Source organism: Moorena sp. SIO3B2, assembly GCF_010692525.1.
GTDB classification, from domain to species: Bacteria; Cyanobacteriota; Cyanobacteriia; order Cyanobacteriales; family Coleofasciculaceae; genus Moorena; species Moorena producens.
Map to the genome: position 1 here is coordinate 56,833 of NZ_JAAHHE010000016.1, position 57,671 is coordinate 114,503.

The window sequence follows — 57,671 nt, forward strand, 5'->3', positions numbered from 1 at the left end:
TGTGTTCTATACCTGAAGTGGTTAGTTTAATAAATCAAAATAACTAAAGGAAAAAAAATACCCCGAAACCTAAATACCACAAATGTCATCTCCAATTTGGCCGTACATTACTCCTGGAATCCCAGATCACCTCTTTGAACGCCTACCCGGTATTCCCTTAAGTAAGCGAGAAGTCAGGCTGCTGATCATTTCTGCCCTACGACTAGGAACCCAAGACCGGTTGTGGGACATCGGTGCTGGAACCGGTACCATTCCTGTAGAAATTGGACTACTGTGTCCCAAAAGTGAGATTATTGCTGTTGAACGGGATGAAGAAGTAGCCAACCTGATTCGACACAATTGCGATCGCTTTAATGTCACCAACGTAGAAGTGATCGAAGGTAACGCCCCAGAATGTCTCAAAGATCTACCATTGAAACCCCACCGAGTTTGCCTTGAAGGAGGACGACCAATCAAAACTTTACTCAAAGAAGTCTGGCCCTACCTACAATCTCCAGGGAGGATAGTCGCAACCACCAATAATCTAGAAGGACTCTATTCCATATCAGAAGGCTTAGCAGAGTTACAGGCTCGCAATATCGAAGTCGTTCAGTCAGCCGTCAATCGCCTAGAGACACGGGGGAATTATCAAACATTTGCAGCAGTTAACCCCATTTTTATTCTTAGTGGTGAGAAGTTAGAGTAAGGAATAGACCCCTTCAGGGAACAAAATTAACAATAATAATATAAATAACCTGTTCTTGTGTGAGAACAGGAGTGTCAAAAAAAAACGTCATATGCCCTGGTTACGGATTTTTAGTGGAATAGTTGCGATCGCCCTGGCAATGGGGATGATCCTACTTGGGGGATGGTATTTTACCATCGGCTTCTGTGTCATTGTCTATTTAGGTCAGTTAGAACTTTTTAAACTAGTCAAAGCAAAAGGCATGGTGCCAGCAACCAAAAGCACCATGTTTGTGTCTCAGCTACTACTAATTACAGCTACCATTTCACCAACCCTGGCTGATGCGGTGTTTCCCATTGCTGGAACATTTATTTGTTTTTACTTACTCTTCCAACCCAAGATAGCAACCATTGCGGATATTGGGGCTTCCATATTGGGTTTACTCTATGGTGGTTATCTGCCCGGCTATTGGGTCCGTCTGCGAGTGGGTTTGACTGAAACCTCCTCCCTAGCTAGAGATGCTACAGTCGCTGCTACGAACCTACCCGGGAGTGAATACTGGTCTAATTTTTCGATTAATCTAAGTCACATACCTGCTGGGTTAAGTACAACTCTCCTAGCATTCAGCTGTATTTGGGCAGCAGATATCGGAGCTTACACCTTCGGCAAATTTTTTGGTCGCACTCGCCTTTCTATGATCAGTCCTAAAAAAACTGTGGAAGGCGCTATATTTGGCCTTGTCAGTAGTATTGCTGTAGGAATCGCAGGAGCTTGGTATCTGAATTGGCCGTGCTGGCAGTTGAGTGGCACGATGTTCGGAGTAATGATTGGTGTAGCTAGCCTCTTAGGAGACTTAACTGAGTCCTTAATGAAACGGGATGCTGGTGTAAAGGATTCCGGGCAATTAATTCCTGGTCATGGTGGCATTTTAGACCGAACAGACAGCTATGTGTTCACTGCCCCTTTGGTGTATTATTTTGTCACGCTATTACTACCACTGTTACCCAGCTCCCTGTAGTATTGTGTCAATGTCAGATTTTTTTTTAGTTTATTGATTGCAATAAGCAATATATTGATGTAATTAAAACGTTGCACTACCTTTGAGTAGATTAAAAATTTATAGCGGTTTCCAGCTCAGTAGAATACACGTTAGTCTCTGGTAAATTCCGAGTGCAATCACCGGCTGTATTCCATCGGAATAAAAACCTGAAAACCGCTATAAAAGTGCATTCTGGATTAGGTAGATGGTAGAAACCACACATGAGCAGATGGGAGGTAATGGTGCTACATATCAATGCAACTTGGGATAACTATCATGTCCGGATTATAATTAATGTAGGCAAAGACAGAACCAGAAAACGGTTTTTCGGTTCAAACCCAGCTTGGTGGTAATGACTAATCACTAATTACGCTAATAACTAATTACGATACTAATTAATTAAGATGATTAGTTAGATGATTAGTGTTAGATGATTAGTTACTAGTGTGATTGTTTAGTTCGATCAGAGCCGAATGAGCTACTTCTAGGCTTAGGCGGACTTGTTGGATAGAAGACAAAGAGTGCCACTGTTCAGATTTAACTGAAGGGCTGACATTCATGGAGTCTGAGCTACTGCGCATGGCGTAAGCCCACGGACGAGCTAAAACCAATAGATCGTCTTCTGTCCAGTTTTGTAACAATGGCTTGACACAAAGCACAAGTTGCTCTGCTAAGGACAAGTTCTTGTCAACAACCTCTTGGGCTCTAGAAGCGATCGCTTCTAGCCATTCGGTAGGCATGCAAGAAGCACATCCGTTAGCTAAAGCTGCCTTCAACGAGTCAATGGTGGATTCGATGGTGGATTCGATGGTGGATTCGATGGTGGATTCGAGCGGTAATTCCCAACACTGATTTAGTCGCTCAAAAAAGGCAACAGAAGCCTGAGCAATTTCCTGATGATCTTGGATTTCGTCGAGGGAAAAACCTCCTTCTAGCTCAGCAAAATAAGCTTCTGCTTCTGGATGAGTTGGATCCCAAGGATAAAACTCCTCTTCTGGCTGTAATAGTAATTCTAGTAGTTCTTCTTGGATTTGAACCGAAGTATCCTCAAAATCTGATTGTTGATGTTCTTGATATTGAATAGCTTGGCTGTTCATAATGCCCCTCCTGTTTGGGTTAGTAGATGAAACCTGACATAAAATAGCTACATCAATTTTTGAGGAAGTTCCGCAACAGCTGAAAAAATAATCTGAACTTCTCAGCGCGTGTTTAATTGCCATGGCAACAGCACTTTCCAACTAAACTTATGTGTGATATTAGTTAGCTATTTAGAGAAGACTTTAGGTAGACAGCCACTAGTTGCCATTTGACTCTAACCAGTATCCTTGTGAAACTTCCATTGGTAACAGCATAGTTAACAGCATAAGCTGCACTTTATCCTCGGCAGGAGGATAGTCCGACTCAAGATTCTGGGGAGTCAATAATAAACTCAAAGATCTGACCACGAGGACCACCAAACTTAAGCTGAATACCAGACCTTAGCTTAACTTCCTGATGATGAACAGTTTTCCAACCATTATCGATTAATATTCTCGTCCCATTACGAGAAAAATCCCTCAAGAAGTAAGTTGGATCCGAGCCTTGGTCAGTGAAAGCATCACGGCAGATAATTTCAGCATGTTGCTTACTAACACAAACTTCGGGAATCACCAAATCGTTGTGAGATTGTAGGCGTCCCACTCGCATCAATCCACCTCGAATCGGCCAGACATGATCGGTTTTTCCAATTGAACGCAAAGATGCCGTTGGGGGCGGACTTTCAACCCAGCTTGAGGTGATGGTGGGCAGTTCTGTAATTCCTTCTCCCACCGGTTGGATTAACTCCCCTTCAAACTGAGGATGCATATAAAGGATAGGCAAGGTCCAGGCTGGTTGGTTAAACTTGTAAAGGGTCAACAGGTGCTGTCTCGCTACAGCTACAGCATGGTCTATGGGCATCCGCTCCGCCAAGGCTTGGGCGAATGCTTTAATAAAACTCACGGCTTCTTGGTCAGCAATGGAGTCCCGCATCCCCAAAACTGCTGGAACACCGTGGTGAATGAGCACCTCAGCTAAACTACTACGGGGAATGGTTTGGGAATTCACTTGGTCAGGTTTGGCACTCCAACAGGCATTGAATACAGCTAAGGCAACCTGGGTGCGGACCAGAACCTGAGCCAATTCCGTACCACTAATTTTCGCATCCGAGCGTAAAAATAGCAAACCTCCGTCTGGTGCGCTTTCACCATGACCAGCATAGAATAGGATGTTATAGGCACCGGTTTCCAGTGCTTTAATCAGTTCAGCTGGTGTCGGTTGTATGAGTTTTGAGACGTTGCAGGTAACTGGTGGAACCGATTGGTTCCTAGAAGTTTGAGCGGCTCTACCAGCTTGAAGGGCATTTACCAAGGTAGCCGCTTCTTTTTCGAGATCCAAATTGGTAGTCGAACCATTTAATTTTTGAACCTTCTCTCCTAGAACTAACAAAATATTGAGAGCCTGGTGGGAGCGCAGGGGTTCGAGGGCGTCTACATCACTAGTTGTGCGGCTAAACAGGATTTGCTGAGAAAGGGAAATTGCCTGTTTACCCGCCATGGGTTGCATAATTTCCCAGGGGAGGGGAATGAAATCTGGAGCGCGGACTTCCAAGCGCAGGCGAAGGGGTTTATTTTGTCCCAAGGCAATGCCTTGACTTCGTTCGAGGGCATTGCGAATTGAGCCTTGAAACAGCCACTGCCAGAGGTCAATGCCCAAACCTTGCATCAAACGACCACTGTAGCTAATCTCCGGACCTTTAGCACCGTTTTGATTCTCTGAGGGCAAAGTGGTGGGATACTGGTTGTGATGACCACTAATCGGCACATGGTTTGAAAATGGGGAAAACATTTCCTGCCAAGCCAGCCAGGACTGAGTCATGTATTCAGACCAAGTAGAATCATGATGAACCATTCCCCCTGGGTAAGGAGCTTTCAGCACCCAGATAGCCAAGTTTTCTCTGCCAGCGGCAGATAGACGAGCGATCGCTAAACTGAGGCAAGGATTTTCGATACCAGACATTAAAGGTTCATCATTATAGGGAATATACCGATGTTTTGATCACTCTATCGAGTCTTGGGTGGTATTGGCGCTATCAATAATGAGGCATTGGTCATTAGTAGGACATCATTAGTTTCCAGTTCTTAGTTGAGGAGTTGAGTGGTTAGTCAGAAAGCTTTGGTGAGCATTAACTTAAAAGCGATAAGCTAATCACTACTTTCTGGAGACTTAGGGAGATTGAGTAGGTCTAGGGGAACTAGACGGAGGCGTCTTTTTCTGACATTGACTCGTTTGGGAAGAGGTTGGTGTAAAATTACGATCCATCATAGGTAAAATATCCTTTTCTCTTATCCACCCTTCCTGTCCCTGTGACACCAAGGTAGCAGAGGGTTTAGTCTGCTTAGAGTTTAACGGTACTGAGGATGAGCCAACTTTGGGAGGGCTAGCCATTTGATCCGATGGAATATCCGATGGAATATCAGTTTTGTTGGTTCCAGGTGAGCAAACTCTTAATCTAATCCACCAAGTCTCTTCCTGAGGATACCTTTTTCTGGCAATCACCTGCAAAACACTACCAGCAGTAAATCTCCCAAGGATTGATTGCTTTTCAGGTTTAACCAAAAGTTGTACAGGACCCACTGTTCTAATAATATCTTGGTTTTTAATTAAGGCAGCTGGCTTAGGGTCGGTCCCGGAGTCAGGGGTTTGTTCTGGAGGAGCTTTAGTTACTGGAATCTGTGTAGGGGTTTTAGAACGGGTTATTTGTTGCCCCTTACCGAGACTAAAAACCCCACTCAGGAAGCGATTTATCTGTCCACTCGCCTTTGGACTCAACACTGGACTCAACAGATAAACGACTACCCCCCCTAACACCAACAGCACGAATATGCCCAACAAAAGTCTCCCAGTCTTCTCAGGAAAGGTTGAAGCTGAATAATTAGGATTTTGGTCACCAGAGGCGTCCCCCTCTTCCATGAGGTTAAGTGTGAGCAACGCTGTTTTTTGTTCATCAGTAGAAGCGGGTTGCTGATCACTCTTAACGTTTAACATTAGAGTCTTGTTGGTCTCGAGAGTGGGAAGGGATTCTATCCGTGGCGGTGATAGTTGGATTGGCAAGGAAGGCTGGCTTGGTGTGACTTGACAGTAAATCAACGCCACCGTGACATTGTCGTGCCCGTTTTTGGTATTAGCAAGCTCAATGATTCGTTCTGCTGCTTTCTTCAAATCAATTTGACCGTCGAGAATAGGCAGTATTTCAGTTTCCCAGTACTGCTCGACTCGGTCATTGTCACTAAGACCATCAGAACACAGCAGAAACAAACAATCTTCATCCAACACCAAGCGCTGTACAGTCGGGTGCAGTGTGGTTGATGAACCCATCCCTAAAGCTTGCACTAGCGCACCAGATGTTGGTTGTTGTAGAGCATGTCGGTAAAGGGTATATCCAAGCCGCACTTCTCGAGACGCTAAATCATCATCTAGAGTAACTTGGTGACAACCATGGCGACTCACCCAATAGATTCTGCTATCCCCGACATGGGTAATGTATATTTCATGGGCATGGGTTCTAGCCATGACCAAGGTTGTTCCCATACGCTGCCGATCAAATCGGTTCTCATGATCATTGCGTTGGCTAATGGAGTCATTGGCAGCACAGACAGCTTTTTCCAATTCCAGGGTTAGAGTGGTTGGGTGCCACACCTTCAGTTTAGCTGGCAGTTGTTTGAGCTGTTGTCGGAGAGTGTCAATCGCCAGTTGGGAGGCAATTTCACCACCTGCTTGTCCACCAATGCCATCGCAAACCATTGCCAAAGCTTCCTTACCTCTTGAAGAGCTAATTAGCTTACCACTAGGAGGGTAGCAAGCGTCTTCATTGTGGCTACGACCGGGACCGGTATCGGTACGAGTGAGAGTCTTATAGGTTCTCGATTGCCATGACCGGCATTCAAACAACCCTTTCGCCAGTAATGCTAACAGCTGCTCTGATGTCTGTATCTGTCCTTTTGTAAGCTGGGAACAGAGTTGTTGGCAAAACTCACTAATAACAGGGGAAGCCCCCTCAAGCAGTTGTGACCACAGCTGACCCAGCTGTTTTAAGGTTGGTGCTGGCGTTTGATCAGGCTGCAATTCCAACAACCTTAGCAAGGCTCCTTCCACCCGCACCAGGTCTGATTTCAGTAAGCTAGACGCTACCCCTTCTCGGCTCAAAGGTTGCCACAGTGAAGCCCATTGCTGCAGCCAGTTGAGTTGGCGTACTGGTGAGGCATCTTTCCAGACGCTAGTGAGTTCTGGTGACAGTTGTCCTTGAGTATTAATGTTCCCTGTTGCCTGAATTGGTACTCCTTCGAGTAACCAAATCTCTTTGTTATGCCTTGGCTGAGGTGTTAGCAGACCATACACTTGAGGCAGGTGTAATCCATAGGAAACCAGTCTCAAGTATGGGGTTATGGTTTGAGGAATCTCTAGTGGGGTCTCTGGCGGTACCGCTGGTTGAGTATCTAAAAGAACACGAGAATGAATCAGGAGGTAGCGCTTAGCAATAACTTCTCCCGGTTGAGCGGCTTTTATGCCTGACCCAATAGCCCACAAGTATCGTCTGAGCAGCGGCGTGCGACATTTTTGGCAGAACTTGTTGGTCTGGGGATTGGGAGCCTGACATTGATGGTTTGGGCAGTGGAGCGTTGCCGCCGGATTGTCCATGAAACTCTTTGCTGCTAAAGATAGCCTGATGGAACCGGGTTAACATTAGCACAGCTTTCTTTGAAGGAGTTATGTGCCAACAAAGGAAGTGCCAAAATCAGCCCATTGATTACAGATTGTAGCGCTTGACTTAAGGGCTGGTTAATGATTTACGTCAATAGTGAATGAATTCCCCTGAAACATTCTAGGCAGCAATGATTACCCTATGGTCTATGGGGAAGGTAACCATTAAGTTTTATGTATTAATTTTATGTATTAATCATTGCGCAATATTGACCGGTTCCCCTCACTCATAGCACTAATCTTGATTAGCTCAGGCCAGATCAGCAAAAAGTACGTCCACCAAAGCAGAATTGGCATAGCAACGAGTAGTGTTATCCAGAGGGTTTTGAAAACTACCCAGATACTCAAGATGATGCCCCCTCCGGTCAATAGGATTGACCAGGGTTGGCACCACCAAGGCTTATAACTCCAAGGATTAAATTTTTTTTCTGTAGACAAGATTAGTCTTTTAAGCTACCACGACTTACTTCTTTGCACTAAGCAAGGGATTGATTAAAAGCATGAGAACGTCAATTGACACTCCCCGCCCTGGAAGGACGGGGATTCTTGCTTGGCCTTTGGCCACGCTACGCGAACAACGAGGTGACTTGTTTAACCAGGCCGGAGCCAGGAAAAATAGAGGTCTCCTCGACCCAAGCGTATTTAGTCTATGACCTAGGTTTCGGTGTGCCGGAGACGAAACCTGATCAGAGGGTCGCCTTAATAAAAAAGTTTTAACCAAAGGTGCGCTTTCCGTCGGCGAATTAAATTCGCCACGGGTCGCACCTCTTTTATGCATAGCCTGTAACCCTTAAAGGCGACCCTCTGATTACGGTAACTTCTAACCCCACCGTACCTAAATTATTTAATAAATTTAGACAAACAATGTTTTTTAATCTTGATTTTCATAGACTTCCAAATCGCTAGATTTGATTATGCAACATGATTATCTCAAAACAGGTTTTTTACATTGTCTACTTATTTTAAGATTATGTTTATCTAAAGTACTAATCGTTTTTTTTATTATGTTTTTATTTATCTTAACGTGCTAGACGAAAACTGTCAAGGCATATCTAAAAAAAGCCGTCCGTTGAAGTTACCGTAAGATAGTGGAGCCTTTATAGTCGGCAGGTTATGCGTAAAAGGTAACGGTCTTTTGTAATAAGGCTCCACTATCTTACGGTTTCGTCTCCTATAAGGACGGGGCTTTAAACCCAATTTTTTTGGTAAACCAGCTACAGTTTGGCCGGGGATGAAGGCAGACAGGCGCTTGAGTTATTCGCTCCCGTCGTGACTTGGTTTGAAAGTAGCTTGTCAGCCTATCTCCTACTGCCTAATTCTCAGGTTCTACTTGGGGCAATCCCATACTGTAATTAATCACTCGGCTTTCCGTATTGTAGCTAATTTGTCCATTTTGCAAAAGCGATCGCACAAGGTGTTCTAGGTCAGAACCGATACGACGGAGGTTGTATTCGGTTAAATCAAATCCGCTGTAGGATTCAACCAACTCATCGAACTTCCGGTAAACCTGCTGTAGAGCGTCTTCATTCCAATTGAATTCGTTATCGGGGTCAATGTCTAAGGTGAGAACGTTATCACTCCCGACTAGTTCGTTGTTTTTTACCTCTGCTGTATAGATTCGGACATGACGAGTGGTTGACTTTAACAGCATCTATAAACCTCCTGCTCACAGCCTTTATTTTTTCATCTTTTCAGGCAGTAGTCAATGCTCACCATGTCAATTCCCTGCAAACCAATCAAAGATTTGCGGTGCGACCTGAAGGCGCGACCCAAGGCCGGGGAACCCGGCCTTGGGTCGCGCACTACCATGGGAATTTAATTCGACGACTGTAAGCGCACCGGGAGAGTTGATCGAGTATGGTTTTCCGGGACTGGTAGGGGGAATAAAAAAAACTGTGTACCTCATGATTCTGATAATTACTATATCCACCTGGGTTTTAGCAGTGGTCTCCACGGGGCAAGAAAAATTAACAATACATGCACTAATGGAAGATCCTGGTACTCTAAAGGGAAAAACTATATTAAGTAAAGTCAAACACACTAATCCAATGTCATAGCTAAAAAAAATGTCTGGTACCATGGAAGATATTGCTAGACAAGCCCACCAGGGTAGCGTGGTGGCAATTATTCAAACACTGAATGAACGATTAGCCGATTTTGGGGTGAGAACTAGAGCCATTCTGGCTGATGGCGTATTGCAAGTTTTGTGTGAAGCAGCAAAACCGGAACAGCTGGAACAATCGATTCTAGTCAGTCAAATCCAGGAAATTCTGGAAGAAATTTCACCGCGTAACATTCGTCGTGTCAGGATCAACAGCCGCATCGTGCGAGAGGAACAATTACTCTGGTTAGAAGAAATTAGCCGTGACCCAGACAATCAGCTGTTGTGGTACGAAGACATAACCCTTACTAGGCCAAATTTCTTCAAGCAACTGGCTCAAACCTTCAACAATCGCCAAAACCTACCGAGCCAGCAACTGGCTCTAACACCAGGATTTTCCCGTCAACTGAGCCAAAAAAAACTACCGAGTCAGCAACTGGTCTTACCGCCAGCTTCTTACAGTCAACTACGTAAAAAAGGTCGATTGCGGCAAGGTGTTGTGATTGGGTTAGGTTTGGGTTTATTCCTGATCCTAGTAGGTTGGTTACTGAATGATTGGTTTGGGAGGGAAATCGAATCCCTAAACCCAACTCAAGCCGACCATTCGGCAAAAGACCCAGCCAATTCTTCTTCATCGGGATCTTCTAGTAATCCAGACCCCCCCTTTACTCGGGACCCCTTTACTGAAGCAATGCGCCTAGCTCAAGAAGCAGCGGCAGCAGGTGAAAGTGTCGAAACCTCAGCTCAATGGTTAGATGTGGCAGCTAAGTGGGAACGGGCATCAAATCTAATGGAGACGGTAAAACCTGATGACCAACGCTACCAGATAGCTCGTTATCGGGTTATACTTTATCGAAAAAACAGTGAGGAAGCTCAAAAACAAGCTAGAAAGAAGCGCTCCTAGTAGTGTTGAATTGAAGTTTTAAATCAGTTTTGTTTAAAAAACGGTATAAAAAGGTGCTCAAGGTGTTTAAGGTGTTCAAAGTGAATCTATTTCAATCCCAGGGGAGATATCTGGAGTTTCTCAATTCTCTCCTGGGTTTCCAGGTACTACTAGTCTACCCAACTCAGAGGCACGCGCCTTTTGGGATTTTTACGCTCTGTGCCTTAGGTCGAAACTCCAACAAGCCCTCATCCAATCTACCGATCAGAATTAATTGGGTAGACGAATTTCGAGCAGTAACCATTGTTGATATCGTGGTGCGCGCCCGTTCGCGCCCCGCGTCGGCTTTGCCGATAGGCGCGCCTCCTAGGCCGGGGAACCCGGCCTAGGAGGCGCGCACCTAAAGCGAATTTAATTACGGGTCAAGCTCACCGGGGACGAGTTTAACTCAACTGTGACGATTACATGATGCAAGTTGTGCCACCGACCCACAGCTTCTCCTCTAACCAGCAGTGATGATTGAACGGGTGTGTAGGTCGGTTGTCGTAAAAAACTCCAATCTCTTGATCAAAAGCACTCTGATGCCGGGAACACTAATCCTAGCGAGATTACTGTTTTAACAGTTGCTCTAGTCAAGACCAGTATTCACAAGTTGTGCAACTAGCATAATGGATGCAGAAAGCGCGATTTTTGCCCCAAGAGTAAATTCCATCAAGTCCCGTCTCTCAGGTACATTTGAACCAACCTTTAGCCAGGAACATCAGGGTTCACTCATGCCTTACCCGACAGAGTTAGCTCAGATCGGGCAACAAATTGCTAAGACTATACTAAATACCTCAGAAACGCAAACTCTGTTGGCCATGCTGGCCAAGGCTATAGGAGAGAGTTTTCAGGTGGATAGCTGTTTAATTGGGGGGCTGGCTAACCCTAGCACTACACCCCAACTAGCCTGGTGGCGTGCTGATCAACACCTCGACCCAGAACACCGATACTACAAAAATCCAGTGCAACTGCTGGAACTCTTAACCACAGAGGATGACTTAGGCAGTGACTCAGTACTGGCAATTTCAGATTGGCAAAAATCCGATGCTTGGTCTAACTTAGATTTGGGTGAAGAAGTGCTATCTGCCAGGGCAATACTGAAGACCTCCACAAAGTTTCAGTCTGTAGTCAACGGGGTAATTGTTTTAGGAAAAGCCCAGCCTTACCAATGGACAAAGACAGAGCAAGAACAGTTAATTGTTGTATCCCAATGGGTATCAGTAGCAATTTCTCAAGTTCAGCTAACCCACCAAGTGAAGGCGGCTACTCGAGACCAAACTCTGCTCAACCAATTGAGTCAAGTGATGCATAGCTCTCTCAATCTCCTGGAGATTTTCCAGATAGCTACCACGGCTGTTGCTGAAGCACTTCAGGTGTCACGGGCACTACTGCTACTCTTAGATGAAACGAATCCCCTTGGTTGCACTGTACCAGGACAGCATTCACCAAAACATGATCTGACAGTCGTTTGTGAATGGTTACAGGAAACCTCTACTACTGATCTATTTTCAAAAGGCGACGCACTGTTAAATAAATCCTTCCCAGTTTCTGAGTGTTCTTGGTACCAACAGGCTCTCAAGCAAGCCCCTGAACCGATAGTCATTACCCATAGACCAGATCACCCGATTGGTAAAGCTGACCACCAGAGCATCTCACTCCTAGATCAGGTCCTATTGCCAGGGTTACTGATCTGTCCTCTGGTTGGGGCAGATAATCATGGCTTGCTATCCGTTAAGGTTTTGGGGTTCTTGGTCTTGCAAAATAGTCAACCTCGCCCTTGGCTAGAAAATCAAATCAACTTGGTCAAGTGGGTCAGTACACAAGTTAGTAGCACTATTATCCAAAATCAGACTCTCCAGCAAGTACAATCCCTTGTTGAAGAACGCACGGCTCAGTTACAACATAGTCTGAAAGTTCAGGCAGAGTTATACGAAAGAACTCGCCAGCAAATGGGTCAGTTAAAAGAATTAAATCGGCTCAAAGACGAATTTCTCAGTAGCATGAATCATGAGTTGCGGACACCTTTGACTGCCATGAGTCTAGCGATTCGGATGTTACGTCAACCCAAACTTGATCTTGAGCGTCGTGCCAAATATCTAGAAATCCTTGAGCAACAGTGTAATCAAGAAATTGAGCTAATTAACGACCTGTTGAGTCTACAGCAGCTGGAATCTGACCAGTCCCAACTGCAGCTGCAAAGAATTGACCTGATGCCGATGATTAAGCACTTGGCTAAATCCTTTGAGTACAAATGGGCGCAGAAAGGCTTAACCTTAACAATCAATAGTTCACTACCATCGCTCTTGATCAACACCGACGCTGAGAGCCTTAACCGTATCTTGCTGGAACTTTTAACCAATGCTGGCAAGTATTCTCACCCAAATACTACAGTGGTGATCGAGGTAACTGAGCAAATCCAGCAATCGGTGAAGCAGATTGTGATGAGTTTGAGCAATATTGGTCAGGGCATCTCTCCAGAAGACCTCAGACATATTTTTGATAAATTCCATCGCGGTCAGGGGATGACCCAAAGAGCAGTTCAGGGTACTGGTTTGGGTCTAGCGCTAGTAAAATGCTTAGTGCAGCATCTCAATGGCACAGTAGATGTCTCCACTGGCCCGTCTGACACTCCTCGCACCTCTCGGGTATCTTTCACAATTACTCTGCCCCAGGTTCAATCTTTTATGTAAAACTTAGTCATTAGTAAGTAAGAAGGCAAAACTAATCACTAATGACTAATAGCTCGGAAGACTAACTGGGAAGAATAGGTATTAAAGTGGATATGATCTGATTTATACTCCCGGATTGAATAGGAGTAACTATGAATAGCTGAGTATGCTCACAACTGATGCGCCCAAGCCACCACGTTGGCAACAACCTAACTATTCTCCCCTGGCTCGCCAGATCGATATTTTTACTGCGGCAGCGCAGTTTATGGTTTATTTATGGTGGGACAAGGTATCGGCTAATAATTCCCCCAAGCAAAGAAATCGTCGAGCCCAGTGGTTAGTTAGAAAGCTCTTAGACTTAGGTCCAACGTTCATCAAGATTGGGCAGGCACTATCCACACGCCCTGATTTACTTAGCTTAGAATATGTGAATGCCTTGGCGCAATTACAAGATCGGATCCCAGAATTTAGTGTAACCGATGCTATAACTCTAATTGAATCAGAACTGGGTCACGACATTCATGGTTTGTATCGGGATTTTGAGCATTTTCCTCTAGCCGCTGCGAGTTTGGGACAAGTTCATAAAGCCCGATTGCACACCGGGGAAGATGTAGTCGTTAAGGTTCAGCGTCCTGGCTTAGAAAAGCTATTTAACCTAGATTTTGAGATTATCCATCGATTGATTCGTTTTGTCAATCGATTTGTTCCGGGAACCAGAAAATATGATTTGGATTCCATCACCCATGAGTTTTTTAACCTGCTCTATCAAGAAATTGACTACATCCATGAAGGGAAGAATGCTGAGAGTTTTCGTCAAAATTTCAGCAATTATGCTCGTATTAGTGTCCCGAAAGTCTACTGGCGATATACAACTAAAAAAGTTTTGACTATGGAGTATATGCCGGGGATTAAAATTGATGACCGTCAGAGCCTGGAATCCCTAGGCATAAATCCTAAAGAAATTATTCAGCTGGGAATTTGTTGCTACCTCAAGCAGTTATTACAAGATGGCTTTTTTCAGTCTGACCCTCATCCTGGAAATATGGCAGTCTCTGCAGAGGGCAGTCTGATTTTCTATGACTTTGGCACAATGCTGGAGGTCAAGTCCATGACTAAAGACCAAATGCTCCAGACTTTTTTTGCTGTACTGCGTAAGGACACTGATCAGGTCGTTAATAGTTTAACTTACATGGGGTTAATTGAACCCATGTCAGATCTCAAGCCAGTCAAGCGATTAGTTGCTTTCCTACTGGAAAAATTTACCGAAAAGCCCATAGAATTACAAGCTTTTGAGGAAATCAGTAGCGAACTTTACTTAATGTTTGAGCAGCAACCTTTTCGCCTACCAGCACAACTGACATTTATATTAAAGTCACTAACAACTCTTGATGGGATCGCTCGTTCCCTAGATCCCCAGTATAATTTGTTAGCTGCTACAGAGCCTTTTGTTAAAAGCCTGGCTGTTTTTCAAGGGCGGGGGAATATAGTGGGGGAACTAGCTAAACAAGCTAGGGATTTTGTGAAATATAACTTACGTAAGGCTAGCGCTACCGAACTAGCAATTCGACGCTTAGAAGAGCGGCTCGAGCTGGGAGAGTTACAATTGCGGGTGCGTTCTGTAGAAAGCGATCGCACTCTCAAGCAGATCACCCTTGCTCTAAAAAGCCTAATTTATGCTTGTTTAACTGGATTTACTCTGGTAGCCGGTACTATTTTCCTATCAGGTCCTTATAGTGGATGGGCGATAGCCGCCTTTGCCTTTTCCGCATTCTGGTTTTTGATTTTGCTGCGTTCTCTGATTAACTTAGCCATTAGAGAAAGACTGGATAGGTTAGCCCAAAGGTAGGCAATCTTATATTTATTAGATCGCCTACCCTAAGCTGTTGTATTTTTTATGTTGTATTTTATTTTTTATATACCCCCAAGGGAATTCGAATCCCTGTCGCCTCCGTGAAAGGGAGGTGTCCTAGGCCTCTAGACGATGGGGGCTTATTGATTTCACTTTTATAATAATAGTGGATATTTTGGTTTGTGTCAAGTGTTTGATCAGGAAATTTTTTTCCACTCCCCTTACTTGATACTATTTCGCAACTGTTCTAGGCGCTGCTGAGCCTTGGCATCCAAGGAATTGACTAAAAAACGACCACGAGAGGATTTCTGTGGTCGGTATTTGCGGCGGGTTCGACGAGCTGTGAATTCAACATCGCTGAGCAACTGCTGGCAAGACATGCATTGAGCACCATACCCGACAACAGTCAATTGCTGTGCCCGATCTGAGGTAGCGACGATCAGACGTTTAGTTGGTTGAACAAGGTTGGTTCTATAGGAGGCGCAAAATTTTTCGATGTAAGTGTCTGCTGTCTCCCCGAAATCGGTGTAGTAAACGGATAAATTATTAGTTATCACCTCACGACTGTTAGGGGTATTGAGTGAGTGAGCATCAAAGACAATCTCAGTGTCATAGCCAACAAAGGCACTGTAATTGGCTAGGGTCTCAATTAACTCTTGGCGAGAACTCAGCAGACCATCACGATCACGGGTATTTTTCAGGAAAGACCAAGAGCCAATGACGTTATAGCCATCAACTAGTAAAATAGCCAGCGGTGAAGAACAAGACATTTTCCATGGGATTATACTATTTACAGTCCCTATGGACTGCTCATATTGGCCAGAATAAATTTAACATTTCTTTATATTAGTATAAATTGCACTTGATAAAAAGGCAAAAGGATTGAGCAAAAATAACACTCAACCTTTAACTATTAAAACATATCATATTACAATAACAACAATAAGTGTTATTTATAACACTTATTGTTGTTAACAGTTAGCCGATTACAAATCCTACCACTTTCCGGAAACTTCCCGAGAATCAGTGATTAGGACTTACCAGTCTTTGCTTCAGGCGTTCCGGTTGACCTTGGTCAATGACCCGACCCTGGTCTAACAAAAATGCTCCATCACAATAATCCAACTCATCCAAACGGTGCGTAACCCAAATGGCTGTCAATCCTCTACTTTTGACTAAATTTCGCACTTGTGATACTAAATCCATCTGGGTATCTGGATCGAGTAGGGCAGTGGGTTCATCTAACAATAAAATCTCGCACTGTCTTGCGATCGCACCAGCGATCGCAATTCGCTGCTTCTGACCACCGCTGAGGGCATAGATCGGGCGTCGTTCTAGGTCTAGTAAATTGACCGCAGCTAGAGCTTCTTTTACCCGGGCTTGAACTTGAGCTAGGTCGAGCTTTTCTGCTACCAGTCCAAAGGCTACATCGGCACCTACGGTAGGCATCACTAGCTGATGATCAGGATTCTGGAAAACAAAACCTGCTGAACCCGCTAGGTAAATTTCACCGGATTGGGGGGACAATAAACCAGCCAGTAATCTAAGTAAGGTTGATTTACCACTGCCATTGGTTCCTAAGAGCATCCAAAACTCCCCCTTAGGGACTTCCAGGGAGCAAGATTGCAAAACTGTCCCCCCTTTAGGCCAGTTGAAGCCAACCTCTCTTACTTGAATTGCTGGTTGAGTCATTATATATCTTGCTGTTCCATGAATTTATTCAGCCATGGCAAAGAAGCCGGGAGTACGTCCTGAGCCTGTGGCTCCAGATTTTTGAGAAATCATTGCTGCACTGATCTGATCGCTGAGAACGCCAATTTTCTTCTCTGGCTGGTGATCGCAGCTGAGTTCTAACAACTGAGGATGCCCAGAGCGCATGGCTGTCAAAATTTCCTGGTAGGTCGCTTGCGCCTCTTCTTCTGACTTACGTTGCACAGACAGTGGCATGGGTGTATTCCTTAGAATCAAGTCAATGGTGAACATGGAGTATCAAGCCGTAGCGCGTTCTATAAATGTACTTCTTTTTCTTATCTTAGACCCCAGCCCAAACCGGGGTAAGAGCGGTATCTTGGGTGCAGTTATTACCTAATTTTTTTTTAAGGGGGTAGCAAAATTAAGAATTATGACATATTATGATAGTTATATTAGACGAACTTTACTTTTCTTTACTTAGACGCCCTTTAGTAAGGTAGCAAAGTTGGCAAGAAAGTAAATCGGCTTACCGTACTTATATATATCTGGAGATCCTTGCTATGACAGTAGCAGTAGGACGCGCCCCCAGCACCAGAGGATGGTTTGACATCCTCGACGACTGGCTCAAGCGCGACCGCTTTGTATTCGTTGGCTGGTCAGGCATTCTGTTGTTCCCCTGTGCCTACATGGCTTTGGGGGGCTGGCTAACTGGTACCACCTTTGTTACTTCTTGGTACACCCACGGCTTAGCGTCTTCCTACCTCGAAGGCTGCAACTTCCTGACCGTAGCAGTATCCTCTCCTCCCAACAGCCTGGGACACTCCCTGCTGCTGTTGTGGGGACCAGAAGCTCAAGGAGACTTGACCCGCTGGTTCCAACTAGGAGGGTTGTGGAGCTTTGTGGCATTCCACGGAGCGTTTGGCCTGATTGGGTTCATGCTGCGGCAATTTGAAATTGCTCGTCTAGTAGGCATCAGACCCTACAACGCGATCGCATTCAGTGCGCCGATTGCAGTATTTGTCAGCGTGTTCCTGATGTACCCGTTGGGACAGTCCAGCTGGTTCTTTGCACCTAGCTTCGGAGTAGCGGGTATTTTCCGTTTCATCCTGTTCCTGCAAGGCTTCCACAACTGGACACTGAATCCCTTCCATATGATGGGCGTAGCTGGAGTACTCGGTGGTGCTCTGCTGTGTGCCATTCATGGGGCAACGGTAGAAAATACCCTGTTCCAGGATGGGGACAAAGCCAACACCTTCCGGGCGTTCAACCCGACCCAAGCGGAAGAGACCTACTCAATGGTCACCGCCAACCGCTTCTGGTCTCAAATCTTCGGAATTGCTTTCTCTAACAAGCGCTGGTTACACTTCTTCATGTTGTTTGTGCCAGTAACTGGCTTGTGGATGAGTGCAGTGGGAATTGTAGGTTTAGCATTGAACCTACGAGCCTATGACTTCGTGTCCCAGGAAATCCGGGCAGCAGAAGATCCAGAGTTTGAAACCTTCTACACTAAGAACATCTTGCTGAACGAGGGTCTGCGGGCTTGGATGGCTCCAGCAGATCAACCTCACCAAAACTTTGAGTTCCCTGAGGAAGTACTGCCTCGCGGTAACGCTCTGTAACACTCCAAGGCTGATCCCGAATTAAGGTTAGCGCTTGGATTTGCTCAAAGCCCCACCTGGAGGTGGGGCTTTGAGCAGTTCTAGAAACAGAAAACTGGAACGTTCTGAGCAATCTTCGCTGAACTTATAATTATGCTAGTTTCCAGAGGTTGCCATTTGAGGGATACTCTGTTATTGTAAGAAAAGGTAATAATCCTGGAAAGGTACAAAAAACCGCTTAGGGATTAAAGGAGGTGATGCCCATGGAAGATAGTAGTAAACTCATGGGTCATCTGGTTGGAGTTAGCCGGCTGTGCGCCGGGGCTGTTCTCTAGGAGTTAGCTGGATTCTCTACGGAGAATCTATATGACTGCTTAGGCAGGGCTACCTAAGAGTTCCTCTCGGCAGCCTGGTTTCAATCAGAAGACCCGCTAGACCGCTCTCACACCAGGTGTTATGGATTAACCAAAACACTAGCCGTGAGAGCGGATAGTCTTTTTTTGGGATTGTTGAAGGAGTGGATCTAACCATCATGGCTCAACTACTCAGCGATGCAGAAATTCAAGCCAAGGCGAGTCAGCTAGAAGACTGGAGTGTGGAAGGGAAAACCCTGCGTAGTAAAAAGACATTCAAGGGTTTTGTAGAAGCGATCGCTTTTGTGAATAAACTTGTTGAACCATCTGAAGTTGCAGGACACCATCCTGACCTAGAGATTTCTTACAATAAGGTAACGATTACTCTAACCACTCATGATAGTGGTGGCTTAACCTCAAAAGATTTTGACCTAGCGCAAGTTATTTCAGAGCTGGGTTAATATCCTTTCAATAACTCTAAATAAGTGACAATTGCTTTAGCAATAGACCCGCAGCTAGCGCAGAAGTTCATTCACAGGCATTGGCAAAAAAGTTTGTATAGCACTTTGTCGATAAAGGCTATAGTATAAGAATTGTTCCTCTAATAAATTGTTCCTGTAATAGGTTAATAGGTTTCATCGCAATAGCGCTGATTCTTATCTAAACCGCGAGAATCCCCGTACTTTACCGTATAGAGTAAGTGTAGGGATGGAGCGCGGGGCAAGGGTCGGAACAGAGCTTTCCAATGCGATGTACTAGGGATAGTAGGGAAAAACAAATTAAGAGCTAACCGCCACCTACGCGCCTGAACCTTGACAACCAACGAATATGGGGTGACCTTCAGAAAAAACTTGATAGTTTGAGTTATCTGTGGATGGGTAAAATTCCATAGGTGCGCTTTCCGTCGGCGAATTAAATTCGCCACGGGTCGCACCTGCAGTACAAAGAAAATAGAACTTTTTTGTATTGTTCCGGCGCGGAGGGGCATCCCGTGTCGTTAATAAAGCTTACCGAGTAACCTAAGCAGTAGCTGGTGTTGGTAAGAAGCCCGTGCTGTCGCGTGCTTGTCAGCGTCGGGAGTATGTCACCATCCTCCGTGATTGATCCGGGGGAGAGTTCAATAATTGTAAAGGTGTGAGGATTAAGAGAAGATGTCTAAACTACTGTTGAAGTCCCTACTGATAAGTCCTGCTGTAGTGGGTGCTGCTCTCGCCTTTGGTACCAATGAGGTACAGGCAGCCAACAAGGCCAACTCCTTAACAGTTGAGAATCAAGTTACTACGGAAGCTGCCCCACTTCAAGCTGTCCCAGTAAAGACAATGGCGATCGCGGCGGCCCCCACTGCTCCAGAAGTAAAGGATACCCCAGTTTTTTCCAGGTCGATGGGCTCCACCTTGGGTGAGGGAACATCATTAACTTTAAAGGCCGATACCCTAGTTCCTAAGGTAGACGTACCGGAGGCAGAAACAAAAATAGCCCAAGCCGTCCCCTCAGCCTCAGATAACAGCCAGCTGTTAAATCAAATTCAACGCTACGGTAAAGAAGGCAGTAACAGCCAAGATCAGGTAACTAGTGTTTCCCAACTGCGGGATGTTTCTCCTGGAGACTGGGCTTATGAAGCTCTGCGTAGTCTGGTAGAGCGCTACGGTTGTATCGCTGGTTACCCAAACCGCACCTTCCGTGGCAACCGTGCTACCACCCGTTACGAATTTGCGGCTGGCTTGAACGCTTGTTTGAACCAGATTGAGCGTTTAATTGCTGCTAGTACTGCTGACTTTATTACCCGTGAAGACTTAGAAACGCTGCAACGGCTGATTCAAGAGTTTGAGGCAGAACTGGCTACCCTCGGAGCACGGGTCGATAACCTCGAAGGTCGAGTCGCATTCCTAGAGGATCACCAATTCTCCACTACTACGAAACTGGAAGGGGAAGTCATATTCGCCCTGACCAATAACTTTGGTGATTTTGGGGAAGATGACAATAACCAAGTTGTCTTTGGTGACAGGGTTCGTTTAGTTCTCGACACCAGCTTCACTGGTCAAGACAGTTTAGTAACTCGTCTGAGTGCTGGTAACCTGAATGCCTTCACAGCGGGGGGTGAGATTACCCCAGAACTCACCCAGACCTTTAACACTGAGATTGATGGTACTGGTGACGGGAACGATATAGGAGTTGACTGGTTAGCCTATTACGGTGACATTCCTATTGGTCCGTTTGGTCAAGTATCAACTTACATTGCTGCCTTTGGTGGTCGGCATGATGATTACGTTCCTACACTCAATCCCTATTTCCAAGACTTCGATGGTGGTAGTGGCTCTCTATCCACATTTTCTCAACAAAACCCCATCTATCGGATTGGTGGTGGTGCTGGTTTAGGGGTTAGCTTCCAACTCGGTTTACTAGAGAGCGTGATTGGACCAAGTACTGTCACACTGGGTTACCTAGCTGGCAATGCGTCAGATCCTGATGAAGGTTCAGGTCTGTTCAATGGTGATTATTCTGCCTTGGGTCAGTTGAACTTCAACGTCAACGACCGCATTGGTGTGGGCTTTACTTACGTCCATGGTTTCCATAAAGAGAACAGTGCCATATTCAGCAAAGGCGCTGGAGAAGATGGTATAGTAGGTACTCGTGCTGCCAACTTAAATCAAGAAGCACTTCTTGCTAGTCGTATAGCTGATTCAGCTGACAAGGTAACCAACTCCTACGGAGCAGAATTAGCGTTTCGCCTCACCGACAAGATTTCCTTTAGTGGATTTTTCAACTACACCGATGTGATTGTGATTGGTGAAGGAGATGGTGAAATTTGGAGTTACGGCGGTGGTTTAGCCTTCCCCGATTTTGGGAAAGAAGGTAGTGTGTTAGGTTTCTTTGGTGGTGCAGTCCCCTATTCGGATTTGAATGAGATTGATACCCCCATTCACATAGAAGGCTTCTACAAGTATCAGCTATCCGATAATATCTCTATCACTCCTGGTGTGATCTGGGTGATTAATCCAGAGCAGAGTGACGGTAATGATGATGCTGTGATTGGTACCATCAGAACCACATTCACCTTCTAAAGACCCTGGCTAATTGCCCAAGGACTATTGAGAATTAGTTAGGTTTCCCTGCCCCTAGGCGGGGATTTTTGTTTGAAGGGGTGGGAGTGTCAAAAAATACTAGGATGGATGATGGATAACAACTAATAACTCAGAATTTCCAACAGTTATGCGAATTGCTCCAAATATTACCGAACTGGTTGGTCGGACACCTCTAGTACAATTAAACCGTATTCCTCAAGCAGAAGGCTGTGTCGCTAGAATTGTAGCCAAGCTAGAGGGCATGAATCCATCTTCGTCTGTTAAAGACCGGATTGGTGTTAGCATGATCAACACAGCGGAGCAGAATGAGTGGATTACCCCCGGCAAAACTATTTTGGTGGAACCGACCTCGGGAAACACAGGTATTGCTCTAGCAATGGCAGCGGCAGCCAAGGGTTACCAACTGATCCTAACCATGCCAGAGACAATGAGCATCGAGCGACGGGCTATGTTGCGAGCTTATGGTGCTCAGTTGGAACTGACACCAGGTAGTGAAGGCATGGGTGGCTGTATTAGGCGAGCTCAGGAAATTGTAGAAACCACATCCAATGCCTATATGCTGCAACAGTTTCGTAATCCAGCTAACCCCAAAATTCACTATTGTACCACCGCTGAAGAAATTTGGGACGATACGGAAGGACAGGTGGATTTCCTGGTGGCTGGAGTTGGTACGGGTGGTACAATTACTGGTGTTGCTGAAGCGATCAAAAAACGCAAGCCCAGTTTTAAAGCGATCGCAGTTGAACCAGCTGGTAGTTCTGTACTTTCTGGAGGGTCTCCAGGACCTCACAAAATTCAGGGTATCGGTGCGGGTTTTATTCCAGAAGTACTCAAGGTTGAACTTCTTGACGAGGTGATTACAGTTACGGATGATGATGCGATCGCATACGGTCGTCGTTTAGCCCGTGAAGAAGGAATTCTTTCCGGCATTTCCACTGGAGCCATACTATCAGCGGCTATTGAAGTTGGCAAACGTCCAGAAAATGAGGGATGCCTGATTGTCATGATTCAACCGAGTTTTGGGGAACGGTACCTAAGCACCCCCCTCTTCCAAGAGCCAACCGCCACCACTGATTAGTGTTATGGGGCAAGGCGCTTCGGTTCAGTAGTTATCCTAAAACCTCTGGAAATCGATGGAAATATAAGGATTGAGCTTAGTTGCTACCTCAATTATACTATCGCTGCCGGTTTCAGTAGGTTTAGTGTAGCCCATGTCAGACTCGAATCACTACCAAACTTTGGATGTTCATCCCCACGCTACGACCCTAGAAATTAAACAAGCCTACCGACGGCTAGCCAAGCGCTTTCATCCAGATAGCAACAGCCCCACCGCTGATCCGGAAAAAATTATCCAAGTTAATGCTGCCTATGAGGTACTCAGTAACCCTGAGCGACGGCGTTCCTATGACCAAAAGAGGAATTACTTTCAGGATTCATTAGAGCCTCAGAATCGACAACAGCGAACAGCTCATGCCCAAAGACATTACCAGCATCATCGGCAAAAGGGAAAAAAGACTGATGCCCAGCTAGGGGAATGGTTGCAGCAAATTTATCAACCTGTAAACCACCGGATTAGTCATATCCTTGAGCCTCTAGAGGCTCAACTTGATGAACTCTCCGCTGACCCGTTTGATGATGAACTCATGGCAGAGTTTGAAGCTTATCTGGAAGAGTGTGGTGATCATCTCCATCAAGCTCAGAGACTGTTTCAGTCTCAACCTAATCCTGCCACCGTTGCCAGTGCTGCTGCTAACCTCTACTACTGTCTTAATCAGTTAGGAGATGGGATAGAAGAATTAAAGCTGTTTACCCTTAACTACGACGACTACCACCTACACACAGGTCAAGAACTGTTCAGAATAGCTTCCCATCTGCTCTGGGAAGCTAAAGACACAGTTAAAGATTTTTGCTAATGGGTAACCAATATTATTTTTTTAGCTTACCAACGACCACTAATCCAAATTAGTTTATCCTGAAAATAAGTCTAGTTTACCTAACTTGACATGGAATGCGTCATTAAGCGCCGTGCTGAGTTTTCAGCCAGCCACCGATACTGGTTACCAGAACTGAGTGAAGCTGAGAACCTTCAGCGGTTTGGTTTGGGGAGCAGATTTCCTGGACACGGACACAACTACGTTCTGTTCGTTTCCCTGACCGCTCAGTTGGATAAGTATGGCATGGTGAAAAACTTGTCTAAAGTCAAAACGGTGATCCAACGAGAGGTCACCAGCCAACTTGACTACGCTTATCTCAATGAGGTTTGGTCAGAATTTCAGCAAACCTTACCTACTACCGAAAACATAGCACGAGTAATTTGGCAACGCTTGGTTACCTATCTACCACTACTGAAGATTCAGCTATTTGAACATCCAAAACTCTGGGCTGACTATCAAGGAAACGGTATGGAAGTATATCTGACTATCAGTAACCACTTTAGCGCTGCTCACCGACTAGCTCATCCTGACCTCAGTGACGAGGAAAACTACCAGATTTACGGTAAGTGTGCTCGTCCCAACGGACATGGACATAACTATCACATAGAAGTGACAGTTAAGGGTGAAATGGATCCGCGCACTGGCATGATTGTTGATCTAGGCTCCTTGCAGCAAGTCATGGATGAGTATGTCCTGGAAGCTTTTGACCATACTTTCCTCAATAAAGACATTCCATACTTTGCCCGGGTTGTTCCTACTGCCGAAAATATTGCTATCTATATTTGTCAGTTATTGCAACAACCAATTCAAGAATTGGATGTCCAACTTCATAAGGTGAAATTGAGTGAAAGTCCCAATAACTCCTGCGAAGTCTACTGCACACCAGAGACTACCAAGTCAGCAGTAACATCATCTAGAGAAACTCTGCTGGAAAGAACTAATTAATAAAATCTTGCGAAGTTTCACCGAAAGCCTCGGGAAAATCTGGTAAGCACCGATCGCCGAATTAATTACCTACTCGCAATCTCTGTAACCCTTATATTGTAAGGATTTGAGTTTTACAAAATGTGAATGAATTTTGTGCACCTGCTTAGTATTAAATAGCTGATGAACAAAACACAGCTAACATAGCTTGCAAGCTTAACCGTCCGCTCACAAAAAGATTCGGAAAATAACAGAAGTAAGCTTCAAAGCATTGAAGCATCAGACAATCAATCTAGGTTGTTCTGTAGTAAATGTCAATTCGCGCTTGGTCAATTCGCGCTTGGGGCAAAAGCGCTGTCAGGCTTTTTCGACAGCTTTGAGAGATGCGTCCTCATCAATTGGTAAATTGATGTGCTATACACGGCTTACCGTTATGGGGCGGAAATACCGGGTTAAATGTATCTGAGCTTGATGTAGTTCAATAAAAAAGTTTAGCACAGTCCCTACCTACAATCTTTGATGGGCAGTGGCGTGCTTTCATCGCTGGCAAGCGTAGCATGCGCTACGCCCATTAGCCCTAGGCTGAATGCTGACCTAGGGATTTTTATTTGCTGAGATTAAATCATCCATAAGTTAGATTTAGTATAGCATTTGTTATGATATTGGTAAAGTTGCGGTAACCACCATTAATGCGGTTATCATGGTAGTCAAGTACCCGCACTCGTACTGTTAGGTTGAGCTGCGCTAAATCTGAAAACCGTCATATTCTCGTTAATGCCCTGTGGTATCTCACTCAAAGGATGAGATCCGACCTTGAGCAATTCAAAACAAGGGAATATATGGCAAAGGATTTTACTCGATTGCGCAAACTTAGAAAACTACAAAACTCTTGATGATCCTTAAGAGGCAATAGGAATGGAGAGCCGGTTGCCGTGTGATGACAGCGAATATAGGGAGCGTCTAGTAGAGGCAGCACGCCAAACTTTCGTTCCTACATTACCTGACAACATTCCAGATAATGTTCATGACCTTGCGTCAAACCATCGCACCGGTGAAGCTGCTCAACTTTTAGAGAAAGGGATTGAGCAGCACCAGCGATGTCAATTATCCGCAGCAAGACAGTCGTTTCAAGAAGCACTAGCAATGTATGCGCAATTGGCAAATAGACGGGGTCAAGGAAAAGCTCTGAGTGGTATGGCCCTGACTGCTTATTCCTTGGACAACTTTCAACAAGCCATAAAATATAGTAACAAAAGTCTTGCGATCGCAAAAGACATCAAAGACCAGCGTCTTGAGGGCCAGGTTTTGGGAATTTTGGGAAATGCCTACCGTCACCAAGGAAATCACCTCAAAGCCATTGACTATGGTCAAAAAAGCCTAACTATTATGCGGCAACTCCAAGACCGACTGGGAGAGGTGACTGCCTTGAACAATCTAGGATTGGCCCATAAGGCACTAGGGGATTTGCCCCGAGCAATAGCTTGCCAGCAACAGAGCCTCTATGTTGCCCAGAGTCTTGGGTTACCGCAGCTGGAAGAGCGAATTCTGAGAAATCTTAGTAACTCCTGCTACTCCATCGGTGATTATGCTCAAGCTATTGACTATTACGAGCAGCGTTTTGCGATCGCACAGCAGATGGGTGATCTTCCCCTAGAAGGACAAATTCTGGGCAAGTTGGGTAATGCTTGCTTGGCACTAGGAGATTATATTCAAGGGATTTACTATATTCAGCAGCAATTGCTCAAAGCTCAACAAATAGGTAATCGCCGTCTAGAACAACAAGCTTTAGGTCGCTTGGGAAAGGCTTATGATGCTTTAGACAATTATGGCCAAGCGGTTGAATATTATGAACAACGTTTGAGTATTGCCCAAGCCATCGGTGACCGGAAGGCAGCAAAAAAAGCCATAGCTAGTCTGAAAGCCGCTTATTACTCTCAAGGAAACTACACTAAAGCTATGGAGTACCATCAGAAAAATTTAGCACTCACTAATCCATAAGAGAAATGGTACTTCTGGTCGGGATAAGGCTCGTACTTATTAGCCATTACCAAAACACCGACACTGATCTCTATCAAAATAGCGATAAAATAGGGTTCACTTATTTATTGTCGTCTATATACTTGCGCTGGCTCGGAGGGGCGACCCAAAGTAGACAATAGCCGCTAGTGGCTTTTTTTCCCCCAAAGTTTAACCGGATTCCTGCCTCTATGGCATCCTTTTGACACTCTAAGTTATCCAAATAGCCCGCATTCCATTTGGTTATATTTCTGGCTAATTTGCCCTCTTTACTGATTGCCCAATTTAAGGTAGCTGCTTCGTCTAGGGTTAGTTGTCTAGAACCATTGGGGTCTAATTTTGGTTGACTTAACTCAGATAGCCCCCAACCCGCTCCTAGTCCACAAACCAATGACAAAACCACAGCTCCACAAATGGCTGTAATGTTTGTAAAAGGAGATGCCTTAACAATCGGAAAATCCATTGACCCTTTGGGTGGATAGGAACAGGGCTGTCTTTCTGACTTGGATTCTATGGTTACTTTTGATTGCTCTATGGCAGACGCGTTCGCCTTTGGCGCGCTCTGAAGAGCGATCGCTTTAGCAATTTCTTGGCGCTGAATATCCACGGTGGATTGCCCCACGACATCAATCATCTGCTGGATATCCTTTTCCCAACTTCGGAATAACTGCTCTAAGGATTTAGGAGTATCTGCTAACATTGTTTCCAAACTGGACGTTGCTACCAAAAATAGGAATAGCGGGTCATTAGCGTCCAATTCTGTCGCAACAACTAAATCTAAAATTTTTGCCTTAAAGCTATCGGAACGTCCTTCTAACAGCTTTTCCAATAGAGAGTAATCCGTCTTATCCCTCTCGTCAATTAAATCTGACAGACTTTCAGGTTGCTTGATGTGGGAGAGGTTTTCTTGAGAAAGATTACTTCCTACCATTTCCCTAATTCCTTGTTTGCTTACTTCTTTATAAATAGCCATAAAATTCGATAATAACAAGATTTGTAAATATTTGTTACATAGAGACGTTAAAATCCTGAAACGATAAAAATTCTCTGAAAAAAGGAACGTTACTATAAGGGGTTATATGTACATAATCAATCCGTTGCTCTGCTTAGAGAGTACTACCAAGAAAGAGAAACAGTCAAAAACTTGAACAGGTTAAATCAGTAAGCATTCAGCAGTTAGCTAACGCGCTACGCTCAGGCTGACTGCACCTCAAGTAGCGTGGCCTACGGCCAATAGCTGTTGGCGTAGCCTGCGCGTAGCGCATATGCTTACTTAAATCAAGGGATTTAGAAGAAGGAATTTATGGCTATGACCCACCTAATTGCTCAAACTCATCACACTGATCCTCAGATAATTGATGATGATTTTTTGGATTATCCCCACGTAGATCATATCTGTCTTCAATTAGAGGAAGTCACCCTAGGAGCTTATAGCCTTGATAACCAAATTGTTTTTAGCTTACGGCAAATGTCTATACCGATTAGACAGTCTCCAAGACAAGCTCAAAAATTTCTTGAAGAAAATGGCTATCAAAAATTATGGGTTACTACTCCTTCCCAGAGAAACTTGACTGTTTATCCTCTCAACAGCTTACTGGCTTATTGGAAATATTTAGTTTCAGACAATCTCATCCCCCCCTACCTGGATAAAAATCAAACAGTTTCCTTAAAGCAACTCATTGAACAATTAGAGAAAGACCCAAATCAATTAATCCAACCAAGGGTAAACTTAATTAACCAAGATTCAGATTTGCTAAAAGCAACCCCGACTAGGATTACAATTGGTCAATCCCAATTAGAAATATTAAAGACAGAGGATGATCAGGAGTTTCGGGTTAGTTTATCCGCTGCCATGGATGCCATAGGCTCATCGGTTGCTTTACTGGTGGGAATTATTAACTCAAGGAGAAAACTAAAAAAATTGAAAGCCAAAGGTTTTTCGGGTAAGATACTATACTGTTATACAGAAACTCAAGGGATAATGAAAACTATGAGTTTAGGAGATTGTCTTCATATTTGGGAATACTTTGCCCTGAAAGGCAATACTAAAGCTGTCTATCTCCTATCGTCTTGCAGCAAACTGGGGATAAATTCTCTGCTGGAATTTAAGTCTTAATCAGCAGTTATAGCAAGGAAAGTATAGTTTAGGACATAGTATTTTGTTTTCAAGGTAACAGGGTTCCCCCCTAACCCCCCTTAGTAAGGGGGGAAGGGAACAGGGAACAAAATATGTCTTAACCTTTACTTCGACTGCTATATTTAAACCTAATCAAGGTATAAAATTCCTTGATTAAACTGGTTGGTAATCGGTAAGGCTTAAGTGTTAATGGGTAATGGTACGAGAGTAATCACAATTACCCATTACCCATTACCCATTACTCATTACATCGGATTAGATATCAGATTAAGTCCGGTTGAATACCCATAATAAAGAAGATTGATGGGGAGATAGTGTGCTGTAAAAATTGGTATTAAGGATAATTATCGGGACATGATATCACTTAAGACCCAACATTTAATCGTTCTCCCCACAAGGTAGTTATTTCCCTAGCAAAAATTGATTTATCTGGTGAAGAGGAAGGCTTACAAACCCCTTCTGCTCGATTTTCCATTGCTAAAACTCTCTCGGTATCCTGAGAATACAAGGGAGTCATTGCTTCTCGCTGCTCTAATAGATTTTCCAATTCAATTTTAAAAGGAGTTCTCTGACCTTGATGGAACACTCGCTGCACTGCTGATTCTACAATGGCACGAATTTCTGCTCCAGTACATTTTCGTGTCGCACTCAATAATCGACGCCATTGTTTTTCTGTTAATGGTCCATTTCCCTCCCGATAACGAGGATCAAATCGGCTAGCATGGAGTTTAAAAATCTCAAACCGCTCAATCTCTTTGGGAAAACCGACATAAAACAGTTTGTCAAATCTGCCAGCACGAGTTAATTCTGGAGGCAAAGCATCTAATCGGTTGAGAGTTCCAATCACAAATGTGGGAGTTGTTTTCTCTTGCAACCAGGTTAATAGAATTCCTAGAATTTGTTTGGTGTTATTTGTTTGGGAATCAAAAAACTTGTCCAATTCATCGAGAAACAAAACACAAGGACTCGCGGCCTCAACTCGACGCAAGAGTCGTTTTAAATGGGTTGGACTACTACCAATTACTAAATCCACTCCCATGCTAATTAAAGGAAATCCTAAGGTTTGAGCACAGACTTTGGCAGCAAAGGTTTTTCCTGTTCCTGGAGGACCAATCAATAGCCATCCCTTGGGCAATGGAATCCCATAAGCTCTGGCTTGATCAGAAAAATCTTGTTTCACCCATTCCAAGGCTTGTTTCAGTTTATCTAATCCCCCAAATTCCCCAACATCAGGTTTGAGGAACTCTAAACCAAATCCTTTGAGTCTGTGAATTTTGTAATTGATTAATTGCTTGGCTAGCTCTGATTGAGATTGGGCTTTGTTGACTGCTATATGAAATTGCTTGCGTTCGCCTTTGGCGCGCTCTTCAGAGCGATCGCTTAACAGGCAAGACACTATGGGGGCGTATTTATTTTTTTTCGCCGCCAGTTTGACTGCCATCCGAATTTCTTCCGGAGTCAATCCCCCGATAGACCGAGCTAGTCTGTCGTCTAGAGGTGTTTCTTGGTCAGCCAAACCATATTCTACTAAATGAGTTTTTAATAATGCCGTGACTTCCTTGGGTTCTGGGAAAGGAAATTCGGCAGCAGGAATAATTGAGTTTAAAATTCGAGGTAACTCATTCTCCCCCGTATCCAAAAGAATTAGAAACTTATCGCTTGAGAGACCAAAGTTGTAGAGAACATTAGACAATGAGGTTCTGATGGTTATGGTTTGCCCACTGTCAGCACTATCGAGTAAAGACGGTAAATCTTCTAAGATAAATAGAGCTTTACCAGAATAGGCTTGACAAAAATTCAACACTTCAACAACCTGTGCAAATGGCTCACGCTCTTCTAGGACATTAACCATTGAACTTTCTAAGGTATCATAATTTCCATCCCATTCAATTTTCTGAAATCCACGACTAGCTAAATTCCAGAGGTAAACCAGGAATACTCCATGGTGAGTAAGACTCTGACAAATCCACCTGAGTACATTGTGTCTTTCAATCAAGGGAATTCCTATAGATACTGCTCCATAGCATTCTAATAATGTCCCAACTTCGGGTATATTCATTTTCAAGCAAACGTTATTGATTCAAAATGAAATTATAGCAATCCTAAATAATTTGTGAACAATACTTCCATTTAAACTAGTCTTTGCTAAGAAAGTAATGAGTCCTGAGTAAGGTAAGCATTCAGCAGTCAGCAGTCAGCAGTCAGCCTTTGGGTGATAGCTAATAGCTAATACATTATAGCTGATGCATTATAGCTTATAAATTATAGCTAATACATTATAGCTTATACCTGTTCGCGTAGCGTGGCCATTGGCGTAGCGTGGCCTACGGCCAACTTGGCCTTGGCTGATGGCTGATAGCTGATAGCTGAATCCTTACTGAGTAAGACCTGTGACTGTTCACGAATTATAGAGGATTGCTAGATCAGGTTGTTTATTGTTGAGGGTTAACAGTTAACAAAAAGCCTTACAAAGATAGCTCCTTTGATTTCTGTTTGAGATTAATCGGTTCCGAGAAAGGTGTTTTAGCTGGCGGTTGAAAAGCCTGTCCATTGCTTGAAGCTAGTGCTGTTAAACTGGAGTGAGCAAAGGGGTTAGGAGCACCTAGGCTTTGAGATTTTAGAGACTGCACTGATGATCGAGAGGGCTGAACTAGTCGTTGTGGCGCTTGGCTCATTAAAGGTTTTAAGGCTTGCTCAAAGTAGGATAAATCCCGTTGTGTCATCTGGGACATAAATTGTCCTTTCTGCTGTGAAAAGATGGTTCCTCGTCTGTCCTTAGCCGCAATTGTGATATCGCCATTGGGAGTTGCTCTCCAGTTATAGTTGAGTTTACCTTCAACCTGGACAGTATTTCCTTGTGATTGGGCATACTCGACCAATGTATCTGCAACTGCCTTGACACGGCTAAAGTAGTCAGCCTCAGAAGCTCCTAATTGCCGAAACTTTCCCTCAGGTTTCTGTCCCCAATCTAACTGCTTTTTTACCTGTGAAATTTCTTGATATTGCTGTTCATTGAGTTTGGGTTCTCCCTGTACAGTGACCCCCATAGCACCAGCGCGAAACTTTATCAATTCCTTACCTTTTTTGTCCCTCATTGCATAGGAATTATCCTCGCGATGAATCGTATACTCTGCTGATTCATAGGTATCTTGTCCTGGTGATGCTTGAGAATTGATTAAGCGTACTAAGGTAGCAGCAGCTTCTTTTTGACGGGATGTTTCATGGTAATTAGACACAGCATTTTTGAATTTTTCCACTTTTTCTGAAATCGGTGAAACAACCTTTTCCCACCAACTCGGCTGCTTGGATTGAAGCATTCGGGCTTCAATCAATTCAGATAGAAACTCCGATTGCATAGCTTCTTGTTTTTGTTTTTGAGCACTACGAAGCATACGCATCTCATTAACCTGGCACTGCAAAAACTGCTTTAGTGGTGTATTCTCTAAAGCCTGCACTGAGCGTCGTACTGAATATAATCCACCTCTGGTTTCAGTATTAGCTTTTACGGGTTGGACTTTTGGTTTTAAAGATTGGTTTTGTGGTTGAATTGGACTAGATATCTTTTGTTTTTGCCCCTGTAGCTGTTGTTCATCAAAAGCGTTAACCTTTACCACACCTTCATCATTAGTTTGTAAAATAACGATTCCATCCAATTCTACTTTTTTATTGGTGACTCCAATCATCTCTCCTACAGATGACTCTTTGGCTAAAGTCAACTGACCAATGATGTCTGAGTTCAAGTCATTGACCAACTTATCTCCATCTTTACCATAGACTACTTTATCCTCATCGGTAATTTTAATTTCAGGCTCTTGATTACTATTGTATACCTGACCATTGAGTTGTTGAGCCTGTCGATTTTGTTCTTGCTTTTGCTGCTGCTTTTGCTTAAATGCTGCCAGTCCACTTGACCATTTGGAAATGACACCTTGGTATTGTCCTTGTAAAGATGATACATAGGACTCACTGACTATTGTTACTTTTGCCATGGTTTTAAACTCCTAATGCTCCCAACCCTAAGGCTCCAAAAATTGCTGCTCGGTGCTGCAAGTTCTGAGTGCGATCAAGCAAAATATTTTTTCCTCGATAAAACACGCAAAGCTGTCCATCGAAATACCAAGCATTGTAGTCACTGACCTGATCGTTGTGCCTAGGCATTTCATAGGGTATGCCTTTGGACACCACTACGCCAGCTAACAATCCATATTGATCAAAAATCTCAATCACATTAGGAAAATAGTCGATGGGTAATGAAGGTAGATCCGATAAGTTATTTGTTGCCCTATCTAAATCCTCTACAGGATTTATTTTATTGTTAGAAAACATGGCTTCCTCCAATTACACAATTTTCAAGTTATCAGATGGCAACCTGTAAGCTGTAACCTACAACCTGTAACCTCTAAGGAAGGAACTGATTAAAAACTTCCTTCGAGAAGGTCTGGTGAGACATCTTGATCAGATAGACGTGGAGGCCAATGAGAAGTTGCCGTGGATGAGCTAGATCCAGATTTTGGTATTAGTGCTGGGGTAGGAGAAAATGATGCTGGTGCTTGTCTAGCTCCATCTGTTGGCAATGGAAATAATTGCTCTACTAATGCCATTCTCTCCTTAAGTTGACGCACCCTTTGCTGATTAGAAACTCGGTGAGATGCTCTCTTGACTTTAATTAAATGCTCTCGAATACTCTCCCATAAATTTTCTGACCACTCCTGCTCTTTAAGATCAGATTCAGGAATTTGAATTTGTTCTAACAAAGGCACATAGCTTTCTTTGGCTCTTTGATAAGCGGGATTGATGATCACTGCTTTACCAGTAGGTAATTTAATAAACTGAGCGGGCTCTAAAAGTGGTCGCTTGTTTTTTTGATCGGATTTAGAGTGAGAACTGCCCCCTGTACCACTACTCTTGGATTTGGATTTGAAATGAATTTGAAACTCTCCTAATAGGTCAGAGAAGGTTTTAGCGGAGTCTGGATCTTGGGGATTAAAGATGAACTTTGTAGCTGTACCTCCTAGAATAGCTCTGGTCAGCTCTTTGCCATACCTGTTTTCTAATTGTCCTAAGTTTTGATAGCCTAGAATACCACAAAACCCATCTTCTCGGTTTTCATTTAACCAGTTTACCAGCTGGGGTAAGTACAAACTTGGTAGCTCATCTAGGGAAACAACTAGAGGGTCTGTTCGAGGTTTAATTCGGGATACATTTCGGTTAATTACCATATGGAGGATTGTTGCTAATAGTGGTCCGACAATATCCCGGTTATTTCGATCTAACCCAAAGACGATGAGTTGTTTTCCTTCTAAATCTAAAGGTAAGGTGGTTTTTCCGCAAAATGCTCCCATAAAGTCTTTTTTCAAGAATTTTTGGAAGGTTCTCTGAGCAATTCCGATAATACCGGCTACGGTTTTTTCACTTTCTTTGATGCTAATGATTTGGGATAGGGGGCGAGTGGTCCAGACATTTAATTTCTCCTGGGAAGCAAATTCCAATCGGCTAACTAGGTCAGGCAAACTTAAAATTGCCTGTGCTGTCATTATATCACAATATCGCTGATTTTCTACTAAGGTACCAACTGCCTTTGTTAACAAAAAGATTCCTTCGACTAAACTATCACCCGCATCTTCAAAGAACTTATCACCACTGGCTTTTCCGCCAGTTAAATCTGTATTTCGGTTAATGACTTGGGCGATTTGACCGGCTGCGATCGCATCTTCTTCATCTTTGAGTAAATCCAAGGGATTACAGACATCTGACTCGGGAAAACCAGGGGCAAAAATATGTACGTTATAACCTCTTTTTAAAGCATAACCCACAGCTCGTTTTGCTTGCGCTGGATATTTGAAGTCATATATAATTGTAGGAAATCCTTGGTCAAGGGATGAACGAATTAGAGGGTCACAGACTGAAAAGGATTTGCCTGAACCACTGGCTCCAATGGCGGCAATTCCTCGTTGGGCATCGGGAAGATATAAGGACTCGGCAGCAGGCTTAAACCAATTGAAAGCTTCAGGTTTCAGTTGCTTTTTCAATTTCCCCTGCTTTATCCATTCTTGCTCCTGACGCTTCTGAATGTCTTCGGGAGTGCCGACGTAGAGAGCAACGGAGTTTCTGGAAAGATTAGCCATCTGTGCCTGAGCTTTTTTACGAGCAGCTTTTTTCTCCTTTTTCCCTCCCCAATAACCTGTAGCTAATTGACCTTTCTTGCCATCCGGTATTATCGCTAGCAAACCCAAAGCTATCAAACAGCTGGTGATGGTGATTCCCTGATTAGTTTGGGAAAAATCTATAAGATTTTCTTTGGTAAGTTGCTGATAAATTAATCCCGGAGGTAGACTAACAACATGATTTGGAGTCTGTTTCATTTTTTTTTTAATTGAAAATTGAAAAAGGACAATAAACACAGGACTTATGCAATCAATCTCTCGGTAGGGTGCGTTATTAAATAATTATACTAATTTTGCGTAAGTCCTGTAACAATTAACAATTTTCAAATTAATGACTAAAGTAAGCCTAAAAAGATTGGATCTTTCTCCTGGTAGGATAGAAATGGTACAGGACCAATGAAATAGGGTGTACAACCTAAATCCACAAAAGTGTTACGGATACAATAGCGGAAAAACAAGGCTGTACCAGCAGAGCCTTCTGTTTCTGATGTATCCCAAACTACTACCTTAAAGGCATCGCCAAAGGGGTGTCTACCAGTGGGTTCCATCCCATCATTTATTTGTCCTAAAAAACCGGAACCTCCCTGAACTTCTTGATATTTACCACTAATCCACTGCTTACCTTTGATACTTGGTTGACCAGCTAATTCGATATGAGCACATTCACTGTCACAGGGAACTTTAAATCCTTCTTGATCACTACCGGAAATGGTATTATAGCGTTGAGATTCAGCTATGCCAAAGGCAATATCCAAAATACCAATGGCGCTTCCTTGTGCTTGAATCGGATTGGGAAATTGGGAAAATGGTACTTGGGATAAGCCAGGAACTTGAGCGATATTGGTATTCTGCCAATCCTTAAATGCAGCCAAGGGAGCAACATCAATACCAGGTAGGGAATCTAAGGTATAACCTGATAGGTCAAGGGTGTCAAAGGAAAGGTCTCTGAGGTGGGGTGAGAATGCTAAAAAGTCTCCTAAGGTTTCTGTTGGGTCAAAGCTACTGGCCAAATTGATCGATAGTAAACCAAAGACTGGTTGCAGCTGTTCTATAGTATATCTCTCCAAATCAGGGATGGCGTCTACTAAGCTACCTAAGGTTTGGGAGCTCATTAACCCAAAATCTGCTAAGGAAAGATTTCCTAAGTCGAATCCGGTTAGGGACATAATGTTATTCAAGCTAAAATTTTGTAGCTCAAATATCTGCTGAAAGTCTCCTAATTTCATATATTGGTCTGGTGTTTGACCAGCTAACCATATCCTTGATGGGTCATAACCTACGGCTTTAATCACGTCTGAGGAGGCTTGAAAAGAACCCCCTTGAGAAATACCGGGAAAACTTCCGAAGGTGACTTGATTCCAATTTGGTAGTTTAGTTCCCTCCCAAGCGGTGGTTGGCAGATAGTCTTTCAGAGGATAACTTGCAGCATTTAATGCTACCTTGGGTTTTACGTTTGGTTTTACGTGTGGTTTTACTTGTGCTTCTACCTTGGGTTCAATTTTCGTTTCTTTTACTGGTAGTTTACTGTTTTGAACAGGAGTAAGAGTTGCGACCGCTGTTGGCATTCTTAATCCAGAGGCAATAAGAATACCAGAAAGTAAAAAGCAAAGACCTAAGCCAGTGACGAACCAATATAGTAAAATAAACCCTTTTCGCCTATGCTTATCCATTTGCAACCAAGGTTTATTTTTATTGGATTTTCTCTGATGCTTACTGCTCATTATTTTTCTCCTGGATTACGACTTCTTTAGTTAGGACTTCAATGGTGTTTTTCTGTTCATTCATTTGTGAAATGGCTGTTGGAACAGTTGGACGACGACCCATTTTTTGCAATTTATCTGCCAATTCCAAAGAAATACCGGCTTGAGTGGCGGCATTTGAAATAGTCTGACCGTCTTTGATAAAAACTACGAAATTATCTAACTTTCTATGAAGTTCTGAACCCTTGACTAAAAGTCCTTGTAAGGTTGCTCGAAAGATCCCCCGCTCTATGGCATCGACGACTATAAAGTCTACGGAAGGAGTAGGCTTATTAAACTCAATGACTACTTCGCTAGGTCGGTCAGCTGGAGTCACTTTAAATAAGTAAATTTGCCTACCCTCAACAGAACGAGTAACTACTGTCAAAAGTGTGCTATTTGTCTTTGGTATACCAGGAATATCAAGTTGTTCAATCCGGCGCAAATGAATTACAGTTGCCTGATTATACTCACAGTTTTTTTTAGCAACTAAGTTATCTAAGCAACCATCGACATCAACAGCAACGAATGAGGGATTATCAATCCAGAGTTTTTCAATAACTTCCCCAGTAGAAATGAAACTGATATTTACTCCATATCCTGGAGCCAATGCTACTGGAATTGGGCTATTTTGAGGCACTGAAGATTGCCCAGAAGAGGTTAGACTTACCCGTTTGACTGCTATAGCTGAATTACCAGGATCTGCCCAAGCTGGCTTAGCTAGAAAAAGGGATAAAGCAAATAGTAAAAAAATCTGAGTTTTGGCTGGGGTAATTTTTAACTCTTGACCTAATTTGATTTCCAAGGCTGAAAAAAAATTAGTCATGGCTACTTACAAGCTCCTAAAATGAAAAATTCAAACGTCAAAATGTATAGCAATGGCAGTATAGTTTAGGACATACTATTGTGTTTTAAAGGGAACAGCGGATCCCCCCTAACCCCCCGCGCGGAAGGGGGGAACAGCGGATCTGGGAACAGGGAACAGAAATATGTCTTAACTTTTACTTCGATTGCTATAAGTATTGTCTTGATCCAGTCCCTCAGCTATCAGCTAAGTCCGTCTTCTGAATTCAGGGTTATGAATTCAGAAGACAGGCTACTACAGCTCAAAGGGTGTGTTGACAAAAACTTGTACGGAACTCCCGGCACCCATATACCACAATTTGGGCAAATTTTGTAGTCGGCGTGTTGCTGAAGCATTACGCTCTACAATGTCCTGAGCAAGAGGTTTAAACCCTCCCTCAAGCACTGCTCCCCATAGGTTGCGGTCTCGACTAGTGAAGGTGCTAGACTGGCTTGAGCCAAAACCACTGGAGGTGATAATTTGACTCCGTTCAGGTTGATTGAGTACTTCTCCGACTTTGGCAGCAGAACCAAACAAGAAGGCGATCATGTCATTTCTGGCGATATCATCAGAACCCCGATCCCAGACATTCGCCACCATGGGATTACCCTTATCTCCTCTGAGACTAATCACTCCTAGGGGTAACTGATATTCTTGGTCATCGATGATTAATGCGATCGCATCACTATTGACTAGTCCACTATCATCAACCATGTCACAGAGAAAGACAATTTTGGTACCAGCTTTGAGCAAAACTTGGTTATCTTGATCCACTAGAGGCTCACTCAGACGCACCACAAATCGTTCATCCAAATTTGGTTGTTGAGAATTTCGAGATAGGTTCGACTTTGTCCAAACAATTGGTGTAATTAATTCTCCAGCTGCTTCTTGACCAAAGGAAAATAGCTTCCGTCTGATCGGTCTCCCAGCTAAAATACTGGCTTCTTCTGAGATAGCAACTTGATCAGCAAAGATAACGGGAGATCCATTAAGGGGTTGGGGAGGATTGGGAGAGTTGGAAACTCTCTGTACAGCTGGAATTGAGTATGTACTAGCAATAGTAGAGCGTCCCCTGATCCCATTGTTTCGTTGGGCTACTGCTTGTGTTTGTGGGCTTGGTTCCATCATCGCCACATTTTCCTGTGGCGCTTCTGGAGTATTCACCGAACTCAAACCATAACTTCCCAGTTGGCTCAAAGCCAGCCATTGCTCCATGGGATCTATCTTTGGTGCTGGGGCTGGAGGAGGTGGAGGAGGTGTTGGTGCTTTTGCCACAGGGGGTGGTGTTGGTGCTCTCCGCACTGGTGCTGTCCGCACTGGACGGGGTGGGGGAGCTTGACGAATTACTACTGGTTGCTGCACTGGACGCGGTGGTGGGGGAGCTTGACGAATTACCACCGGTTGCCGTACTGGACGGGGTGCTGGACGGGTTGATGCTCTTACCACAGGAGGGGGTGGTGCTGAACGCACTGCTGGCCTAGGACGAGGTGGTGGAGCTGTTTTCGGTGATGGGGGTTCTTCTGACTTGGCAAGCTCTATGGTTGTTTTTGGTCTTTTTTTCTCTTGAATGGCTTGGATCTGTTTTTGTTGCTTGGCTAGGGCTAATTCAGTCTTCAGTCGTCCGATTTCAGAATCGGTCGCGTTTTCCGCTTCGTTATCAACACTGGTGGGAATCGGAGTAACTTTTTCGACCAATTTCTTCTTAGAAGACAAGGAGGTCATCCCTGTAAAAACTAATCCGGCGACTACAGCAATTGACCCAGTTACTGCACCAACCGAAGCACCTTTTGCCCAACCAGATTTGGCGAATTCCGCTTGGGTAACATTTAAGTCTGGATCTAAATCAGCGGTACCATCAGTCGATGCTATTACCCCCTGACTGCTAGGATTTTTTTCTTGGTCATAACTAGTATCAAATTGTAACAACTCCGCTAATGATTCTTCTGTCCATGTCGGGGCGGTATTCTCTGCACCACTGTTCTGCTGAATCAGAGTTTTTTTACTCATTTCTTCTTCAGATTTATGTTCGATGCTTTGGACATCAAAGTCTTTGAGATCTGATAGCTTCATAATTTCTCCCAGTTGCTGTAGTTATTCCAGTTGCTGTAGTCATTAGTCGCACAACACTGATGTATAAACAGGGACGGATGCACGGATTATTGGACTCTTGGAATCAGGACTATTCGACTCAGGATTCAGGTTTATTTCGAGTCTAAATCCTTGATACTGACCACCTCCAAACCTTTCTCTCTAGCCTTAGCAATAATTGGAGGTAGACTATCGTCTGCCATACCTGGTGAATACTTAGGAGGCTCCACTGCCCGTACATGCACCTGTTTGTTGAAGGGAATATAGGTAGGCAAATTATTGGTAGTATCTAGAACGGTTAACGTGCCAACCAAATCGATTGTCCATTCCCCTTCTTTTATTTTAATAGGTTCTCTGACAAATTGGGGGACAAAAGCAAATTGTGTTTTGCCCTTAAATACGTTGGATGGCGTTAAGTCTACTAACTTTAATAGAAACGGATCACGAAAATCATCGGCTAAGGCAAAGCTAGCTTTCCAGGCTTGAGTAGATATTTTACCTCGACGCCTACCTTTGCCATGAATTTCTACTCCTGGATCAGAGTCTAAGTTAGAAAAGGGAACGCCATCTTTTCCAGGTAATCGCCCTGTCCAAGTAAACAGGTCACTCATGGTTTTAATTGTAAATGCTTTAATTACCTCTGCTGTCCGTTCTTTATTCCCAATGGCTTCTACGGCAGTGGTTTCACCAGTCTTCAATTGCACTAAGGAAGGAGCTGGCTTATTAGCTAGCCTTGCTTGAGCGCCATACAACAGGGCTAGGAAAAACAGAATTAAGGTATTGTAAGCAAAGTTGCTGATTAAGATAATTCCCAGACTATCCGTCACATTGAAACTGGATAACCAAGTACTCTTCTTACCTCTTTGGAGAAATTTAAGCTTATTCTGAGGAGAACTATTCGTGCTGTCCATTTATTTCAAGCCTCCTAATACAAAAGCACTGAAGGAGTTTAAGCTATTAAAAATAGCTAGACCTCCTCCAGCGGCTAATACTAACGCTAGGATGGGGGCAATCAATCCAGCTACAAAAGCAAAAACTAATGGGTTATAACTCTCAGCATTAACAATTAAGGTGGCGACTAAACCAACAATAATGTTGTAGCATATTTTAACTAAACCGATGGAGAAAAAGCTAATTAACCAAGCGTAAATCGCCTTAGCTCCCACAGGTAATAATGTGGCCCCAACCGCTAATGGACCTAATAGTCCGGTTAGCAACATGGAAACTTCTGCTACCCACTGAAATGCCATCCCAATCGACATTAACCAACCCGTTACTGCGGTTTGTAAAGCAAAGCCAACTCGTTCAGTAACATTGAGAGGGTTAAGCAATGAACCAATTTGAGAGAGAAATGCCTGAGATGATGGGTTTAACGTTCTAGAAAACTCCTGTGCTTGTTGCTCTGCATTTGTTAAACAATCCACCTGTTGTTGAACATCGACGATAGCATCACATTGAGAAACCAAGGAATCAATAACCGCCTTCGCCCCAATATTTTCTGTCACAATTTGGTAGGATTCTTGCAAAGAAATTCTGGCAGATGCGTTTTGCAGTAGTGAATTAGACGTATTGTTGATTACACTTCTGAGTCCTTGGGTGCCATTGGCTAACATTGCTCCATCATTGGCTAACAAAACCGCGACTAATAAGGGCCAGATGATCTCAGACCACATAATTGGCTCATCGTATTCTATTAAGGCTTTTGCCCATTGAGTCATGAATAGAACTAAGCTTCCCACGGCAAAAAACACCCCCAGTTTAGTGATCACAGCATACAACCCACCTCCGAGGACTTCACTCCACAGCTCATCCATGGCTTGTGCGATCGCAATTTGTCCGGTACGACCATTCTGGATAATTTGGGAGGCTCCATTACTAAATTGAGCGATTAAGTTGGGGGTGACTATCATTTAATGACTACCTCTTGACGTGATTAGTGATGGGATGAGCAGAGTGGGGAGAGTGGGGAGAGTGGGGAGAGTGGGTAGATGAGGAATTCACAGAGATCGGCAGACGGAGGAAATCCGGAAGATAAGGACAAGTAGACATGGCGATCGCTACACATGGGGATAAACAAATAAGGTAGGAATAGGGACAAGCAGGTAAGCCAGACCAAGGAGACATAGGAGAAATAGTTTTGAGTGGGAAGTATTGAGTGCGGAGTAATGAGTGGGGAGTATTGAGTGCTAAGTGCTAAGTGTTAAGTGCGGAGGGTGCGTGAGTTCAGAATTGATAATAATTGAAGAATTCTGCATCCAGATAACTGTTGACGGTCAACGGTTAAGGATTAACAATTAACGATCAACGTAAGCATTCAGCCGTCAGGTATCAGCTATCAGCTATTGCTCCTAGGCCACGCTACTTGAGGTGCTAGCAAGCGCTTTAACTGCACGGGGTCGGATGAGTAAAACGAGCAGGGATTTTCAACCAGCCGTACCAGCCCGTAAGCTTGGTTTACTACCTCCTGTTGATTAGCTGACGGCTGACAGCTGATAGCTGAATTCTTACCAGTCAACGGCCAACAGTCAACACCCTAGCTAACTAAAACAAGCCACTTAATGAGGTAATTCTCAAAGTTTCCATACCAGCGCCCAGTTTTTGGTATTGATCTGCCTGAGTTTGTCCATCCAAAGCACGAGAGATATTGCTCTGGAGCATGTTAGAAATTTCCTGTCGTTGCGCTTCCTCAACGGTAGCGGCTTGCAAGGAGCCGAGTATGGCGGCTTGACGAGCATTCTGAAGAGCGACTTCTTTGATCACATTCTGGGTAACTGTCTGATTTTGAGCTGTTTGTGCTGATTGCTCTACCTCTGAAACGGTATTCTGCATTTGCTTTAGCTCCCGGATTGACTGCTCCTGTCCTTCTTGACTCAGAACACGAGAGGCTGAGGCTCTAGCAACTTGCCTTTCTACTTCATTAGCAAGTTTGTCTCCTTCATAAATTGGGTAATCGCTTGTTTGGAGACTTTCCTCAATTGACGCTCTGACGTCTTCCACATCGGGGATACCTAAAACTCCCATGGAATCTTCCAATGCTGATTTCAAATCGTTGTCTATGGTTTCTGGTAGATTGGTAAACTCATCTAAGAAATTTGTAAAGTAAGACTTAACCTTCTGAAATTCCTCAACAAACGAGTCAACAAAACTATCGACAATTCCACCAGAAGCATAGGCTGGTTTAGGAACTGTTGTAATTAGGGTACTAATAATTAACAACTGTATCCAAGTTTTGGTCACATTTTTAGCCATGATTGAACTCCTAGATTGAATATTTACGAAAAAATGCTGAAGGCTGAAAACTGAAAACTGAAAGCTAAACCATATAGCACTACCCATTGAGATTAGGACATTCCTAAACTCCGAAACGTAAGTAATCGCTTACTTTTGAATTCTGACTTCTAACTTCTTACTTGCCCGTAGCGCTATAAAAGCGTATCCCTGACTTACCTAGATTATATCCTATTTTTATGGCTTAATTATGAAGTCGAACTTTTGCTCTCGGATCGGGTAACTTTGAATTCACAACTTGGACTTCTGAATTACGCATTTCTGCCATTTTTTTACTAGCATAATGCATAGCCATAATTTTATCCTGGGGATGTAAGCGCATTGCTGTCTGACGAATTGCTGATTCTTCAGGATTATTAGCAACAGCTGTTAACAGTGCTGAACCGGGATAAAATCGACAGTAGGTGTAAATCCCATTGTCATCGAGTAACCATTGAGAATACATTCCTTCTTGTTTAGGAAAAAATCCTTCTGTGGCATTTTTGTTAATAATCTCTGAAGGATATTTCAAAATATTAACAAAGCTATCCACTGCTGTTGGTTGAATCCTCCCTACTAAGCGTGTTGTTATATTCTGAAAAATTTTCGCTGCACTGGGAGACTTGGAAATGGTATCTGGATCTTGAGCGGATAAAATTACCCGAATTCCTGCTTTAGCTCCATTAGCACACAATCTGCCAATTAATTCAGCAATGGAATTATACTGGAACAGAATCGGACTTTCATCGATGAAAAATATACTCACCGGCGAGGCTAAAGAACGTCTTAAGGCTGCTGAGTAAATCCCTAAGGAGAGTAGTGCAGCATCTTCGTCACTACTAATATTCCGTAAGGCAAAGACTAATAACTGAGCATCACTTCTAAAGGTAGAAGGACGACTAATCGCTTGTCCTACTCGGCTATTGATCCAATACCTCAGTCGCAATTTGACTTGATCCAAGCCTTGAAGGATATCCCCAGATACAGAGGTAACTCGCAATCTCTCTAAGGAACAAAAATCAATAAAATCTGCAAGGGTAGGCATTAATTGCCATTCTTGAGAGTCTAAGCCATTGATATTTGCTGCTACATAACGGTCATGGATTTGATCATCATCAAAAAAGGCTTTGATTGCTAAGCTTAACATGGCTCTGATGTTATCCGTATAAGTCCGGTCATGAAACGTCGTGGAGCCAAGAACCATTAGCATTAGTGCTTCGACTAAGAATTCTTTGTATTCTGTAAGTCTCTCTTGTTGTAGTTTACCATCTAATCCCTTTAAATTGGGCAACTCGAAAAGATTAACTGCCTCTCGACCAATATCAAAATAAGCTCCTTTATCCCCGAGAAAAGCGGTGTAGTCACTAAAGGTAGAACTGCCATCGGGTTTTGGATAATCCATAGCTGAGATGGGTATACCATGAGCCAAGGCTTGGGTAATAATTCCTGATGCCAAAACAGATTTTCCACTGCGGGTGGTTCCGAAAATACCTAGGTTTTTATGCTGTTTGAATAAGTCAATAAAAACTGGCGTACCCCCTTCAGCAGAGATTAATTCAAATCCCGTTCTATCCACTGTCCGGGTTTTGACTACTGGCATTAAGCCTGGTGCAATATGGCTTAAATAGGTATGCGATCGCTTAAACGGACGCATTAATAGTCTGCTCCAGGAAATTGGTAAGGTTTCTAGCCATATTTTCCAAGGATACTCGCTCTCCCTTACCATCCAAGCTGGTGGCGGAAAATAAGATTTTAAAGTATAACACGCCTGATCTAAATCTTGTGGAGAATCGCGATGAACTAAGAAAACAACCGAGACATTAAATGGCACGGCTCCTTCATAGATAGCCGCCTGAGCCTCGACATTTTTCTGAATATTTAATTGTGCTTTAACATTAATCGTATTTTTCTCCTCTGCATATTTTGAGGAGACATTTGCCTGTTTCGTCAGCGAATGCATTTTGCTGGTTACTGTCTTAATGTTCGCTTTGGAAATCTCACAAAAACAATCGGTGTCATAGACCTCATCTTTTGCCATGACTTGCCAGAGATAGCGCATTTGGGATTCTTTATTCCTCCACCCCTCAGGCTTGTCTAAAAAGAGCATGACTGCGGTATACTGGTCTTTGAGATTAATCCAACGTCGATCAGCAAATGGAATAGCGGTATAGTCTTCCATTAACAGAGAAACCGGGTGGATTTCTGAGTAAACCTCTTCGGTAACTCCAGCTTCAGTTAAGGAAAGCAACTGGGGAACTGAACGAGGTGGTGTATCATTAAATCGCTGCCACACATAATTCCAACACTCTTGAGCAGAAAGAGGGCGAATCGATAGACCCATTTGATTGCTCAACAGCCTTTCCCAAAATTGATAGCCATTATTAAAGGCAATCTCTATCACTCTCTCGATCTGCTGTTTTTCATACTCATCCAGCTTGCCAATAAATCCGTTCCACCACTTGGTAGCTGTCATCAAAAATTCTTCGATTTTATCAGATGCTCCCTCTCGACCTGATTCTACGGTATAGGTAGCAAATAAATACAATGTCTTGGGCTTTCTAATCCCCCCTTTTGTCAAGTCTTGAATTCGCTTCTTTTCTCCCATGATTAGGTACTTTAACTCGTTAGAGTCTGTACCCTTAATCAACTGACTCAACGTGTTTTGTCTATCAGTGTCATCAGTGAAAGACTTTAGGTGAATCGTGAGGGTTTCCTGCTCTGGGAAATCTTTTAACCCAGCTTCGATGGCATCAAAAACCGGGTCAATTAACTCCTGCCGTAAGGTGGTGTGAATGCCTCGACATTCAAAACCAAACACAAATTTATAGGAAGCTTCTCCTTTTCTGAGAATGTATGCCCCAACATCAGACCCATCAAGTCTGACTTCTAGGAAACTAGCTAACTTACAGTCATCCTCGAACGGCTTTAAGGTTTTCTTTTTACCATTTCCTACATCAACCCGCTTCTTTCCCATCTTTTGTTTAGCTTGATCGTGAGCTTGAGTTGTTGTCATACTTTTTAGCCTTTGCCCTTTGCTTTTTCCCGTTTAATCTCTAAAAGCCTTTGGTATCTACCCATTCCTCTTGTCCATTGAGGTACAGGTATAAACTTAGAAAGAAATTTCCAATGGCTAGAGGAAGTTAGCACCCACCAAGTAGACATACCCCAAACTCCGAAACAAGATGTCCATACCCAACTAGCTCCTAGTACTCCCTTGACGATGTAATAGGCAATTGCCCAAATTATTGCCCAGGGGATAAACTGATCGGCTGGAATAGGACCAATTTTCGGTTTTTCATCAAGAGTTCGGTTAACACGACGGAATTGTTGCTGTGAATTATTTGCCATAGGTCAAGCTATTTTGGATCAGACTTGCCAACTATCAGTGATTGAAACAACTTTCAATCTCAATAAAACCCTGACTACTCATCCCTTCAGCTAGATAAAACTCAACAGGCAAATTAGATATAGCGTAGTTTATGCTCCTGTGCCAGTGATGTAGCCTGCTAAAAGATCACCCAATGTAACTACAATCAAAATGATGATTGGAGTACGGGCTAGGGTTTTCCAGTCATCATCTTGTTGGGCAGCATTGACTACTTTGACCAATGAAATGCCCAAATAAATTAGGAATAGTGCTCGTAAAACGTTAAACACCAGGGACACCAAATCGGCGTCTACTTCAGGAATAGCACTAGTTAGCCAATCTTCTGCGACTTGGAAAAACTGGGCATGGGCTGGCGCAGCGGTAAAGTCCAACATAAACCACAGAAAGGTGAATAGGAAAAGACAGGCTCCTAAACCATATTTCCTGACTAGCCGTTGAATTTGATTCCCAGAATTACTAGGTTGGACTCCAATCCACCTCACTCCCACAACTAGACACATCAAAAATGATACACCCATCAAAGGAGTGACGGAGGTACTGATATAGAGATCCAATGCCATGGCGATCGCAGCCATGACCATTAAATAGCCCAAGGGCACTTGCTTCAACTGAGCAAACCACTGAGCAAGCAACTTAGCAAACATAGTTTCTTTACTTTTCCAACGCTGTTGTTGACGAGGTGACATCGCAACAGAGGACTTGTTCACCATGGTGGATTTTTCTTTCCGTAATTTTTCTGACTCTTCTTGTGATACAGAAAATTTTTAAATCGCAAAAGCGATCCCAGAGGAATAGTTCAATTTATTTTCATTAATAAATGTTATTGAGTTAAGGAGCATTTTGAATAAGCTAAATGATTGTAATTGTTTCACCTCAAGCATTACAATTACTTAACCTCTCAATATCATTGGCACAGCTCGTCAACAGTCTCAAAATGTTACTCGTCCAAAAGGAATAGATAAATAAACTAAATTTTAAGAAAACTCTGAGAAAAGAAAAAAAACTTAACAAAAAAAACGCTGAAACTCAACCTATAGGTAGAGGCGTTAGTGCTTAGTAGTTAATCAGCTATTTTGCTGAAAAGTAAACCTAAGCAATTAAAGTGTAACAATTAAACTTAAGATATTAATGGATCAAGTATTTATATTTGAGTTGTGAACATAGGATTGAAGTAAAAGGGAGCAGGGAGCAGGGACTGAGGCCGTGGGCCACGCGGGGCGCGTTCGGAGCAGTAGGAAAGAGCTTGGAGGATTTTTTGGTGTTATTAAAAACCGCTGCATTGCTATTATCTATTCCAAAGTTCCTTCTTCTGACTTCCCTACTCCCTCGGTGCGCTTGACCCGTAATTAAATTCGCCACGGGTCGCACCGCTCCCTACTCCCTACTCCCTCGGTGCGCTTGACCCGTAATTAAATTCGCCACGGGTCGCACCGCTCCCTACTCCCTACTCCCTACTCCCTACTCCCTACTCCCTACTCCCTACTCCCTAAAACCTAGAACTTTGTAACTCACCCAATTAAGAACTGCTGTATCTACTTCACCAAACCACTGCGAAGTGCTTGTACTGCTGCTTGTGTTCTATCGTCACAGCACAGTTTCCACAGCACAGACCGAATGTGAGTTTTAACTGTGCCAAGACCTAGTAATAATCGCTCGGCAATTTCGTCATTTGTATAACCGGCTACGATCAATTCCAAGACAGTTAGCTCCCGTTCAGTCAGTGGATTTTCCCTAAGAATCTGATAATAGTCAGGCTCACAGGAATTGATTAAAGTAATCCCAGAAAAATTATTACCCGGTGACTTGATACTGTTTTTTAGGAGATAACCAGCTATTTCTGGATCAATCCAGTGTTGCCCTTCATAGGTAGCTTTTAAAGCATCTAAGAAAGTACTGGTATCTACATTAGTTTTCGGAAAATTGATCCGTTTTAGATAATAGGAATCTACCCCAGCCCCAAAAGCGCTGATCACAAATTCTTCTGATGTGTCCCAAGATAGCAGCAATATGTTAGGAAAAAATGCCACTTTCCAATTTCTGACTAAGCGCAATAACGCATCAGTATTGGTTGAAGGCTCTAAATTAATGACTACTACGTCCGGGTTAGATTTTTTTAAAAGGGCGGCCACATGACGCAAGCTAGAAACTTGAGACACTAAACTGACTTCCTTGTACTGCTCCAAGACTTTTCTGAGACCCAACTGCGCTAAATCACCCCTCTCAATCAGTAACACCCGAATTTTTTTGATTACGTTCATAACCATTTTATAGAACACTGATACCGAAATTGACAACTTAGGATGTGTTTGCTGACCTCACAACCAAAAAAAAAATGGAAGCGATCGCGCTCCATAGCTCAAGATTGGTCAGCAAGCTTGTGATCACGAGTCGCCACCTACCGAAATTGTTTCCATCGGTTGATTAGCGCTTTGACCCAATATTACTGATGATACAACTCCGGACTATTTTACCGGCATTGCTGAGGGGCAGAATGAATATGAGGTGGTGCGTTACGGGCAGCAACCTAACAAGGCGCGTTAGAGGCGCTCAGACCCGGCCCGTCCCTAACGCACCCTACGCAACTATTAATAGTTGAAGGTTGACAACACCATGTCGTCAACCTTCAAAACCACCAAAATATTTCCCTTTTTGGGCTTATTTACCCTTAGTTGGATTTTTGGCTTGCTCTAAGGCAATTTCTTTAAGGGCTTGATAAGAGTTGATATTAGAAGCACCCTCAATTGCCTTGACCGCTAAATCCTGAACTTGTTTGAGGGCAGTATCGAGTTGCTGGGAAAGACTGTGTATCCGTGCTGATGATTCCTTTATTGTCTGTTCCAGGGATTCAATTCTTAGCTGATAGACACGATTATTTCCTTCTAATTCCTTATTCTGTAAGTCGGCTTGAATTTTGACCTGGTGGCTAGCAATCGCTTTGCCTTCTTCTTGGGCTTTTTTGATAGCCACTGATTTTTCCTGGTCGAAGGCTTCTACCTTAGTTTTTAATTCTTCAAACTGCTTCTCTCGCTCTGCGATCGCATTTTCCCGCTCTGCCCACTGTTTCTCTTGTTGTTGCCTCGTTTCCTCCAATTCTTTGTATAAACGTTCTTGGTTATGGTTGTAGGTTTCTTTATCTAAGCTGCGTTGTAGGGCTAAATTATAATCATACTCTTGAGCATCTCGCTTACGGGTTTTATTTTGTTCTTCATTCCGTTCTTTAATAGCTCGTTGCTGTTCCTCTTGTTCTTTGTCCCAGGATTGTTTTAACTGATTTATTTCCAGCTCTAACTCTTCCCGTTTTTGGTAAATTTCTTCATCGAAAGCTTTAGAGCTATTCTGATAGTTTTCAATTAACGTATCTAAGGTATCGTCTTGAATTTCTGATAAATTGTGGAGTTCAGCGAGTTGTTGAGTTTCCTCAGTAACCGCTGTTCGTAATTCTTCTAGTTTAGCGGCTTCTGATGTTAGTTTTTCCGACAACTCACTGACACTACTACCAAACCCTAATTGCAGCTTAACCAGGCTGTCTAGGGTATACATCATTTTGTCTTTCATGACTTTTGCTGGTACGGATCCATTAGTTTGCTTTTTTTCCACCGTGGATACTTGAGGAGTTTCCGTTTTGTTCATCTGCTTCATTTCTTTTTCCAAAGCATTTCGTTCTGCTAGTAATTCCTTGTAAGCCTCTAAAATTTCTGCTTTGGTGTTCTTGCTGTTAGGTTTGCGTGTCATACTTTCAAGGTTATTTTATGTTTAAAAAGTTTTTAACTAAGCATTCAGCTATCAGCCGTGAGCCTTTGGCTCACGCTACTTGAGGTGCCGTCAGCTAATCGTCGGTAGTAAACAAGCTTAAGGTGCTGGTGCGGCTGCTTGAAAATCCCTGCTTGTTTTACTCATCCAACCCCGTTCAGTTAAAGCGCCTGCTAGCACCTAAAGTAGCGTGCGCGTAGCGCATAAGCTGATAGCTGACGGCTGAATGCTTACAGAGTCACTAATTTTGATCCTTGCTTCTTGAAGACCCATCAAAAGCTTTCAAAGTCAGGGCTTGGGACTGTTTCAGGGTCTCTTGTAGCTGACCATATAGATTTTCAATTTGTTTATTTTGTTTTTCTATGTGTTGCTCCAAGGACTGAATTTTAACGTCATAACCCTGTTGAGTAACTTCCCAGCCTTTGGTGAGTAAATCAGCCTGTACTTTAGCGTCGTTTTGGACTTTTTTAATTGCTTTATCTTTTACTTTTTTAACGATTTCATCTAGCTCAGCGGGGAAAGCTTCCACTTTCTGTTGATACTCTTCAAACAGGTCTTGAGATTCTTGTAGCTTCTGTTCTCGCTCAGACCATTGCTTTTCTTTTTCTTGATTGGACTCTTGTAATTCTCGCTCCTGGTTACGGCTCAGTTCTTCATACTGATCCGTCTCAATTTTACGCTGACGTTCTAATTCGTATTGATAGTCAGCTTCTTGGCGTTGTCGTTCCCGAGCCAATAATTCGTTTTGTTCTTGACGTGCTATTTCAAAGTATTCCTGGTCTTTTTGCCAAAGCTTACGTTTTTGCTCTTGGTCTTTTTCGATCTCTTCTCGCTGTTGATCTGCTTTTTGCTCTAGGGATTTTAGCTTTTCCTGGTGCTCTTGATTGAGCAAATGTAAGGCATCAGCTACAACTCGAATTTGCTGAAGGTATTGCAAGTGTTCAGTTTCTACTTTAATCGCCAGCTTTAGCTCATCAAGTTTAGATGCTTCTGAGGATAATTTTTCTGACAATTCATTAACAATGGTGCCAAACTCCAGCTGTAAATCAGCCATTCCTTTGACAATATTATCAACGGTATAATTTGATGCAGTTTCCAGGACTTGTTGATTTTTAGCTTTTTCTGCTTCTTCTTCTTTGGTCGCAATTTTTGAGTCAATATTTTGCCGCTGTTTTAGGATTTGCTCAAAGGCTTGGAAAATCTGGTCTTTGCTGTCTTTTGTGGCAACCATATAGTGTGTTCCTTTGACGAGATTTAGATTTTTTTAATTGAAAATGATTACTTTAAAATTGCTATAGCGCTGGGAATCGGGAATCGGGAATCGGGAATCGGGAATCGGGAATCGGGAGTAGGGAATCGGGAATCGGGAAAAAATAGGTGTGTGTATTTCATTAATATGGAAAACGCTATAGTAGCTGGTGGCTGGTTAGCAATATTCATCCACTAACTACTCCCTACTAGAACAGTGCTTGTCTGAGTATTCCCGGAATTCGAGGGTTAGTACCCAGGTATACTAGAATTGAGGTGGAGTATACTAATCGGTATGGTCAGTGTCAGCGGCAACAATTAACAGACTTTGTAGCCAGGATATTTCAGCATGAATATGACCATCTTGAGGGAATTGTATTTTTAGACCGAGTGGAGAGTACCGAAGAGATGATGAGTGAGGAAGAATATCAGAAGCAGATTATCCATAACTTATAGCAGTTGTCAAATCCTTTACTCACTAATTTTCAAATCGCTACAATCTATTGATACTGGACAGTGCGAAGTTCTGTGGTCGGTTGAGTGGTTGAATTACCCCTAAGAAAAGAACACCCCGATCGCGCCTAGGGACGAGAATGTTCCAAACGGGCTGAATCAGCAAAACTCAGCCCGTTAGATTATGGCTCTATATCGTCGAGTCGAGCAAATCTTAGTTGAACTGCACCCTATGTTTGCATGTTTTGCCACCTTCGAGTGGTTTGTGTTGCTGCTATGGGGAGTGCTCTTATACACGCTGTTCATTGTTAAAAAGAGCCAGAGAACATTACTCACAACATTACACTCACGACTAGAGGTAGTAATTATGGTCAAAGAAATTGAAGTACAAGCTAGTAGTGGTAATGTGTTTGCCGATTTAGGTTTAGAAAACTCTGACGAATTAATCGTTAAAGCAGAACTGGCTCGTAAGATTAGTAGTATTATTGCCAAGCAGGGTATGACACAAGCTGCGGCGGCAAAGGTTTTAGGAGTAGATCAGCCTAAAGTGTCCGCACTTATCAATGGTAAGTTGGCGGGTTTTTCAATTGTGCGGCTGTTTCGCTTCTTAAACGCTTTGGGTCAAGATGTGGAAATTGTGTTGACACTCCCCGTCATGGAAGAACGGGGATTCTTAGTTCTTCGACATGCCTTAAAATTAGCTATCCGTCAAAGGTAATATTTAAGCCGAATATCCGTTGAAAAAAACCAAATACCTAGCTTAATTTAACTAACCCCAGTGGGCTTGTCTCCCTAAGCGTTGATTTTGCTCAGTTTCCGTGTGCCCCACGGTACTTTTTAGTTTTTAAAGTTTGCTTTACTGGTTTTCGGTATCTGTTAGGATCCATACGTTTTTAATGAGGTTTTTCGCGCCTCACGTGCTAACATCGCTTTACGTCGTGGGGTTTATGACAGTACCGACGAATCCTGTCTGTGCTAGGCCACTCTTTGATTATAACAGATTACTTGAAAGCCGCCGAACGAAGGACGGGGCTTGAAACCCCTTTTTTTGGTCAAAACCAAACCATTATCTCACCCTGTGGCTCGAAGACTAGTGTCGTGAACTAGCTGATGCTGAAGTAGAGTTATTCAGATAGTTCACTGTACTACATCCGCTCCAGTACCTGAATTCCGAGTAAATACAATCCCAGTTTCAGAGTTCTAGCAGTCAAATCACATAGCAGCAGACGGGATGTGCGTTTGGGTTCTTCGGCTTTCAGTACAGGGCATTGGTCATAGAATTGATTAAACTTCTGGCTCAATTCAAACAAATACTGACAAAGGCGATTCGGCATCAATTCTTTCTCAACTTCACCAAGAACCTCATTCAGTTGCAATAACTTCTTCCCTAGCACCAATTCTGGGTTTTCTTGCAACAAAATTTTGGCATCGGTTCCCAGTTGCTCAAAATCAATCTCCCCTTTGCGGCTAATTCCCTGAATGCGGACATAGGCATAAAGCATATATGGTGCCGTATTGCCCTGGAGTGCCAACATCTTATCAAAGCTGAATATATAGTTGCTGGTACGATTTTGACTAAGGTCAGCATACTTAACTGCACTCATGCCTACAACTTTGGCAACATGCTCTTTAAATTCCTCAGTTTCCTCCCGACCTTCTTGCTTCAGTCTCGATTCTAAATCAGCACCAGATCTTGCGATCGCTTCATCCAACAAATCCCGCAACCGCACTGTTTCCCCAGACCGCGTTTTCAGCTTTTTGCCATCTTCCCCCAGAACCAAACCAAAAGGAACATGAACGACTTCAACATTTTCTGGAAGAATACCAGTCCGCCGAGCCACCTGAAATACCTGCGCAAAATGATTTGCTTGTCCGGAATCAGTAACATATATAATCCTTTGAGCCTGGTCTTGCTCAGTCCGGTAGCGCAGTGCAGCTAAGTCAGTGGTGGCATAGTTATAGCCCCCATCAGATTTTTGCACAATCAACGGCAGAGGCTCACCATCTTTATTTGTAAACCCCTCAAGGAAAACACATTTCGCTCCCGAGTCTTCCACTAACAAGCCAGACTTGTCTAAATAGTCCACCACCTCTGGCAGCAAGGTATTGTAAAACGATTCCCCCCTTTCGGTGAGCTGAATATCCAGCAAATCGTAGATAATCTGAAACTCCCGCCGAGATTGGTCACACAGTAGTTGCCAAGCACGGCGGCTATCGGCTGCACCAGATTGGAGTTTAACAACTTCGAGTCTAGATGCTTCCCGAAATTCCTCATCTGCATCAAACCGTTGTTTAGCTTGCCGATAAAGGGTAACTAAATCTCCCAAATCCAGGGCATCAGCTGTAGTCAAAGCACTTGGGTAAGCTTCCCTAAGATAAGTGATCAACATCCCAAATTGGGTTCCCCAATCTCCCACATGATTCAAGCGCAGTACATTTTGACCCCGAAATTCTAAGATCCGGGCAATCGAATCCCCAATAATCGTTGAACGTAGATGTCCCACATGCATCTCTTTAGCAATATTGGGAGAAGAAAAATCAACAATGACCTGTCGAGGGGCTGGAGCGACTGCTACTCCTAGACGTGGGTCAGTGTGAATCTCCCTTAGCCGTTCTTCCAAGTAAGCAGGTTTTAAGCTCAAATTAATGAAGCCTGGACCAGCAATAGTCGGGCTCTGACATATCTCAGCCACATCTATATACTGCAACAAAGATTCTGCGATCGCTCTTGGCGGCTGTTTCAAACGTTTGCTCAAAGCCAAGGCCACATTAGACTGATAGTCACCAAATTTGGGATTGCTGGCAGGTACCATCATTGGATCTACCCCTGCCACGTCAGAACCGAAGGCAGCAGTTAAGGCTTGAGTGAATTGAAGTCTAAGTTGTTCAACAATGGATTTCATGGTGCCAGTGCAAAGGGCTCTTCACTAATCTTGCCTCTGAATGGTAACAGCCACTACTTACGGATTAATCCTGGAAATAACCGGACAATTACTTTGACACTCCCCGTCCTAAAGGCGTGGGGATTCCTAGATCAACGAGCCGCCTTAAACCGTCGTGTTCTAATCTTTGACGCCGCCAAAAACTAGACAGTACTTAAACCAAGAACCCGTCAAGACCAAGTTCCTAGTCAATTCACGACAGACCCAGAGGGCGATTCTCCTTAAGCGTTTAGTTACTTAATAGGAAGTGCCTTAAAAAGTCCGTTTCCCTTCCTTTTCACTTGGTTCCGGTGTGCCCCACCGTACCGTTTCTTTTAAAGTGTGATTTTTCTGGGTTCACACACCAACGGTTAATTGATGATTGGGTTTTTGAAGAGGATTTTCCCTGCCCTCTAGGCATTATTATTTTAAGGTCAATAAGTTACGGGTCTCTCTCCCGGCTCAGCCTCGGTTTTTCAACCTGTACCTACTTTAGTATACATTGCTTAAGGGCTATGATTCCGGAATCTTTCAGAGATTTCTTTTACGGCGGCTGAAGCCGCTATAAACTTTCATCCCGGAGATGAAACCTTAGAAGAGTGGAGCCTTATTTGACGAGTTTTAACCAAAGGTGCGCTTTCCGTTCGCCGTAGGCGAAGCTTCGCGAACGGCGAATTAAATGCGCCACGGGTCGCACCTCTTTTATGCATAGCCTGCCGACTATAAAGGCGACCCTCTGAATGCGGTAACTTTTGACCCGCTCACTTTGTGGCGGGGCTTTCAGTTGTTTGATTCCTAGTAAATCCAGGTGAATTGCCCGTTTCACTGGGAAGCATCGGAGCAATTATACCAACCTGCACTTAAACGACCAACCGACACGCCCCTGTTAATGTATGTATCTAAATATACAATAATTACTTAATAATTCTCCCGACTCCTGACTGCCCACTGCCCACTGCCCACTGCCCACTGCCGACCTAAATCTAAAAAACCTACCACTGTGACCTCAGAGCTTACCCCTCTTCCCTTGGTCAGACCTCGGAAACGGATTCAAAAAAAAATTTTTTAATTCTAAAACCCTTGTCATGCCTAGGTTTCAAGAATTTATTCCCAACAAAGTTTCGGGTTTAGGTTGACAAACCCTTTTTTACCCTGTAAATTAGTAAATGGCGATGAGGAAAGCCAAGCGCACCGCACCGCCCCGAACCAAGAAAAATCTATAGTTTGAGAGCCAATATACGGTCGCTACTCGTCAAGAAATTTTCAATTTAGTCTGACCTAATTATAGGACAGATTAGCTAAAACTAAAACCTAAAATTCCGAACTGGTTCGAAGTTAACTGTTTAAGTTGACTAAGGGTCAGGGAAAGAAAAAAACTGAGTACCATGGAGAGTTTGATCCTGGCTCAGGATGAACGCTGGCGGTATGCTTAACACATGCAAGTCGAACGCCCCTTCGGGGGAGTGGCGGACGGGTGAGTAACGCGTGAGAATCTGCCTTCGGGAATAGACTAGGCAGGACACACCTCAAAATAAGTAGGCAACGTGAAGAACATGCCAAGAGACTGGTTAGAAGTTACCGTAAGATAGTGGAGCCTTATTACAAAAGATTTAACCCTTTTATGCAAAGCCGAACACCCATAAAGGCTCCACTATCTAAGGTTTCGTCTCCGGCAAGTTGCGTAATCAGGTCTAACGACCTGGTCGCTTACGAAAATTTGAGGGTTAAAAACTTAGTTAAAAATCACTGTCTCGCCAAGTCTATTAATGATGCAGGTTGGTACCAGTTTAGGGAATGGTTGGAGTATTTTGGTCAAAAGTTTGGTCGGATAACTGTCGCAGTTAATCCTGCTTATACAAGCCAGAATTGTTCCAATTGTGGTGAGGTGGTCAAGAAGTCATTATCAACTCGAACCCATGTCTGTAAGTGTGGGTGTCGGCTAGATCGCGACCACAATGCCGCCAAAAACATCCTAACTAGAGCCTTGAGTACCGTGGGGCACACGGGAACTTTAATTAACGCTTGGGGAGAATTGGCCTCTACTCTTCCTGATTCCGGTCTGGTTGAGCAAGTCAGCTCGTTGAACCAAGAATCCCCTAGCTTCTAGCTATGGGGAGTGTCAAAAATGCTGAACAGGAAAATAATTTTGTGGAGCCTAAAGTTGCCAGTGAAATAGTTAACACTGACCAGTGAATAAATATGGGTTAACAGATCAAAAGTGGTTCTCCCTTCGCATTCGGTTTAGGGTAGGTTTGTAGGTTTAAGAATGAAAAAAAGCTTGAGGCTAGCTGCGGTTTTTTATATACTCACGTGTTGTGTGGCTTCTGGTTTAGTATCTCAAGCTACTGTTGAGTCAGAATCTGGTCAACTAGGCCATAAACGATTAATTACTAGCAAATTAATTACTAGCACTATATCCGAATCATTAAAGGATAGGGCTGAGTCACTGATGATAGCCCAATTTCCCCTACCAGAAATTAGTGACCCAGCAGATAAAAAGCGTTTCGAGCAGGTGATGGAGTATGCGATCGCAAACCACTTGTCTGAGCGGACGCTACCAGAGATCATGCAAGCGATCGCACAGCAATTTTTGGGCGCAAGCTATAAAGCTCACTTATTAGACCAAGCCAGTCAAGAAACTTTAGTTATCACCCTCAATGAATTTGACTGCGTCCTTTTTGTGGAAACCATTCTAGCCCTAGCGCGAGGGATAACCGTAAAGGATTATTCTCAGCAGACCTTTGTCAATCACCTTCGTGACCAGCGTTATGGGGATGGTAATCTAAATGGCTATTGCAGCCGATTACACTATTTCTCTCAATGGATTGATGACAATCAGAGAAGGGGCACAGTTAAAAACATAGCGCTAGATTTAGGAGGAGTATCCCGCCAGAAAACCCTCAACTACATGAGTAAACACAGGGGTAAGTACCCATCTTTAGTAAGTGATGAGTCAAATTACCAGTGTATAGTAGCCATGGAAGCTAATCTGAAGCAGACAACTGTTAATTTCATTCCCCATGATCAGATTAGGAAAGCCTACAATC

46 protein-coding genes, 1 tRNA gene and 2 pseudogenes (1 of these 49 running past the window's edge) are annotated in these 57,671 nt (G+C 43.5%); 19 read left to right on the top strand and 30 right to left on the bottom strand.

Annotated features, from left to right (window positions below):
* The first annotated feature begins 82 nt into the window (after window positions 1-82).
* The 3 genes from cbiT (at window position 83) to F6K38_RS05720 (ending at window position 2,056) form a co-directional block, all read left to right on the top strand.
* Window positions 83-685: a precorrin-6Y C5,15-methyltransferase subunit CbiT gene (cbiT, locus tag F6K38_RS05710; protein ID WP_287267542.1), complete on the top strand. Its 603-nt coding sequence runs from the start codon at window positions 83-85 to the stop codon at window positions 683-685.
* A 91-nt stretch (window positions 686-776) separates the two neighbouring features.
* Window positions 777-1,682, top strand: a complete 906-nt coding sequence (locus tag F6K38_RS05715; protein WP_287356267.1) for a phosphatidate cytidylyltransferase — start codon at window positions 777-779, stop codon at window positions 1,680-1,682.
* Between the two features lie 242 nt (window positions 1,683-1,924).
* Complete coding sequence (locus F6K38_RS05720; RefSeq protein ID WP_267872041.1) at window positions 1,925-2,056, top strand: hypothetical protein; 132 nt, start codon at window positions 1,925-1,927, stop codon at window positions 2,054-2,056.
* Window positions 2,057-2,137: 81 nt separating this feature from the next.
* On the opposite strand, the gene F6K38_RS05725 is transcribed toward F6K38_RS05720, so the two are convergent.
* The 4 genes from F6K38_RS05725 to F6K38_RS05740 all read right to left on the bottom strand — a co-directional run bounded on the left by F6K38_RS05725 (window position 2,138) and on the right by F6K38_RS05740 (window position 7,919).
* Entirely contained in the window at window positions 2,138-2,800 is a 663-nt protein-coding gene (locus tag F6K38_RS05725; protein ID WP_008184887.1) for a hypothetical protein, read from the bottom strand.
* Between the two features lie 304 nt (window positions 2,801-3,104).
* The gene (locus F6K38_RS05730) at window positions 3,105-4,739 is read right to left on the bottom strand and encodes a CHAT domain-containing protein (protein WP_008184885.1); all 1,635 of its coding nucleotides are present in this window, start codon (window positions 4,737-4,739) and stop codon (window positions 3,105-3,107) included.
* 207 nt (window positions 4,740-4,946) lie between these two features.
* The gene (locus F6K38_RS05735; RefSeq protein ID WP_048815254.1) at window positions 4,947-7,418 is read right to left on the bottom strand and encodes a PP2C family protein-serine/threonine phosphatase; all 2,472 of its coding nucleotides are present in this window, start codon (window positions 7,416-7,418) and stop codon (window positions 4,947-4,949) included.
* A gap of 255 nt (window positions 7,419-7,673) precedes the next feature.
* Window positions 7,674-7,919: a DUF6737 family protein gene (locus F6K38_RS05740; protein WP_008184881.1), complete on the bottom strand. Its 246-nt coding sequence runs from the start codon at window positions 7,917-7,919 to the stop codon at window positions 7,674-7,676.
* Window positions 7,920-7,981: 62 nt separating this feature from the next.
* Between F6K38_RS05740 and F6K38_RS05745 the strand changes: the two genes are divergently transcribed.
* A complete protein-coding gene (locus tag F6K38_RS05745) occupies window positions 7,982-8,134 on the top strand; it encodes a hypothetical protein (RefSeq protein ID WP_154659805.1) in 153 nt (50 codons plus the stop codon).
* Between the two features lie 659 nt (window positions 8,135-8,793).
* Here the strand turns inward: F6K38_RS05745 and F6K38_RS05750 are convergent.
* Window positions 8,794-9,132, bottom strand: coding sequence for an NAD(P)H-quinone oxidoreductase subunit M (locus tag F6K38_RS05750; RefSeq protein WP_071102827.1), 339 nt, complete (start codon window positions 9,130-9,132; stop codon window positions 8,794-8,796).
* Between the two features lie 415 nt (window positions 9,133-9,547).
* On the opposite strand from F6K38_RS05750, the gene F6K38_RS05755 reads away from it, so the two are divergent.
* From F6K38_RS05755 to F6K38_RS05765, 3 genes are all read left to right on the top strand, one after another.
* Window positions 9,548-10,486: a hypothetical protein gene (locus F6K38_RS05755; protein ID WP_287257103.1), complete on the top strand. Its 939-nt coding sequence runs from the start codon at window positions 9,548-9,550 to the stop codon at window positions 10,484-10,486.
* A gap of 647 nt (window positions 10,487-11,133) precedes the next feature.
* The gene (locus F6K38_RS05760) at window positions 11,134-13,197 is read left to right on the top strand and encodes a GAF domain-containing sensor histidine kinase (protein WP_008188387.1); all 2,064 of its coding nucleotides are present in this window, start codon (window positions 11,134-11,136) and stop codon (window positions 13,195-13,197) included.
* A 145-nt stretch (window positions 13,198-13,342) separates the two neighbouring features.
* The gene (locus F6K38_RS05765; protein WP_287247537.1) at window positions 13,343-15,022 is read left to right on the top strand and encodes an ABC1 kinase family protein; all 1,680 of its coding nucleotides are present in this window, start codon (window positions 13,343-13,345) and stop codon (window positions 15,020-15,022) included.
* A gap of 70 nt (window positions 15,023-15,092) precedes the next feature.
* Here the strand turns inward: F6K38_RS05765 and F6K38_RS05770 are convergent.
* The 4 genes from F6K38_RS05770 to F6K38_RS05785 form a co-directional block, all read right to left on the bottom strand.
* Window positions 15,093-15,165, bottom strand: a tRNA-Glu gene (locus F6K38_RS05770).
* 81 nt (window positions 15,166-15,246) lie between these two features.
* The gene (locus F6K38_RS05775; RefSeq protein ID WP_008188389.1) at window positions 15,247-15,795 is read right to left on the bottom strand and encodes an NYN domain-containing protein; all 549 of its coding nucleotides are present in this window, start codon (window positions 15,793-15,795) and stop codon (window positions 15,247-15,249) included.
* Window positions 15,796-16,048: 253 nt separating this feature from the next.
* Entirely contained in the window at window positions 16,049-16,717 is a 669-nt protein-coding gene (locus F6K38_RS05780) for an energy-coupling factor ABC transporter ATP-binding protein (RefSeq protein WP_008177882.1), read from the bottom strand.
* Between the two features lie 24 nt (window positions 16,718-16,741).
* Window positions 16,742-17,008 carry a UPF0367 protein family gene (locus F6K38_RS05785; protein ID WP_008177880.1) on the bottom strand — a complete coding sequence of 89 codons (267 nt, stop codon included), beginning with the start codon at window positions 17,006-17,008 and terminating at the stop codon, window positions 16,742-16,744.
* 269 nt (window positions 17,009-17,277) lie between these two features.
* Here F6K38_RS05785 and psbD point away from each other — a divergent pair, with 269 nt between their 5' ends.
* Together psbD and F6K38_RS05795 are read left to right on the top strand one after the other, a co-directional pair.
* The gene (psbD, locus tag F6K38_RS05790) at window positions 17,278-18,336 is read left to right on the top strand and encodes a photosystem II D2 protein (photosystem q(a) protein) (protein WP_008183309.1); all 1,059 of its coding nucleotides are present in this window, start codon (window positions 17,278-17,280) and stop codon (window positions 18,334-18,336) included.
* A 511-nt stretch (window positions 18,337-18,847) separates the two neighbouring features.
* Complete coding sequence (locus tag F6K38_RS05795) at window positions 18,848-19,129, top strand: 4a-hydroxytetrahydrobiopterin dehydratase (protein ID WP_009149074.1); 282 nt, start codon at window positions 18,848-18,850, stop codon at window positions 19,127-19,129.
* Window positions 19,130-19,293: 164 nt separating this feature from the next.
* On the opposite strand, the gene F6K38_RS05800 is transcribed toward F6K38_RS05795, so the two are convergent.
* Window positions 19,294-19,593 (bottom strand): hypothetical protein, encoded by a 300-nt coding sequence (locus F6K38_RS05800; protein ID WP_131826892.1) that lies wholly within the window; start codon window positions 19,591-19,593, stop codon window positions 19,294-19,296.
* 226 nt (window positions 19,594-19,819) lie between these two features.
* Here F6K38_RS05800 and F6K38_RS05805 point away from each other — a divergent pair, with 226 nt between their 5' ends.
* The 5 genes from F6K38_RS05805 to F6K38_RS05825 all read left to right on the top strand — a co-directional run bounded on the left by F6K38_RS05805 (window position 19,820) and on the right by F6K38_RS05825 (window position 26,607).
* Window positions 19,820-21,730, top strand: coding sequence for an iron uptake porin (locus F6K38_RS05805; protein WP_009149075.1), 1,911 nt, complete (start codon window positions 19,820-19,822; stop codon window positions 21,728-21,730).
* 148 nt (window positions 21,731-21,878) lie between these two features.
* Window positions 21,879-22,829: a cysteine synthase A gene (gene cysK / locus F6K38_RS05810; RefSeq protein ID WP_009149078.1), complete on the top strand. Its 951-nt coding sequence runs from the start codon at window positions 21,879-21,881 to the stop codon at window positions 22,827-22,829.
* Window positions 22,830-22,962: 133 nt separating this feature from the next.
* A complete protein-coding gene (locus tag F6K38_RS05815) occupies window positions 22,963-23,664 on the top strand; it encodes a J domain-containing protein (protein ID WP_009149080.1) in 702 nt (233 codons plus the stop codon).
* A 90-nt stretch (window positions 23,665-23,754) separates the two neighbouring features.
* Window positions 23,755-24,630 (top strand): 6-carboxytetrahydropterin synthase, encoded by an 876-nt coding sequence (locus F6K38_RS05820; RefSeq protein ID WP_009149082.1) that lies wholly within the window; start codon window positions 23,755-23,757, stop codon window positions 24,628-24,630.
* Window positions 24,631-25,524: 894 nt separating this feature from the next.
* A complete protein-coding gene (locus F6K38_RS05825; protein WP_009149084.1) occupies window positions 25,525-26,607 on the top strand; it encodes a tetratricopeptide repeat protein in 1,083 nt (360 codons plus the stop codon).
* A 100-nt stretch (window positions 26,608-26,707) separates the two neighbouring features.
* On the opposite strand, the gene F6K38_RS05830 is transcribed toward F6K38_RS05825, so the two are convergent.
* A complete protein-coding gene (locus F6K38_RS05830; RefSeq protein ID WP_009149086.1) occupies window positions 26,708-27,598 on the bottom strand; it encodes a DUF6753 family protein in 891 nt (296 codons plus the stop codon).
* Window positions 27,599-27,934: 336 nt separating this feature from the next.
* On the opposite strand from F6K38_RS05830, the gene F6K38_RS05835 reads away from it, so the two are divergent.
* A complete protein-coding gene (locus F6K38_RS05835; RefSeq protein WP_075873593.1) occupies window positions 27,935-28,741 on the top strand; it encodes a hypothetical protein in 807 nt (268 codons plus the stop codon).
* Between the two features lie 385 nt (window positions 28,742-29,126).
* Here the strand turns inward: F6K38_RS05835 and F6K38_RS05840 are convergent, their stop codons facing one another.
* The 17 genes from F6K38_RS05840 to F6K38_RS05920 form a co-directional block, all read right to left on the bottom strand.
* Complete coding sequence (locus tag F6K38_RS05840) at window positions 29,127-30,821, bottom strand: ATP-binding protein (RefSeq protein WP_009149089.1); 1,695 nt, start codon at window positions 30,819-30,821, stop codon at window positions 29,127-29,129.
* Window positions 30,822-31,227: 406 nt separating this feature from the next.
* The gene (locus tag F6K38_RS05845) at window positions 31,228-32,751 is read right to left on the bottom strand and encodes a hypothetical protein (RefSeq protein ID WP_009149091.1); all 1,524 of its coding nucleotides are present in this window, start codon (window positions 32,749-32,751) and stop codon (window positions 31,228-31,230) included.
* Between the two features lie 4 nt (window positions 32,752-32,755).
* Window positions 32,756-33,088 carry a hypothetical protein gene (locus tag F6K38_RS05850; protein WP_287356269.1) on the bottom strand — a complete coding sequence of 111 codons (333 nt, stop codon included), beginning with the start codon at window positions 33,086-33,088 and terminating at the stop codon, window positions 32,756-32,758.
* Between the two features lie 89 nt (window positions 33,089-33,177).
* On the bottom strand, window positions 33,178-35,124 hold the full coding sequence (locus F6K38_RS05855; protein WP_287356271.1) for a type IV secretory system conjugative DNA transfer family protein: 1,947 nt from the start codon (window positions 35,122-35,124) through the stop codon (window positions 33,178-33,180).
* A gap of 137 nt (window positions 35,125-35,261) precedes the next feature.
* Window positions 35,262-36,647 (bottom strand): hypothetical protein, encoded by a 1,386-nt coding sequence (locus F6K38_RS05860; RefSeq protein ID WP_009149095.1) that lies wholly within the window; start codon window positions 36,645-36,647, stop codon window positions 35,262-35,264.
* Window positions 36,637-37,491, bottom strand: coding sequence for a hypothetical protein (locus F6K38_RS05865; RefSeq protein WP_009149096.1), 855 nt, complete (start codon window positions 37,489-37,491; stop codon window positions 36,637-36,639). Before F6K38_RS05865 ends, F6K38_RS05860 begins: the two co-directional genes overlap by 11 nt.
* A gap of 273 nt (window positions 37,492-37,764) precedes the next feature.
* Window positions 37,765-39,579: a TrbI/VirB10 family protein gene (locus tag F6K38_RS05870; RefSeq protein ID WP_009149097.1), complete on the bottom strand. Its 1,815-nt coding sequence runs from the start codon at window positions 39,577-39,579 to the stop codon at window positions 37,765-37,767.
* Window positions 39,580-39,710: 131 nt separating this feature from the next.
* A complete protein-coding gene (locus F6K38_RS05875) occupies window positions 39,711-40,508 on the bottom strand; it encodes a hypothetical protein (protein ID WP_009149098.1) in 798 nt (265 codons plus the stop codon).
* Entirely contained in the window at window positions 40,509-41,507 is a 999-nt protein-coding gene (locus F6K38_RS05880) for a hypothetical protein (protein ID WP_009149099.1), read from the bottom strand. It lies immediately after the preceding gene.
* Between the two features lie 7 nt (window positions 41,508-41,514).
* Complete coding sequence (locus F6K38_RS05885) at window positions 41,515-41,721, bottom strand: hypothetical protein (protein ID WP_131826890.1); 207 nt, start codon at window positions 41,719-41,721, stop codon at window positions 41,515-41,517.
* A 417-nt stretch (window positions 41,722-42,138) separates the two neighbouring features.
* Window positions 42,139-42,846: a hypothetical protein gene (locus F6K38_RS05890; RefSeq protein ID WP_009149100.1), complete on the bottom strand. Its 708-nt coding sequence runs from the start codon at window positions 42,844-42,846 to the stop codon at window positions 42,139-42,141.
* A gap of 223 nt (window positions 42,847-43,069) precedes the next feature.
* The gene (locus tag F6K38_RS05895; RefSeq protein WP_009149102.1) at window positions 43,070-45,877 is read right to left on the bottom strand and encodes a putative type IV secretion/conjugal transfer ATPase; all 2,808 of its coding nucleotides are present in this window, start codon (window positions 45,875-45,877) and stop codon (window positions 43,070-43,072) included.
* A gap of 5 nt (window positions 45,878-45,882) precedes the next feature.
* Window positions 45,883-46,212, bottom strand: a complete 330-nt coding sequence (locus F6K38_RS05900; protein ID WP_009149104.1) for a hypothetical protein — start codon at window positions 46,210-46,212, stop codon at window positions 45,883-45,885.
* A 129-nt stretch (window positions 46,213-46,341) separates the two neighbouring features.
* Window positions 46,342-46,938 carry a hypothetical protein gene (locus F6K38_RS05905; protein ID WP_071107638.1) on the bottom strand — a complete coding sequence of 199 codons (597 nt, stop codon included), beginning with the start codon at window positions 46,936-46,938 and terminating at the stop codon, window positions 46,342-46,344.
* A gap of 846 nt (window positions 46,939-47,784) precedes the next feature.
* Complete coding sequence (locus F6K38_RS05910) at window positions 47,785-48,510, bottom strand: response regulator transcription factor (protein ID WP_009149108.1); 726 nt, start codon at window positions 48,508-48,510, stop codon at window positions 47,785-47,787.
* Window positions 48,511-48,907: 397 nt separating this feature from the next.
* On the bottom strand, window positions 48,908-49,984 hold the full coding sequence (locus F6K38_RS05915; protein WP_009149110.1) for a coiled-coil domain-containing protein: 1,077 nt from the start codon (window positions 49,982-49,984) through the stop codon (window positions 48,908-48,910).
* A 259-nt stretch (window positions 49,985-50,243) separates the two neighbouring features.
* Window positions 50,244-51,233 (bottom strand): coiled-coil domain-containing protein, encoded by a 990-nt coding sequence (locus F6K38_RS05920; RefSeq protein ID WP_287254545.1) that lies wholly within the window; start codon window positions 51,231-51,233, stop codon window positions 50,244-50,246.
* Between the two features lie 239 nt (window positions 51,234-51,472).
* Between F6K38_RS05920 and F6K38_RS05925 the strand changes: the two are divergent.
* Window positions 51,473-51,706: pseudogene (locus F6K38_RS05925) on the top strand (peptide deformylase); the annotation flags it as partial.
* Window positions 51,707-52,070: 364 nt separating this feature from the next.
* Window positions 52,071-52,421: a helix-turn-helix domain-containing protein gene (locus F6K38_RS05930; protein WP_287265655.1), complete on the top strand. Its 351-nt coding sequence runs from the start codon at window positions 52,071-52,073 to the stop codon at window positions 52,419-52,421.
* Window positions 52,422-52,848: 427 nt separating this feature from the next.
* Here F6K38_RS05930 and argS read toward each other — a convergent pair whose 3' ends face one another.
* On the bottom strand, window positions 52,849-54,606 hold the full coding sequence (argS, locus tag F6K38_RS05935) for an arginine--tRNA ligase (RefSeq protein ID WP_287265654.1): 1,758 nt from the start codon (window positions 54,604-54,606) through the stop codon (window positions 52,849-52,851).
* Window positions 54,607-55,231: 625 nt separating this feature from the next.
* Window positions 55,232-55,468 carry a hypothetical protein gene (locus F6K38_RS05940; protein ID WP_287356273.1) on the bottom strand — a complete coding sequence of 79 codons (237 nt, stop codon included), beginning with the start codon at window positions 55,466-55,468 and terminating at the stop codon, window positions 55,232-55,234.
* A gap of 660 nt (window positions 55,469-56,128) precedes the next feature.
* Between F6K38_RS05940 and F6K38_RS05945 the strand changes: the two are divergent.
* Window positions 56,129-56,731, top strand: a pseudogene (locus F6K38_RS05945) (RNA-guided endonuclease InsQ/TnpB family protein); the annotation flags it as partial.
* Window positions 56,732-56,890: 159 nt separating this feature from the next.
* Window positions 56,891-57,671: the 5' portion of an N-acetylmuramoyl-L-alanine amidase-like domain-containing protein gene (locus tag F6K38_RS05950; protein WP_008185013.1), read on the top strand. The gene runs 245 nt beyond the window's last position; only the first 781 of its 1,026 coding nucleotides appear in the window; it begins with the start codon at window positions 56,891-56,893; its stop codon lies beyond the right edge, outside the window.

What these genes read in the sequence shown, in the direction of transcription:
- F6K38_RS05765 (WP_287247537.1), top strand. Translation starts at nt 13,343, where the DNA reads ATGCTCACAACTGATGCGCCCAAGCCACCACGTTGGCAACAACCTAAC.
- F6K38_RS05895 (WP_009149102.1), bottom strand. Translation starts at nt 45,877, where the DNA reads ATGACAACAACTCAAGCTCACGATCAAGCTAAACAAAAGATGGGAAAG.
- F6K38_RS05850 (WP_287356269.1), bottom strand. Translation starts at nt 33,088, where the DNA reads ATGTTTTCTAACAATAAAATAAATCCTGTAGAGGATTTAGATAGGGCA.
- F6K38_RS05745 (WP_154659805.1), top strand. Translation starts at nt 7,982, where the DNA reads ATGAGAACGTCAATTGACACTCCCCGCCCTGGAAGGACGGGGATTCTT.
- F6K38_RS05725 (WP_008184887.1), bottom strand. Translation starts at nt 2,800, where the DNA reads ATGAACAGCCAAGCTATTCAATATCAAGAACATCAACAATCAGATTTT.
- F6K38_RS05920 (WP_287254545.1), bottom strand. Translation starts at nt 51,233, where the DNA reads ATGGTTGCCACAAAAGACAGCAAAGACCAGATTTTCCAAGCCTTTGAG.
- cysK (WP_009149078.1), top strand. Translation starts at nt 21,879, where the DNA reads ATGCGAATTGCTCCAAATATTACCGAACTGGTTGGTCGGACACCTCTA.
- F6K38_RS05760 (WP_008188387.1), top strand. Translation starts at nt 11,134, where the DNA reads ATGGATGCAGAAAGCGCGATTTTTGCCCCAAGAGTAAATTCCATCAAG.
- F6K38_RS05890 (WP_009149100.1), bottom strand. Translation starts at nt 42,846, where the DNA reads ATGGCTAAAAATGTGACCAAAACTTGGATACAGTTGTTAATTATTAGT.
- F6K38_RS05870 (WP_009149097.1), bottom strand. Translation starts at nt 39,579, where the DNA reads ATGAAGCTATCAGATCTCAAAGACTTTGATGTCCAAAGCATCGAACAT.
- F6K38_RS05730 (WP_008184885.1), bottom strand. Translation starts at nt 4,739, where the DNA reads ATGTCTGGTATCGAAAATCCTTGCCTCAGTTTAGCGATCGCTCGTCTA.
- F6K38_RS05750 (WP_071102827.1), bottom strand. Translation starts at nt 9,132, where the DNA reads ATGCTGTTAAAGTCAACCACTCGTCATGTCCGAATCTATACAGCAGAG.
- F6K38_RS05785 (WP_008177880.1), bottom strand. Translation starts at nt 17,008, where the DNA reads ATGTTCACCATTGACTTGATTCTAAGGAATACACCCATGCCACTGTCT.
- F6K38_RS05835 (WP_075873593.1), top strand. Translation starts at nt 27,935, where the DNA reads ATGACCCACCTAATTGCTCAAACTCATCACACTGATCCTCAGATAATT.
- F6K38_RS05775 (WP_008188389.1), bottom strand. Translation starts at nt 15,795, where the DNA reads ATGTCTTGTTCTTCACCGCTGGCTATTTTACTAGTTGATGGCTATAAC.
- F6K38_RS05855 (WP_287356271.1), bottom strand. Translation starts at nt 35,124, where the DNA reads ATGAAACAGACTCCAAATCATGTTGTTAGTCTACCTCCGGGATTAATT.
- argS (WP_287265654.1), bottom strand. Translation starts at nt 54,606, where the DNA reads ATGAAATCCATTGTTGAACAACTTAGACTTCAATTCACTCAAGCCTTA.
- cbiT (WP_287267542.1), top strand. Translation starts at nt 83, where the DNA reads ATGTCATCTCCAATTTGGCCGTACATTACTCCTGGAATCCCAGATCAC.
- F6K38_RS05880 (WP_009149099.1), bottom strand. Translation starts at nt 41,507, where the DNA reads ATGATAGTCACCCCCAACTTAATCGCTCAATTTAGTAATGGAGCCTCC.
- F6K38_RS05755 (WP_287257103.1), top strand. Translation starts at nt 9,548, where the DNA reads ATGTCTGGTACCATGGAAGATATTGCTAGACAAGCCCACCAGGGTAGC.
- F6K38_RS05715 (WP_287356267.1), top strand. Translation starts at nt 777, where the DNA reads ATGCCCTGGTTACGGATTTTTAGTGGAATAGTTGCGATCGCCCTGGCA.
- F6K38_RS05840 (WP_009149089.1), bottom strand. Translation starts at nt 30,821, where the DNA reads ATGAATATACCCGAAGTTGGGACATTATTAGAATGCTATGGAGCAGTA.
- F6K38_RS05905 (WP_071107638.1), bottom strand. Translation starts at nt 46,938, where the DNA reads ATGTCACCTCGTCAACAACAGCGTTGGAAAAGTAAAGAAACTATGTTT.
- F6K38_RS05795 (WP_009149074.1), top strand. Translation starts at nt 18,848, where the DNA reads ATGGCTCAACTACTCAGCGATGCAGAAATTCAAGCCAAGGCGAGTCAG.
- F6K38_RS05845 (WP_009149091.1), bottom strand. Translation starts at nt 32,751, where the DNA reads ATGGCAAAAGTAACAATAGTCAGTGAGTCCTATGTATCATCTTTACAA.
- F6K38_RS05860 (WP_009149095.1), bottom strand. Translation starts at nt 36,647, where the DNA reads ATGAGCAGTAAGCATCAGAGAAAATCCAATAAAAATAAACCTTGGTTG.
- F6K38_RS05830 (WP_009149086.1), bottom strand. Translation starts at nt 27,598, where the DNA reads ATGGCTATTTATAAAGAAGTAAGCAAACAAGGAATTAGGGAAATGGTA.
- F6K38_RS05885 (WP_131826890.1), bottom strand. Translation starts at nt 41,721, where the DNA reads ATGTCTCCTTGGTCTGGCTTACCTGCTTGTCCCTATTCCTACCTTATT.
- F6K38_RS05735 (WP_048815254.1), bottom strand. Translation starts at nt 7,418, where the DNA reads ATGGACAATCCGGCGGCAACGCTCCACTGCCCAAACCATCAATGTCAG.
- F6K38_RS05930 (WP_287265655.1), top strand. Translation starts at nt 52,071, where the DNA reads ATGGTCAAAGAAATTGAAGTACAAGCTAGTAGTGGTAATGTGTTTGCC.
- F6K38_RS05915 (WP_009149110.1), bottom strand. Translation starts at nt 49,984, where the DNA reads ATGACACGCAAACCTAACAGCAAGAACACCAAAGCAGAAATTTTAGAG.
- F6K38_RS05805 (WP_009149075.1), top strand. Translation starts at nt 19,820, where the DNA reads ATGTCTAAACTACTGTTGAAGTCCCTACTGATAAGTCCTGCTGTAGTG.
- F6K38_RS05720 (WP_267872041.1), top strand. Translation starts at nt 1,925, where the DNA reads ATGAGCAGATGGGAGGTAATGGTGCTACATATCAATGCAACTTGGGAT.
- F6K38_RS05780 (WP_008177882.1), bottom strand. Translation starts at nt 16,717, where the DNA reads ATGACTCAACCAGCAATTCAAGTAAGAGAGGTTGGCTTCAACTGGCCT.
- F6K38_RS05875 (WP_009149098.1), bottom strand. Translation starts at nt 40,508, where the DNA reads ATGGACAGCACGAATAGTTCTCCTCAGAATAAGCTTAAATTTCTCCAA.
- F6K38_RS05825 (WP_009149084.1), top strand. Translation starts at nt 25,525, where the DNA reads ATGGAGAGCCGGTTGCCGTGTGATGACAGCGAATATAGGGAGCGTCTA.
- F6K38_RS05820 (WP_009149082.1), top strand. Translation starts at nt 23,755, where the DNA reads ATGGAATGCGTCATTAAGCGCCGTGCTGAGTTTTCAGCCAGCCACCGA.
- F6K38_RS05815 (WP_009149080.1), top strand. Translation starts at nt 22,963, where the DNA reads ATGTCAGACTCGAATCACTACCAAACTTTGGATGTTCATCCCCACGCT.
- F6K38_RS05900 (WP_009149104.1), bottom strand. Translation starts at nt 46,212, where the DNA reads ATGGCAAATAATTCACAGCAACAATTCCGTCGTGTTAACCGAACTCTT.
- F6K38_RS05865 (WP_009149096.1), bottom strand. Translation starts at nt 37,491, where the DNA reads ATGACTAATTTTTTTTCAGCCTTGGAAATCAAATTAGGTCAAGAGTTA.
- psbD (WP_008183309.1), top strand. Translation starts at nt 17,278, where the DNA reads ATGACAGTAGCAGTAGGACGCGCCCCCAGCACCAGAGGATGGTTTGAC.
- F6K38_RS05910 (WP_009149108.1), bottom strand. Translation starts at nt 48,510, where the DNA reads ATGAACGTAATCAAAAAAATTCGGGTGTTACTGATTGAGAGGGGTGAT.